Here is a 53,200-nt window from a genome sequence, read left to right on the forward strand (position 1 = left end):
CAACTGAAGCGACACAACCGACTCCGCCTCACCCACCGACCGGTTCGCAAATTTGACGACCAGGTCAAACCCTTATGTGAGCGGCATTGGTTCTAATTCGCCTTATGTTCCGACCAAGTACGTTCCGGTCCGGCCTCCGTGGCCGCGCGACCGCCGCATTGCTCGCCGTGGCGACCGTTGCGACCCTCGGACTCACCGGCTGCGCGAAGGACGACAAGCCGGTCGGTCCCACCGCCGACGGACCACTGCCGACCGAGGTTCCCGCAGGCACCACCCTCGTGGTCGCCGACCAGTCCGAGCGCCTGCAATCGGTGCTGCGCATCTCCGGCGAGCTCGACAAGCTTCCGTTCAAGGTGGAGTTCGCCAACTTCGTCGGCGGTCCCGCCATCCTGGAGGCGTTCCGGGCGGGCGCCGCCGACGTCGCACAGGTCGGCGACGTGCCGCCGATCCACGCCTTGGTGGCCGGGCAGGACGTCCCGATCATCGCGTCCTACCAGACCAGCACCACCGCATTGAAACTCGCGGTGGCGCCGGGCAAGTCGGTGACGAGGCTCGCGGATCTGAAGGGCAAGAAGATCGCCTACGCGGAGGGCACGGCGCAGCAGGCCGCGGTGCTGCGCGCCATCGACAAGGCCGGGCTCACCACCTCCGACGTGCAGCTGGTCCGGCTGCAACTGGCGGAGTTCCTCGATGCCGTGCGCACCGGCCAGGTCGACGTCGCGCCGCTGATCGAGCCGAACGTCACCCGGTTCCTGCGCACGCCGGGCACCTCGCTGGTCCCCGACTCCGAGACCGCGGGCCTCTACGGCGGTCTCGCCTATCTGTACGCCCGCCGCGCCGTCGTGCGGGACCCGGCGAAGGCGGCCGCCACCCGGGCGCTGGTCGGCGCGTTCGTCCGCGCCTACCAGTGGGCCAACACCCACCCGGAGGACTGGGCGCGCCGCTACTACGTGGACAACCAGAAGGTGAGCGCCGACGACGCCAAGCGCATCGTGGACTCGCTGGGCACCTACGTCTTCCCGCATCTGGACCAGCAGCTGGTCGACCGGCAGCAGGCCACCATCGACGCCATCGCCAAGGCGGGCGAACTGCCCAAGAAGGTGCGGGCGTCCGACGGCTTCGACCTGCGCTTCGACGCCGCGATCACGCAAGCGGTCACCGAGAGCGGCGCGTCGTTCGAACCGAAAGCACGCTGATGGCGACCCTCGACGCCGCGGTGCTGCGCCGCTTCGGCCTCGGCCGCTCCACGGCGGAACCGGTACTGGCGAAACGCAAACCGGCCCGGCCGCGCCTCGGCCCTGGCCGCCCCATCCCGTTCGGCATCGCGGTGGGGCCGGCGTTGCTGATCGCCGCCTGGGTGGCCGGTTCGGCCACGGGCGCTTTGGATCCGGAGACCCTGCCCGCGCCGTGGACGGTCGCCGAGACCGCCGGTGACCTGCTCGCCGACGGCCGTTTACAGAGCAATCTGCTGACCTCGGTGCGGCGCGCCGCGGTCGGGCTCGGGCTCGGTGTCGCGATAGGCCTGGTGCTGGCGCTGCTGGCAGGGCTGAGCCGGGTCGGAGAAGCGTTGGTGGACGGGCCGATCCAGATCAAGCGCGCCATTCCCACGCTCGCGCTGATCCCGCTGTTCATCGTGTGGTTCGGCATCGGCGAGGAAATGAAGCTGGTGGTGATCACCACCAGCGTGGCGATCCCGATCTACCTGAATACGCACGCGCACCTGCGCAGCGTCGACGCCAGGTATGTGGAACTCGCCCAGACCGTCGGCCTGTCGCGGTGGGGATTCGTCCGCCGGATCGCGCTGCCGGGATCGCTGCCCGGCTTCTTCACCGGCCTGCGGCTGGCCGTCACCATCTCCTGGCTGGCGTTGGTCGTGGTGGAACAGGTCAACGCCACCAGCGGCATCGGTTACCTGATGACCCAGGCCCGCACCTACGGCCAGATCGACATCATCGTGGTCGGCCTGGTGATCTACGGCCTGCTCGGCCTGTTCGGCGACCTCCTGGTGCGCGCGGTGGAAAGGAAGGCGCTGTCATGGCGGCAGACACTCGGGGACTGAACGTCGTCCGCGCCCGGCGGCTGCGCCGTGGCTTCGGCGACCGGGTGGTGCTGCGCGATCTCGACATCGACATCGCGCGCGGCGAGTTCGTCGCGCTGCTCGGCCGCAGCGGTTCGGGCAAGAGCACGCTGCTACGAGCGCTCGCCGAATTGGACTACGACGTGCCCGGTTCCGGCGAATTGAGCGTGCCCACCGAGCGTTCGGTGGTGTTCCAGGACTCCCGGTTGCTGCCCTGGGTGCGGGTGCTCGACAACGTGACCCTCGGTCTCGGCGGTACGGACGCCGCCGGTCGCGGTCGCGCGGCGCTGGCCGAGGTCGGGCTCGCGGGCCGGGAGAAGGCATGGCCCAAGGAGCTTTCCGGTGGCGAGCAACAGCGTGTCGCCTTGGCGCGTTCGCTGGTGCGCGAACCCGAGCTGCTGCTGGCGGACGAACCGTTCGGCGCGCTGGACGCGCTGACCCGGATCAAGATGCACGCACTGCTGCAGGACCTGTGCGCCAAGCACCGGCCCGCCGTGCTGCTGGTCACCCACGATGTGGACGAGGCGGTGCTGCTGGCCGATCGTGTCCTGGTGCTCGACGACGGGCGCATCGCGGTGGACCAGCGCATCGACCTGGAACGCCCCCGCCGCCACGGCGATCCCGCCTTCCTGCGGCACCGCTCCCTGCTGCTGGCCAGCCTGGGCGTCGACGTCGTCGACACGCCCACCGACGAGAAGAAAGCCTCATGACCGCACCGCGCCAACTCAGCCTCAACGCCTTCATCTACCCCTCCGGTCACCACGAGGCGGCCTGGCGGCATCCGTGGAGCAGCCCCGAACGGATCTACGACGTCGCCTACTACCAGGAGATCGGACGCACCGCCGAAGCGGCGAAACTGGACGCGGTGTTCTTCGCCGACGGACCCGCACTGCGCGACAACGTGAAGCACAACGCGACCTCCGGCCTGGAACCGATCACCCTGCTCACCGCGATCGCCACCGCGACGACGCATCTCGGCCTCATCGCCACCGCGTCGACCACCTACTACGAGCCCTACAACCTGGCCAGGCTGTTCTCCACACTGGACCACATCTCCCGCGGCCGGGCGGGCTGGAACATCGTCACCACCGGCACCGATCTCGCCGCGGCGAACTTCGGTCTGGACAAGCATCCCGACCACGCCGAACGGTACGCCCGTGCGCGAGAATTCGTCGACGCCGTGGTGGCGCTGTGGGACAGCTGGGAGGACGACGCCATCGTCCTGGACCAGGCCTCCGGCGTGTACGCCGACCCGGAGAAGATCCACCAGATCGACTTCGCGGGCGAATACCTGCGGGTGCGTGGACCGTTCAACGCGCCGCGCACGCCGCAGGGCCACCCGGTGCTGGTGCAGGCGGGCGCGTCGAACGACGGGCGGGCGTTCGCGGGCAAGTACGCCGAGGCGATCTTCACCGCGCATCAGCGGCTCAGCGACGCCCAGGCGTTCTACGCCGACATCAAGGAGCGGGCCCGTGGCTTCGGCCGCGACCCCGAGCACATCAAGATCCTGCCGGGGATCAGCCCCTTCATCGCCGACACCGAGACGGCGGCCAAGAAATTGGAGCAGGAGTTCAACGAGCTCACCGTGCCGGAATACGGCCTGGCCCAGTTGGAGGGCATCGTCGGGATCAGCCTGCGGCACCTGCGGCTGGACGAGCCGATCCCGGTCGATTTGTTCGACGCGGCGGGCGATGTGACCGACAACGGGAAGAGTCGCTTGCAGGTCGTGGCGGGCATCGTGCAGCGCGAACGGCCGACCGTGCGCGGCCTGCTGCACCGCCTCGCCGGTGCGCGCGGCCACCGGGTGTTCGCCGGAACCCCCGAGCAGGTCGCCGACACCATCGAGGAATGGTTCCGCAACGGCGCGGCCGACGGGTTCAACGTCATGCCGCCGTATTACCCGGGCGGACTGGAGATCTTCGCCGAGACGGTCGTGCCGATCCTGCAGGAACGCGGCCTGTTCCGCACCGAGTACACCGGCACCACCCTGCGCGACCACTTCGGCCTGCCCCGCCCCGACAGCCGTTTCGCCCCGCAGCCCGCGCTGGCCCGGTGAGCGGCGCCGACGAAAGCGACTGTCCGACTGGGCGCCGGGCTGTCCGCCACAGGACGGCACCGGTGCGTGCGGTGGGTCGGCCCCGCGCGTTCGGTGCGGGGCCGGCCGACACCGTGCCCCGCTCACGGGTCGGGCATTCGAAGTCGGTCGCCCACGCTAGCGTGCGCGTCGTCGATCCACACGCTGTGCTGGTCGACCAGAACAAGCGAGTTGGGTTCCAGGGCAATGCGCGCCAGGTGTGCTCCGGGCGCTGGTGGTCGGCCGGTTCCGAGTCTCGTGCTGTCGAGTCGCGGGTTGCCTCCACCACGCAGGTTGTGCGGTTCGCCTCGGGCAGCGGCTTCGGGCTGGATGTGATCGGGCGGAGCGCGGCCTCGCGGCATCGATCGGCGATGCGATGAGCGAGCGGTCCGTCGTATCGGGCGACATCGTCGGCGCGGTGCGATTGCGGTCGCTGACCTGGACGGTGTTCGTGCCGATGGTGGTGTACGGCATCGGGTCCGGCGCGGCGGCGCCGATGTACGCGCTGCGCGCGCTGGACCTGGGCGCGTCGGCCGGGCTGGCGGGGATCATCGTCGCGCTGTCCGGGTTGGGCATGGTGCTCACCGACCTGCCCGCGGGGCGGGTCGTCGCCGCCATCGGGGAACGCGGTGCGCTGGCGGTGGGCTCGGTGCTCGGTGCGATCGGCGTGCTCGCGGCGATCATCGCGCCGAATGTCGGCGTGCTCGCGCTGGGCATGCTGCTGGGCGGCGCGGCGGGCGCGGTGTGGGGCCTGGCTCGCCAGTCGTATCTGGTGGCCGTGGTGTCCCCGAACGACCTCGGCCGCGCGATGTCGACGCTGGCCGGTTCCATGCGGCTGGGATTCTTCTGCGGACCGTTCCTCGGTGCGGCCGTGGTGCATTCGCTCGGTCCCAACGGCGCGTTGTGGTTGCAGTTGGTGACCACGGTGGTGTCCGGCGCGGCCATGGCGGCGATCCGATCGCCGGAGGGATCGGGCGAGGCGGGCGCGGGGCAGGCGCTGACGGCGATCGTGGTCGAGCACCGCAGGACCCTCGGCACGCTCGGCCTGGCCGCGCTGCTGGTCGGGGCCGCGCGTGCGGCTCGGCTGGCGCTGCTGCCGTTGTGGGCCGCGCACATCGGAGTGAGCGCGTCGACCACCAGTTTGGTATTCGGCCTGGCGGGCGCGGTGGACGTGATGATGTCGTATCCGGCGGGCGTGTGGCTGGATCGCTACGGCAGGCGGGCGACCGGCGTGCCGTCCATGGTCCTGTTCGCCGCCGGTTTCGGTGTGCTGCCGTGCACTTCCTCGGTGCTCGGTCTCGGTTGCGCCGCGGTGCTGCTCGGGCTGGCCAACGGCATGAGCAACGGGCTGATCATGACGGTCGGCGCGGATGTCGCGCCCGATGGGCAGCGGGCGGAGTTCCTCGGCGCCTGGCGGCTCACCCACGACATCGGCATGTTCGCCGGGCCGGTGGCGGTCGGCGCGATCAGCGCCGTGACCGTGCTCGGCGGAGCGGCCATCGCGCTGGCGCTCACCGCCGCGGCGGGCGCCTACACGATGCATCGCTGGTTTCCGGGCGTGGTCGGGGCGCCGGGGCGGCGGCCGGCCGAGACCGGGTAGGCGCTCGGCCTCCCCACCGTCGCGCGGGATTCGAGAATTTCCACTGGTGGCACGTGTCGCTAGGGCCTGGTCATCGGCGTGCGTCGGTATGGTGCTGCGGCATGTCCCTATCGTTCCTTCGGCGATCCGGTCTGGTCGCCGCCTCGATAAGCATGTGCGTCGCGGTCACGCTCGGGGTGGCCCCTGCGACAGCGGAAAGCCCGACGACCGGGCAATTGAGCGGGGTCGAGCTACTCGATCCCGCGTGGACTTTCCCCAAGGCCGCGGTGTCGTTCGGGATCAGTTACACCACGACCGATCAGCACGGCGCACCAGCGCAGGCATCCGGTGCGCTCTATCTGCCCCCTGGCCTGCCGCCGCAGGGAGGATGGCCGCTGGTGGTGTGGGCACACGGAACCGCGGGCATCGGCGATGCCTGCGCGCCGTCGCGCCGCCCGCAGTCCGAGCGGAACATCACCTATTTCGACCAGATCCTCGAGAGCGGGTACGCGGTTCTGGCTCCCGACTATCAGGGCCTCGGCACCCGCGGGCAGTTCAGCTACTACAACACGAACGTCGAGGGCATGTCGATAATCGACGCGGTCGCGGCGATGCGCACGACTCCGATTCCGCTGTCACGCAAATGGGTTGTGGTCGGTCAGTCCGAGGGAGCGCACGCGGCGATGAGCGCGGCCAGTTTGTATGCCGAGCGAGGCGGTTCCGCTACGGGGTTGAGCGGAGTGGTGGCCACCGGGCTGCGCACCGACCCGAGCAAGAGCCTGCCGGAGATGTTCCGGGCGGACTCGACCGGCTCCAAGAACCAGATCGCCTACGCGGCGTACTACCTGGCTTCGCTGGAGGAACTGCATCCGGGCAGCGTGACCCCGTACCTGTCGGATTTCGGCAAGGAATTCGTGGAAAGAGCCGCCCATGAGTGTCTTTCGCATCTGGTCGAGCGCGCCGACGGCCGCCGGCCGTCGGCGCTTGTCGCCGACCCCGACCGGCCGACGCCCACCTTCGCCGAGGACATCGCCGCTTTGACGGGATTTCCGCAAGATCGGTTCGCCAGCGATGTCATGATCGGCTACGGCACCGCGGACATCGATGTGCCTCCCACCGACACCGAGAACTACGGGAAAGAACTGCAAGAGCTGAACCCCGGAATACGAGTGACGGTCCAGCAGTACCCCGGCAAGGACCACAGCGGCGCGTTCCTGGCATCGCTTCCGGATGCGCTGGGATTCCTGAACACGCACCTGCGCTGACGCTCGGCGCGCCCGCGAGGGACAGTCGCTGTCGACTGCTTCGGAAACGGCCCCTACACCTGCTGCGGAACCGTCATCGGGAACGCGCTCGCCGTCAGCGGACGCGGGTGCCGAGCAAGTGCCGCACACCCGCGACGAACAATTGCAGGCCGAAGTCGAAACGGGCGGTGGGGTCGGTGGTCTCCTCCAACGGCGAGGCGCCCTCGGGCAGGGCGCCCGCCGAGTCCATCTGCATCCTGGACTGCTCGTCCACGGTCTCGCCGAGGACGTAGTAGAGCAGCGTGAACGCCGCAAGTTCGGCCTCCTGGCGCGGCATGCCCGCGCGGATGGCGGCGCTCACCAGCCGTTCTCGCCCTTTGCTCGTGGTGAGCCGGGACGCGTAGGTCGCCGAGACCAATTCGGCGCCGTCGCGATAGGCCAGCAGGCAGTCGCGCAGCCGGTGCGCCAGCTCGGTGATCTGACCGGACCATTCCTCGGCCTCGATCGGGTCCTCCATGGGCGCGAGGATCTTGTCCGCGACCGCGCCGAGCAGCGCCTGCTTGTTCGGAAAGTGCCAATACAACGCGCCCGGCTGCACCTGGAGCGAGCCGGCCAACCTGCGCATGGTGAGGTCGGCCAGGCCGTATCGGTCCAGAATCGCGATGGCGCCGTCGACCACGTCCGCCCGGTGCAGCTGCACTCGATGCCCTTCCCGTCGTGCTTTGACTCACTCCTACCGCTACCCTAGCCTGAACACCGTTCAAGTTGCACGGCCACCTCGGCCGGACGAAGGGATTCGTGCAGTGACCCAGGCACCTGTAGACACCGCAGCGCCAGGACCGACGAAGGTCGAGACGTCGCAGATCTTGTCGATCGCCCGCGAGCAGGTGCTCGAGCGCGGGGTGGGACTGAACCAGGAGCAGACCCTGGAGGTGCTACGGCTCGGTGACGACCGGCTGGAGGAATTGCTCGCCCTGGCGCACGAGGTGCGCATGAAGTGGTGCGGCCCCGAGGTCGAGGTCGAGGGCATCATCAGCCTCAAGACCGGCGGCTGCCCGGAGGACTGCCACTTCTGCTCGCAGTCGGGCCTGTTCCAGTCGCCGGTGCGCGCCGCGTGGCTGGACATTCCCAGCCTGGTGGAAGCCGCCAAGCAGACCGCGAAGACCGGCGCCACCGAGTTCTGCATCGTGGCGGCCGTGCGCGGTCCCGACGAGCGCCTGATGGCCCAAGTGGCCGCCGGTGTCGAGGCGATCCGCAACGAGGTGGACATCCAGGTCGCCTGCTCGCTGGGCATGCTCACCCAGGAGCAGGTAGACCAGCTGGCCGCCATGGGTGTGCACCGCTACAACCACAACTTGGAGACCTCGCGGTCCTACTTCCCGAACGTGGTGACCACGCACACCTGGGAGGAGCGCTGGGACACCCTGCGCATGGTCCGCGAAGCGGGCATGGAGGTCTGCTGCGGCGGCATCCTCGGCATGGGCGAGACGCTGGAGCAACGTGCCGAGTTCGCCGCGAACCTGGCCGAACTCGAGCCCGACGAGGTGCCGCTGAACTTCCTCAACCCGCGTCCTGGCACGCCCTTCGGCGACCTGGAGGTGCTGCCCGCGTCCGACGCGCTGCGCGCCGTGGCCGCGTTCCGGCTCGCGCTGCCGCGCACCATGCTGCGCTTCGCGGGCGGCCGGGAGATCACCCTCGGTGATCTCGGCGCCAAGCAGGGCATCCTGGGCGGCATCAACGCCGTGATCGTCGGCAACTACCTGACCACCCTCGGCCGCCCGGCCGAACAGGACCTGGACCTGCTCGGCGAGCTGAAGATGCCGATCAAGGCGCTCAACGAAACGCTCTGACCCGGCTCGGTTGCGACGAAGAGGCAAGCGAGCATGAGTACTGTCATGGACATGGACGAGCGCTACAACCCGTTCACCGGCAAGCGAATCGTGCCGGGCCTCGACGACGCGATCCCGGCCGCCGCCGCGCTGGGCCTGGAGCCGCCGCGCTTCTGCGAACAGTGCGGACGCCGCATGATCGTGCAGGTGAGCCCGGACGGCTGGTGGGCCAAGTGCTCCCGGCACGGCGTTGTCGACTCGGCCGAGCTGGAACGCCGCTAGTGGCGTCGCCGTTGCGGGGTGAGGTGCGGGCGGTGGCTGTGGTGGCCGTCGCCGTGGTGGTGGTGAGCGCGCTCGCCGGTGTCGGCTGGGGCCTGCTCGCGCCGACCGAGCGGCTGCTCGTGGTCGAGCCGGGTCGCGGTGTCGGGCTGACCGGGGAGAGCGCGCATCAGTTCGACGCGCTGGCGTTGTTCGTCCTCGCGGGGGCGGTGCTCGGCTTGCTCTGCGCACTGGCCGTGTGGCGCTGGCGCTCGGCGCGCGGGCCACTGTTGCAGCTGGGCCTGCTGATCGGTTCCGGCGTGGGCGCGGTGGTGATGGCCGCTGTGGGGGAGCGGGTCGCCGAGTGGTCGCATCCGCGCCCGCACGACCCGCCGGTGGGCCAGATCGTCACCTTGCCGATCGAACTGGGCAGCGACCTCGCGCTGATCGTGCAGCCGCTGATCGCGTCGTTCGTCATGCTGTTCCTCGCCGCGCTGAGTACCTCGGAGGACCTCGGCAGTGGCCGCCGCGCCGCCCGGAAGGAGGAGGAAGCCTCCTACGACGGCCAGGGCGCCTTCATGCCCTATGGCGACGCTGCGAGCAGCGCAGAGCTGCCCTATGGTGGCTACCAGCCTGCCCCAGAGGGATATTCGCTGCCCGAGTATCGCCAGCGCCGCTGACGCGTCGTCCGGCACGTCGCCGCGACGGGGAAGGCTTCCCGAACCCCTTCGGGGTCGGGAATTCGTAGCGTGCTGGGAAGGAATGCGACGTGGCCTTCGTGGGTGGCGGTCCGGTCGTCGAAGAGCTCGACGCCAAGTTCTGGCGGGTGACCGAACCACTGGTCTATCGCGGCGCCACGGAGGAATTCGTGGTTCCCGCCGGGTTCCGTACCGATTTCGCCTCGGTGCCGCGGGCACTGGTCTGGCTGATTCCGCGTTACGGCGTCTACACCCGAGCCGCGATCCTGCACGACTACCTGCTCAGCTCGAACGCGGTGAGCGTGGCCGACGCCGACGGCGTCTTCCGCCGTAGCCTGCGCGAACTCGGGGTCTCGCTGCCGCGCCGCTGGATGATGTGGGCGGCCGTGCGCGCCGCTCACCGGCTACGCGGCGCGAGCGCGGGCGACGTCGCCCGGTTCGTCGTCGTCGCGGTCCCTTCGGTGTTCTTCCTCGCCGTTCCCGCGACCGTGGTGACGATGTTCCTCCTGCTGTTCTGGCTGGTGGAGTTGGCCTTCTGGGCCGCGTCGCGCCTAACGCAGCGGACCGAGGCTCCGCCGCCCGGTCCGCACATGAAGACCGCCTGACCGTCCCGCCTGCGGTCTCGGTGAGAACTCGGGGCCCGGTGCGTGCTCGGCGCGGACGAGTTCCGGCCGCCGCGACGGCCCATGAGTTACGGTGCCGACATGAGCGACGAACCGCCCAGGCTCCCCGCCCTCGTCGTCGTCAGTGGCCCGCCTGGGTCGGGCAAGACAACGCTCGCGCACACTCTCGCCCGCGCGATCGGCTGTCCCGCCATCTGCCGGGACGAGCTCAAAGAGGGCATGGTCCACGCGACGGAGAACTACGCCCCGGACCGCTCGAACGAGCTGAACCTCCGCACGCTGCCGGTGTTCTTCCAAACGCTGGAGCTGTTGCTGCGGGCCGGGGTTACGGTGGTGGCCGAAGCCGCCTTCCAGGACCGGCTGTGGCGTCCCGGCCTCACCCCGCTGCGAGCCCACGCTCAACTGCGCGTCGTGCACTGCGTGACCGACCCGGTTCTCGCGGCGCGGCGAATCCACTTGCGCCACCGATCCGATCCGCTCCGCCGCGCCCACTCCGATCACGAACACCCCGCCCCGGCGCCCACCGCCTTCGAACGCGTTTCCCTCGACGTGCCTTCGCTCGAGGTCGATACCACCTCCGGCTATCGCCCCGGCCTCACCGCCATCCTCGCCTTCCTCGACGCGCCTTCATGATCAACGGCACACGACGGAGGGGTCCACTGGATCGAAAACGGGTGGAGATGGACGGGTGGGCGGGGATACGGTGGGCTGCCGGAAGGGGGTTCGTCGGAAGGAGGACCGGGCGATGGAAACCGTACATCGGATGGAAGCCGAGGCGTCTCCTGTGGAGAGCGAACGGGCCGATCTGGCGGCGTGGCGGCGGCGAGATGCTCTGCGGCGCAGCAATGCCGCGCGTCCCATACCGAGTAAGCGGCAGTATCGTCGCCGGGACAAGCATCGCAAAGCCGTGGCCGATTAGCGTCCCGGTCCGTCGGGAATCATGAAGGGCCGGGTGGGCGCAGCGCGGCGAATTCGTCTGTCACGCGCAAGCCGGAGTCGGTGAAGCGGTACACCGCGGCGGGGCGGCCACCCGCGCGGCCGGGGGCGGCGGTGGCTCCGGTGGGGGTGATCACCTTGCGGCGGGAGAGAACGCGCTGAAGGTTCGTCGTGTCCACGTCGTAACCGAGTGCGGCGCAATAGATTTCGCGCAGTGTCGACATGGTGAACCGGTCCGGCGCGAGGGCGAAGGCGATGTTGGTGTAGGACAGTTTCGCCGCCAGCCGGGTGCGGGCGTGGTCGACTACCGTGCGGTGGTCGAAGGACATGTCCGGCAGGGCCGAGACCGGGTGCCAGGCAGTGTCCGGGGGCAGCTGCGGGTCGGCGGTCAGCGGGACCAGCCCGAGGTAGGCCGAGGCGATGCGGCGTGGGCTCGGCACTCGGTCGGGGGCGCTGAACACGGAGAGCTGTTCCAGATGGCTCAGCTCGCGCACGTCGACCTTCTCGGCGAGCTGGCGGCGCGCGGAGGCGTCGAGGTCCTCGTCGTCGCCGAGACGTCCGCCGGGGAGCGACCAGGTGCCCTTCTGCGGGTCGAGTGCGCGTTCCCACAACAACACCGCGAGTTCGGTCCTTTGGTCGGGCGGGCACCGTAGCAGCATGCCTTCTGCCCGGTCGGCGGGGGCGTGACCTGCGGCGAAGTCCCGGGGGAAGCGGCGAACCTGGAACACCGCGGTGAGCGATTCGTGGATGGTGCTACTATGGGCCACGTTTTCGATTATAAGTCGAAAACCTGGTTTGGTGCGAATCGGCGGTGTAGCCGACCGCACGAGGAAGGGAGCCATCCATGGCGACGACGGGTGCGAAACTGGCGCCCCCGCTGATGGGGCAGGTGTTCGACGGACCCTCCGGGTTCGCGGGTGTCGAGGCGACGCCGGAGTGGGCGCAGGAAGTCAAGCGTCTGGCCAGGGAGCGCAACGCGACGATCCTGGCGCACAACTATCAGCTGCCGGAGATCCAGGACGTGGCCGACCACGTCGGCGACTCGCTGGCGCTGTCGCGGATCGCGGCCGAGGCGCCCGAGGACACCATCGTGTTCTGCGGCGTGCACTTCATGGCCGAGACCGCCAAGATCCTGAGCCCGGCGAAGACCGTGCTCATCCCCGATCAGCGTGCGGGATGTTCGCTCGCGGATTCGATCGGCGCCGACGAACTGCGTGCCTGGAAGGCCGAGCACCCGAACGCGGTGGTCGTGTCCTACGTGAACACCACGGCCGAGGTCAAGGCGCTCACCGACATCTGCTGCACCTCCTCCAACGCGGTGGACGTGGTCGCCTCGATCGACCCGGACCGCGAGGTGCTGTTCCTGCCGGACCAGTTCCTCGGCGCGCACGTCAAGCGGGTCACCGGTCGCACGAACATGCACATCTGGGCGGGCGAGTGCCACGTACACGCGGGCATCAACGGCGACGAGCTCACCGAGCAGGCGCGTACCCATCCGGACGCGGAACTGTTCGTGCACCCCGAATGCGGGTGCGCCACCTCGGCGCTGTACCTCGCGGGCGAGGGCGCGTTCCCGGCCGATCGGGTGCACATCCTGTCCACCGGAGGCATGATCGACGCGGCCAAGGCGGCGAAGTCGAATCAGGTGCTCGTGGCCACCGAGGTCGGCATGCTGCACCAGCTGCGAAAGGCCGCCCCCGGCATCGACTTCCAGGCCGTGAACGACCGGGCGTCGTGCAAGTACATGAAGATGATCACTCCGGCGGCCCTGCTGCGCTGCCTGGTCGAGGGCCGTGACGAGGTCCACGTCGATCCGGAAACCGCCGCGCTGGGCCGCAACTCGGTGCAGCGGATGATCGCGATCGGCAATCCCGGCGGCGGTGAATGAGTCGACCGCTGCCCTCGCGGCGGCGGGTCGCTCTCCGGCGCAACGCGCCGACCACAGCGCCCGCGCCGCAGAACGTTCGCGGATCGGAAGACAGAGAGGCGCGGGGCGATGACAACCCGGGTTTCCATCGACTGGGAGGCCGAGGCCGATCTGGTCGTGATCGGCGGTGGCGTCGCGGGACTGACCGCGGCGCGCACCGCGTCACTGCGCGGGCTGCGGGTGCTCACGCTCAGCAAGGGCGGGCCGACGGATACGTCCACCCAGTACGCCCAAGGCGGCATCGCCGTCGTGGCGCCGCACGGTGACTCGGTCGAATCACATGTGCACGACACGGTGGAGGCGGGCGTCGGCCTGTGCGACGTGGACGCCGTGCGCTCCATCGTCGAGGGCGGGCAGGACGCGGTGGCCGCGCTGACCGACCTGGGCGCGGTGTTCGACCTCGGGCGCGACGGCCAGATCTCGCGGACCCGCGAGGGCGGGCACAGCACCCGCCGGATCATCCACGCCGGGGGCGACGCCACCGGCGCCGAGGTGCAGCGGGCGCTGAACGAAGCCGGCTTGCCGGTGCTGTTCGGCGCGGCCGTCGGCGAGATCGTCACGGGGCCGAACGGTGTGCGGGGCGTGGTCGCGCTGTCGGACCGAGGTTTCGGTGTCGTGCACGCGCCCGCTGTGTTGCTGGCCACCGGCGGGCTCGGCCAGTTGTACGCGCTGAGCACCAATCCGCCGGGCGCCACCGCCGACGGCATCGCGCTCGGGCTGTGGGCCGGTGCCGCCGTCGCCGACCTCGAATTCGTGCAGTTCCACCCGACGGTGCTGTACACCCCCGGCGGTATCGGGCGCAGGCCGCTGATCAGCGAAGCGGTGCGCGGCGAAGGCGCGACATTGGTCGACACCGAAGGCAACGCGGTGACCGCGGGGGTGCATCCACGGGGCGATCTCGCCCCACGCGATGTCGTCTCCCGCGCCATCGCCGCGCGCATGCGGGCGCTGGGCACCGAGCACGTCTATCTCGACGCCCGCTCGATCGACGGTTTCCCGCAACGGTTTCCGACGATCACCGCCTCGTGCCTCGCGGCGGGCATCGATCCGCGCACCGACCTCATCCCGGTCGCGCCTGCCGCGCATTACCAGTGCGGGGGAGTCGTCACCGACACTCACGGCCGTACCGCAGTGCCCGGCCTGTACGCGGCCGGAGAGGTCGCGCGCACCGGACTGCACGGGGCGAACCGGTTGGCGTCCAACAGTCTGCTGGAGGGGCTGGTGGTCGGCGAGCGCGCCGGAGCCGCCGCCGCCGAACGGCTCGGTGAGCGGGCCCGGGTGAGCGAGATCCCCACGCGCGTAGCCGAATACGTCGACCGCGACGTAGTGCAGCACCTGATGACCACGCACGCCTCGGTGGTCCGCGACCGCGCCGGTCTCGCGGAAGCGCTCAAGCGACTCGACGACGTGGTCACCAACCGCGACACGCTCGCCGCCGCCACCCACCCGATCGCCGGAATCGAGGACGCCGCACTCACTCTCGCGGCTCGCGCGCTGCTGCTGGCCGCGCTCGCCCGCACCGAGAGCCGGGGCTGTCACACCCGGTCCGATCACCCGGACGCCCTGCCCGAACTCCGCCACAGCCTCCCGATCCGGCTCGACGGCGACGGCGTCCCCGAGTACGCCCCCATTCCCTGACCATACGCACCGAGCGGGTCATCCGGTGGACCGCGAGAACCCGCTCGGTGAGAGAGGAACGCTTCGATGGCTCTGGACGACGCCCTGGATCGCGACGAGGTGCTGCGCGTCATCCGCGCCGCGCTGGACGAGGACCTGCGCTACGGCCCGGACGTCACGACGACGGCCACCGTGCCCGCGGACGCGGTGATCAAGGCATCGGTGGTGTCGCGGGAACCGGGAACCGTGGCCGGGCTGGGCGCCGGGCTGCTGGTGCTCGACGAGGTGATCGGCGCGGACGCCTACGAGATCACCGACCGCGTCGCCGACGGCACCCGGGTGTCGCCCGGACAGTCCGTGCTGACCTTGATCGCGCCCACCCGTGGGCTGCTCACCGCGGAGCGCACCATGCTCAACCTGGTGTGCCATCTGTCCGGCATCGCGACGGCGACGGCCGCCTGGGTGGACGCCGTCGCGGGCACCCGCTGCCACATCCGGGACAGCCGCAAGACGCTGCCCGGACTGCGCGCGCTGCAGAAGTACGCCGTGCGGGTCGGCGGCGGCGTCAACCACCGGATGGGTCTCGGCGACGCCGCCCTGATCAAGGACAACCACGTGGTCGCCGCGGGGTCGGTGGTCGAGGCGCTGCGCGCGGTCCGCGCCGCCGCCCCCGACATCGCCTGCGAGGTCGAGGTCGACAGCCTCGAACAGCTCGACGCCGTGCTCGCCGAGAACGTGGAACTGGTACTGCTGGACAATTTCCCGCTCTGGCAGACCCAGGCAGCCGTGCAGCGCCGCAACGCCGCGTCCCCGCGGACGAAACTGGAGTCCTCCGGCGGCCTGAGCCTGGACGTCGCCGCCGACTACGCCCGCACCGGCGTCGACTACCTCGCCGTCGGCGCCCTCACCCATTCGGTCCGCGTCCTCGACCTCGGGCTGGACATGTAGGTACCTGCTCGAGCAAGGCGCGCGGCGCGGATCGGTCGGACTCGGCGAATGCGCGAATCTCCATGTCGGCCGAGCTGCCCGGCGGGAGCCGGTGCCTCGGTCAGGCGGTGAGTTCGCGTTCCAGCGGCGTCCGGAAACGGGGAATGGCGCGCACGTCGCCGTACCATTCGGCGACTCGCTGCGCCTGCGCGGCGATCATCGCCTCGGCGTCGGTCCCCACGTCTTCGAGCAGGCGGTAGACGATCTCACCGTCACCGCGCTGCGCCCAGCCGCCCACGATGCGCCCGTCCCACCAGACGGTGGGCCCGATATTCCCGTTGCGATCGAACAGGTTCGGTGCGTGGGGGCCGAGGAACCATTCTCGAGCCTGCCAGCCCATGGGCGTCGGATCGAGCGCGGGAAGCAATGCCGCCCATGGCTCCGGGGCGGCGACCGGCTCCACGTCGTCGGCCAGTAGTACGCCCGTCACGCCGTCGAGGTCGACCTCGACCAGCCCGAGCGCGCCGAGCGCCGCGCGCACCTCGCCCAGCGTCCACCCGGTCCACCACTTGATGTCGGACACCGGCGCGGGACCGAACGCGCGCAACCAGTGGCGGGCCAGCTCGGCGCGGGCTTCGGCGGCGGGAATCACGGGAACGGGGTCCGGCAACCACGATTCGATCGGCGCCCAGGTGTACTGGCTGCTGGTCCAGCTGCCGTTCGGCCGTCCGCGCACGATGCGGCCTTCGCAGCCGAGCGTCAGCAGTACCCAGGTGGTGATGTTCGTCGGCTTCGAATACGGCTTGTCCGGCGCGGTGTTCACCTGGGTGCGCAAGCGGGGGACGTCCTTGCTCAACTGCGCGCCGGTCGCCGCGCCGCGATCGAGCAGCGCCTTGTGCGTCTCGGTCTCGACTTCGGCCCACCAGCGCCGCACATCGCCGTCCACGATGCCCGCCTGTTCCAGGTACTTGCCGTAGGTGCGCCGCTGTTTGTGCGCCAGCGCGTCCGCGCACGAACCCTGGAGGATCGCGACCAGCTCCACCGGCACGACGAACATGGTGCGGCGCATGGCCAGCATCCGCAGCAGCGAACGGTCGTCGTACAGCGCCTGTTCGACATCCGCGGGCGCCAGCCCCTCGGCGCGGGCCGCGACGGAGAGGAAGACAGTCGCCGGATCGGTCGCGTGCAGGGCGACCAGCGAGCGGGCGATCTCCGCGACCTGTCCGGCCCGCTCCGGGGTGGCCAGCCGGTGCCGCACCGCCAGCCGGGCGCGCCGCTCGGCGACATCAATCGAACGCATAGGCGAATCGTAGCGTTCGCGCCGTCGGGTCAGAGGCCGAAGCGCTCCGGAGCCACGCGCAGCGTCCGGCAGGCGTCGCGGACGGCCTCGGTCGCCGCCGGGCCGCATGCGCCCGCCGCGCCGCCGATCAGGATGGCGGTGCGGATGACCGCGTCCGCCTCGGCTGGCTTGTGCATCGCTTTGGCGATCTGCCGTAGCACGTGCGCGCAGCCGAGGACCGGATCGTTCGCCAGCCGATTGCAGTTGTCCTCGAACAAGGCGCGCAAGTCGTCGAGCGGGAAGTTGCGCAGCACCGGATCCGCCGCGACCAGTTCGGCGACGGCGCCGCGGTCCGCCGCCGCGGTCGCGTCGTCGGCCACCGCGACCAGCGCGCACAGGGCCACGGCGGCGTCGCGAAAGGACGCGCCGCGCAATGCGTTCCGCTCGGCGAGCAGTTGTTCGCGCCAGCTCGCTGCGATCTCGAGCGTGCTGATCAGGGTGGCGTCCGGCGTGCGGCGGGGTGCGAAGGTCATGGCTGACTCCATGAGAAGGCGTCCGAACGCGCGGACCCGTGCCATCCGGACTCGGAATGAATACCGGGACCGTAACAGGGCTCGGACGCCGGGGCCTGCCCCCAAAGTTCTGGATCAGTCGGCGGGCTCCCAGGCGCGGACCAGGTCGAGCAAGCCGGGAAAGCGCGCCTCGAGATCGTCGACGCGGACCTGGCTGCGGCGTTCCAGTCCGTAGCGCCGCTGTCGGGTGACGCCCGCCTCGCGCAGGACCCGGAAGTGGTGCGTCAACGTGGATTTGGGGCGATCGATGCCGAACCAGGAGCACGACCGGTCGGTGTCGGGTGAGTCCAGTAGCAACCGGCGGACCATGGTCAGGCGCAGCGGGTCGCTCAGCGCGGCCAGCACGTGATCCAGTCGCAGGTCGGCGCGGTCCGGCTCGGGCAGCACGGAGGTGGCATCGGCGGTGTCGGCGGCCGCTGGCATCGCGTTCTCCTCGAATTTCGGACGACTTGTACGAGTTCTATCGTACTAGGCGTTAAGTTCGACTACTGTCGTACCAGTACGAGAAAATTCGAACCAAGGAGTGGTGATGGGATCGACGGTGACGGTGCCACGCACGGAAGCGCCACGTACGGGCGGACGTTCGGTGTGGGCGGCGGCGTGGCCGGTGTTCGCGGTGTTCGTGTTGTCGAACGCGCCGACCCCGCTGTACGTGGTGTGGCAGCGGGCGATCGGCTTCTCCGCCGGGACGCTGACCGCGGTGTTCGCCTGCTACATCGCCGGATTGCTGGGTGCGCTGCTGGTCGCGGGCGTGGTGTCGGACCGGGTGGGTCGCAAACCGGTGCTACTGCCCGCGGTGGCGGCGGCGATGGCGGCCTGTGTGTTGTTCGCGGTCGCGCAGTCGGTCCCCCTGCTGGCCCTGGCGCGGCTGCTGACCGGCCTGGCGGTCGGCGCGACGGTGTCGGCGGGAATGGCGGCGGTCACCGATGTGGGCGGGTCCGACCGCAAACGGGTCGCCGCGCTGGCCGCGTCCACGGCGATGGTGCTCGGCGCCGGGAGCGGGCCATTGCTGGCGGGCATTCTGTCCGAAGCGCTGCCCGGCCCGACGGTGACGGTCTTCCTGGTCGAGATCGCCGTGCTCACTACGGCTTTCGCGGTGGTGGCCCGGTTTCCTCTGCCCGCCGGTTCCGGCGGGCGCGGACCGTGGATCCGGATCCCGTCGGTCGTAAGGGAAGGTCGCACCGCGGTGCTGCTGGGGATCGCGGTATTCGGACCGGGCATCACCGCGACGTCGTTCGTCCTGTCGCTGGGGCCGTCGGTGCTGGCACATCTGCTCGGTGTCGCCGACCGGGTGCTCGCCGGTGCGGTGGCGTTCGTGATGTTCCTGGCCGCGACCGGAGTCCAGTTCGCGGCCCGGCGGTTCGGTGTGGGCGTCATCCTGCTCGGCGGCACGATCGCGACCGTGACGAGCATGGCCGCGCTGGTGCTCTCACTGGTCGCGACCTCGCTTCCGCTGTTCGTGACGGCGGCCGTGCTCGCCGGCGCAGGTCAGGGGCTCGGCCAGTTCGGCGGACTGACGGCGATCAGCGCGAGCGTGCCGGGCGAGCGGCTGGCCGAGGCCAACGCCGCGCAGAACGTCGGGGGGTATCTCCCCGCCGCGGTACTGCCGCTGGCCGCCGGGTTTCTCGGCGACGCTTATGGATTGAGCGCAGGTGTGATCGCGTTCGGTGTGGTGGTCGGCCTCGCGGCCGCCGCGGGCGGACTGCTCGTCGTGGCGCGCCTGCGCCGCGATGCCGCGCTGACGGCGTGACATCATCCGGGGATGCGATGGGCATCTCTCGTATCGTGCTGCGCGTTGGCCGGTGTGCTCCTGACGACAGTCCCTGTGGCGCCACGGGTCTCGGCGGATGGGGACTGCGCCGGGGATGTGGCGGTGCGCCCTGTTTCGCTGACCGTGGACGGGGAGGAGGCGACCGGCCGGGTATACGAGCCCTATCGGTGCGCCGAGGGCGACGCGACGGCGCGGGCGCTCGTGGTCGCGGTGCACGGGCACGATGGGTCGTCGGCCGATTTCGCGGGCTACCTCGAGTCGATCGCCCGGCGCACCGCGACGCCGATCCTGTCGATGGATCTGCGCTCGGCGCACAGCGTGTGGCGCACCGGAGAATGGAATCTGTGGGCGGGGTGGCGTGACATCGTCGCCGCGACCACGTGGTACCGGGACACCCATCGCTCGATCACCCGCACGGTGCTGTGGGGCTGGAGCCAGGGCGGCATCACCAGCGGTCTCGCGGTGGCGCACGGCCCGCGCGGGATGTTCGACTACTGGGTCGACAATTACGGTCCCGCCGACGATTTCACGATGTGGTTGGGCGCCGCGTCCGTGGATCCGGCGCTGCCCGCGCAGATCGAGCGCGACGCGGGTGGTTGCCCGCCCGCCGCCTGCCCGCTCGCCTACGCCGAACGCTCGCCCGCGCTGCTGGCGGCCCGGATGGACGTGCGGCGGGCGTTTCTCGTCCACGGCAGCGCCGACGACGTGGTGCCGTATGCCACCAGCGTCGAGATGCGCGCGGGCCTGCTCGCCGCGGGCAAACCGACCTCGATGTACACCGTCGTGACCGGGCGCGATCTGAACGGGCGGGTGGTTCCCGGCGACCACAGCGTCGGGCCGGCCTTCTTCGAGGGCGGTTGCGTCGTCGAGCGCCTGCTGCTCGGCGCGGAGCCGGTCGACGGCCCGGATCGCGACTACCTCGTGGACGTCGCGCACGACGTCGTCACCGCACCGGCCGCCCCGCCGGGCGCGAAGTGCGCGGCGTGAGGGAACACGATCGCCGTTGCGCGCAGTTGACCGGGAAGAACCGACGACGAAGTGAGGACGCGATGAGCAAACCCGCCGACCCGGCTTACCACTGGAACGGAGCGGATCTCGATCTGGACGCCTACCTGGCCCGGATCGGGTTCGACGGCGAGCGCGCCCCCACCGTCCGGACGCTGCACGAGCTAGTGCGGGCGCACACCACCGCGATCCCGTTCGAGAACCTGGAGATCATCCTGGGCCGGTCGATCCCCCTGGATGTGGCGACCTTGCAGGACAAACTCGTGCGGCGCCGCCGCGGCGGTTACTGCTACGAGAACGTCGGACTGTTCGCGGCCGCGCTGGAACGGCTCGGGTTCGGGGTCACCGGCCTCAGCGGGCGCGTGAGCATGGGCGCGGGCACGGCGCTGCGGCCGGCCACCCATGCCTTGCTGCGCGTGACCACCGCCGACGACGACCGCGTCTGGCTGTGCGACGTCGGCTTCGGCGCCGGACCGCTGGTGCCGTTCGAATTGTCCGCGGGCGAATTCACCGGCGGCGAATGGCGGTTCCGGCTGGAGAGCGGGCGCGGAGAGCTGGATTCCGACCTGTGGGTACTGCACCAATTCGGCCGGGACGGGTGGATCGACCGGTACAGTTTCACTTTGAATCCGCAGTACGGCATCGACTACGCCGTCGGCAACCATTTCGTGTCGACCTCGCCGCGTTCCCCGTTCACCACCCGGCCATTCGTGCAGCGTTTCCACCCAGAGGTCCACCACGTGCTGGACGACACCACGCTCGTCACCGAGTACCCCGACGGCACCGGCAACACAAGGGAACTGGAGCCGACCGAGCTGCCCAAGGTCCTCGCCGAGGTGTTCGACATCGACCTCACCGAGGCCGATGCCGCCGCACTCGCGGATACTCCGTGGATACGCGACTGACCCCGCGATCCGCCCGCCTCTGCGCGGCCCCCTAGGCGTACCTCCGCCTTCGCTCCGGCCGTGCGCTCTGTGCGTACCTCCGCCCTCGCTTCGGCCGTGCGCTTTGTGCGTACCTCCGCGTTCGCTGCGGCCGTGCGCTTTGTGCGTACCTCCGCGTTCGCTGCGGCCGTGCGCTTTGTGCGTACCTCCGCGTTCGCTGCGGCCGTGCGCTCTGTGCGTACCTCCGCCTTCGCTCCGGCCGTGCGCGGATTGAGGACGGTACGTCCGACAGCGCCATCTATGCGTACCTGCGCGTTCGCTTCGGCCGTGCGCTCTGTGCGTACCTCCGCGTTCGCTTCGGCCGTGCGCGGGTTTTCGGCGGGTGATGCACGGCTGTGCCGATTGGGCGTACTTTCGCCTTCTCTGTGCCCTGCGGGGGGCGTTGACGGGTGATGTCCGGCTGTGTCGGTCAGGCGTACCCCGCCTTGTCGCGGCTGTGCGCGGGCTGTCGGCGGACGATGTTCGGCTGCGCCCATTATGGTCGTCGGGGTGCGTACCAACCGGAAAGCCCTTGTCCTGTTCGCCGCACCGCTGCTCGTGGTCGCCGCCTGCTCGTCCGGGCCGGACCAGCCCGATACCGTGGCAGGGCAGTTCGCCGAGGCGTTGAACCGCGACGATATCGCCGCCGCGGCCGCGCTCACCGACAATCCGGCCGTGGCCGCCGACGCCCTCGGCGCGCTGTACGACGGCCTGGGCAAGGACGTGCGCTTCGACGTCCGCTCGGTCGACGACAACCGCTTCGCCCTGGCCGCCACCTGGAAGCTGGGCGCGGACGGCAAGTCGGAGTGGACCTACACCACCAACGGCACCGCGCACGACGACGGGAACGGATGGCGGGTGAAGTGGGATCCCGCCACGGTCGCCCCCGGGCTCGCGGCGGGGCCGTTGAGCTACGGCAGGGTCTATCCGCAACCGTCCCGCATCCTCGATTCCGCAGGCGGCGAGCTGATGACCCAACAGGTCGTCACGCTGGTCGACGTCGGCCCCGGCGCCGACCTCCCCGCGGTCGCGGATCTGCTCGGCCCTCTCGCGCCTGGCCTCACCGCCGGGTCGGTGCAAACCGAACTGGCGGCGGCGCAAGGAAAGCCGATCACCGCGATCACCTTGCGCGATTCCGACCTCGCCCCGATCCGAGACCGCCTGGCCGCGCTGCCCGGTGTCACCCTCGCGCCGCAGACCCGCCTGCTGACGACCGACAAGGCGTTGGCCGCCCCGACACTGTCCGGACTGGCCGAGTTGTGGCAGCAGTCCGCCGATGCGCACGCCGGGTGGGCCGTACGCGCCCAGACGCCGCAGGGCACCGAGCGGGTCGCGGGAACGGATCCCACGCCCACCGCCGACATCGCGACCACGCTCGATCTCGGCTTGCAGCGCGCGGCCGAGGCGGCGCTCGCCCCGATCGCACAGCCCGCGGCGATCGTCGCCCTGCGTCCGTCGACCGGCGAGGTTGTCGCGATCGCGCAGAACGCCCCCGCCGACGCGCAGGGCCCGATCGCGCTGACCGGGCTCTACCCGCCGGGTTCGACGTTCAAGACGGTCACCGTCTCCGCCGCGTTGCAGGCGGGAACGGTCACACCCGACACCGTGCTGCCCTGCCCCGGCACCGCGAATATCGAAGGTCGCCGCATCCCCAACGACAATAATTTCGATCTCGGCGCGGTTCCGCTGCACACCGCGTTCGCCCGCTCTTGCAACACCACGATGGGCGCCCTCGCCGTGCGATTGCCCGCCGACGCGCTGACGAAAGCGGCCACACAACTCGGCCTCGGCATCGATTACGTCACACCGGGCCTGACCACGGTCACGGGGAAGGTGCCCGCGGCCGATACCTCCGCGTTACGTGTGGAGTCGGCGATCGGTCAAGGGCAGGTGACAGCGTCGCCGTTCGGCATGGCTCTGGTCGCGGCGTCCATCGCCCGCGGCTCGGTGCCAGCGCCCACCGTGGTCGCGGGCAAGCCGGGCACCCCGGACCGCACCTCGGACGCGCTGCCGCCGCAGGTCGACGACCAGCTGAAAGCCATGATGCGCGAGACCATCACCGGTGGCACCGCGACCCAATTGCGCGAAATTCCCGGCCTGCTCGGCAAAACGGGCACCGCGGAGTACATCGATGACGCCCACGCCCACGGCTGGTTCGTCGGCATCGACGGCGACCTGGCTTTTTCCGTGTTCATCAGCGACGCGGGCAGTTCGGCTCCCGCGGTGGACGCAGCGGGCCGGATGCTGCGCGCTGGTGGTTAGTCCCTTTCGGGCGATTCGAGGCAGTGCGAAGGCCCGGCTGACGCGTGCGAGCATTCCCACGCCCGCTACACTCATCCCCGGACCGCGTGAGTAATCAATATGCGGGATGTCACGATTTCGAGAAGGTTCGGAGTAGGCGCCATCGATACCGGTCAGTTGATCGCGGAGCATTACCGCCTGGTCGAGCGGATTGGTAGCGGCGGCACGGGCGTGGTCTGGCGTGCCGTCGACGAACGCCTCCAGCGCTCCGTGGCCGTCAAGCAGATCCACATCCAGCCGAGCCTGCCCGAGGCCGAACGCGATGTGGTGCGCCAGCGCGCGATTCGGGAGGCCCGCAACGCCGCCCGTTTCCAGCATCCGAACGCGATCGTCGTGTTCGACATCACCGAGCACGAGGGCGACCCCTGCCTGGTGATGGAGTACTTGAAGTCCAAGAGCCTCGCCGCGGTGATCGCCGCTCAGGGCACCTTGCCGCTGACCCAGGTCGCGCGGATCGGCGAGCAGGTCGCCTCGGCGCTGATCGCCGCGCATCAGGCGGGCATCGTGCACCGTGACGTGAAACCGGGCAACATCCTGCTCGATGATCACGGCACGGTGAAGATCACCGACTTCGGCATCTCCCGCGCCACCGGTGATGTCACGCTCACCGAGACCGGGCTGATCTGCGGCACCGCCGCCTACCTCGCGCCCGAGGTCGCCCGTGGCTCCGATCCGAGTCCCGCCTCCGATGTGTTCGCGCTGGGCGCCACGCTGTTCCACGCGCTCGAGGGCGAACCGCCCTACGGTGCGGGCTCCAATCCGCTCGCGGTGCTCTACGCGGCCGCGAACGGTCAGCTGAGCGAACCGCGCAACGCCGGTCCCGCCACGGACTTCCTGCTCGACCTGCTCAGCCCAGAGCCGCGCGAGCGTCCGAGCATGCGGGCGGCGCGCGAGCACCTCGCCGCGTTCGCCGACGCGGGTCCGGCCCCGGTGGCCGCCGGGTTCGTGCCCGCCAGCGAGGCGTTCGCCCGGCCGAGGGCGGGCCAGTCCGAATCGGCGACCCGCGAGCTGCGGCCTTCGGCAATGGCGTCGACGCCTTACACGCCGACCGAGCGCCAGCCGCGCCCCCGTCCGGTCGCCCCGCCGCAGGCCGCCCACCCGGACACCGCGGCGCATCCCCGCACCATGGCCCAGCCGCGGCCGCAGCCCCGGCAGGGCTCGGGCGGCAAACGCCGCGCGATCTTGATCGGCGCACTGATCGGCGCGGTCGCCGTCGTCGGGGCCATCGTGGTGAACATGATGAGTTCGTCGGGTTCGGGCACCAGCGCGGCCCAGGGCAGCACGTCTTCCGTGGTCGCGTCGACGCGCCCAGGCGCGAACACGACGTCGGCCGCCGCCTCGGTGGGGGAGACGAAGAGCGTCGGTAAGGCCGACTCGCGGCAGTCCATCGATCTAGTGGTGAACTTCTACAACAATCTGACGTACTTGAGCTTCTCCGCTGCTTGGAAACAGCTGACCCCCGCTGCCCAGCAGGTATACGGCAGCCAGCAAGCATTCGAGGACTATTGGACGCAGAATCGGGTGTCGACGTTCAACACCGTCGACACCGGTGGCGGTTCGGGCGCCAACGCGGACGGTTCGGTGGACGTCAATGTGGCCAGCGTGTCCTACGGGAGCCAGAACAAGTCGGTGACGCTCCGGTTGATCAATCCCGGAAACGGGTCCGTGCTCATCGACAGCGATACCCGCTGACGCGAGCGTCCAGATCCGAACCTGGCGTACTCCGCGATAGATCGAGTGCTGTGCCGGACCTCGGCGCACCGTGGGAACGCCCCCGCTGCCCGGACCTGCGCACATGGGTCCACCGCGGCCCCGCCGCCCGGACCACGCGGATAACGGCTGGCGTCGGCCCATTAGGCTGGTAACGGCAACTTTCCTGTTGCGGAATCAGCTGGAGACAAGGACCGACACCACATGACAACCCGCATCGAGCTCGCCCGCGTCGATCTGCGCGGTCGTACTCCCTCCGTCGCCGAGCTGCGCGCCGCGCTGCCGCGCGGGGGAGTCGACGTGGACTCGGTGCTGCATCAGGTGCGTCCGGTGGTCGAGGCGATCCGTGATCACGGTGTGTCGGCGGCGCTGGAGTTCAGCGAGCGCTTCGACGGGGTCATCCCGGCGACGGTGCGGGTGCCCGCGGCCGAGCTGGAAGCCGCGCTGGAGCGGCTGGATCCGGCGGTCCGCGCCGCACTGGAGGAATCCATCGCCAGGGCGCGCAAGGTGCACGCCGACCAGCGGCGCACCGCCAAGACCACCGAGGTGGTGCCGGGCGGCACCGTCACCGAGCGCTGGGTGCCCGTCGAGCGGGTCGGCCTGTACGTGCCGGGCGGGAACGCCGTCTACCCGTCCAGCGTCGTGATGAACGTGGTGCCCGCGCAGACCGCGGGCGTGGGCTCGCTGGTGGTGGCCTCGCCGCCGCAGGCGCAGTTCGGCGGGCTGCCGCACCCCACCATCCTGGCCGCGGCGCAGCTGCTCGGCGTCGACGAGGTGTGGGCGGTCGGCGGCGCCCAGGGCGTCGCGCTGCTGTCCTACGGCGGCGTCGACACCGACGGCGCGCAGCTGGAACCGGTCGATCTGATCACCGGGCCGGGCAACATCTACGTCACCGCGGCCAAACGCCTGTGCCGCGGCCTGGTCGGCATCGACGCCGAGGCGGGGCCCACCGAGATCGCCATCCTCGCCGACGCGACCGCCGATCCGGTGCACGTCGCCGCCGACCTGATCAGCCAGGCCGAGCACGACGTCTTGGCCGCCAGCGTGCTGGTCACCGACAGCGAGCACCTGGCCGACGCGGTGGACGCCGCGCTCACCACGCAGCTGGCCGTGGTCAAGCACGCCCACCGGGTGACCGAGGCGCTGCGCGGCAAGCAATCCGGCACCGTCCTGGTCGACGACATCGAGCAGGGCCTGCGCGTGGTGAACGCCTACGCCGCCGAGCACCTGGAGATCCAGACCGCCGACGCGCCCGCGGTCGCGGCCAGGGTGCGCAGCGCGGGCGCGGTGTTCGTCGGCGCGTACGCGCCGGTGAGCCTCGGTGACTACTGCGCGGGCTCCAACCACGTGCTGCCCACCGCGGGCTGCGCGCGGCACTCCTCCGGCCTGAGCGTGCAGACCTTCCTGCGGGGAATCCATGTCGTGGAGTACACCGAAGCGGCGCTGAAGGATGTCGCGGGCCACGTGGTGGCGCTGGCGAACGCCGAGGACCTGCCCGCGCACGGCCAGGCCGTGCAGGCGCGTTTCGAGGCCCTGTCGTGACGCGCGCCGTGAGCGCGCCCGGCGCGGACCTGACCCTGGAAGATCTGCCGCTGCGGGAGAACCTGCGTGGCAAGAAGCCCTACGGCGCACCGCAATTGACGGTACCCGTGCAGTTGAACACGAACGAGAACCCGCATCCGCCGAGCCGCGCGCTGATCGACGATGTCGCCGAGTCGATCCGGGCGGCCGCCGCGGATCTGCACCGCTACCCGGACCGCGACGCCGTCGCGCTGCGCACCGACCTGGCGCGGTATCTGACCGCGCAGACCGGTGTCGCGGTGCAGACCGGCAACGTCTGGGCGGCCAACGGCTCCAACGAGATCCTGCAGCAGCTGCTGCAGGCCTTCGGCGGGCCGGGCCGCAGCGCACTGGGTTTCGTGCCCTCGTACTCGATGCACCCGATCATCTCCGAGGGCATCGACACCGAGTGGATCGAGGCCAAGCGCAACGCCGACTTCTCCCTCGACATCGAGCACGCGCTCGCCGCCATCGCCGAGCGCAGGCCGGACGTGGTGTTCGTGACCAGCCCGAACAATCCCACCGGGCACACCATCCCGCAGGACGACCTCGCGCGCATCCTCGCGGCCGCCCCCGGCATCGTGGTGGTCGACGAGGCCTACGGCGAATTCTCCGCGCAGCCGAGCGCCATCGGGCTGATCGACCGTTTCCCCGCGAAGCTCGTGGTGACCAGGACGATGAGCAAGGCCTTCGCGTTCGCCGGTGGGCGTCTGGGCTATCTGGTCGCCGCACCCGCGGTGATCGACGCGATGCTGTTGGTGCGGCTGCCCTACCACCTGTCGGTGGTCACCCAGGCCGCCGCGCGAGCCGCCCTGCGGCATGCCGAGGAGACCCTCGGCAGCGTCGCCGAGCTGGCCGCGCAGCGCGACCGGGTGGCGGCGGCGCTGCGGGAACTCGGTTACGACGTGATCCCCAGCGACGCCAACTTCCTACTGTTCGGCCGCTTCACCGACGCGGCGCGCAGTTGGCAGCGCTACCTCGATCACGGCGTGCTGATCCGTGACGTCGGCCTGCCCGGCTACCTGCGCACCACGATCGGCCTCGCCGCCGAGAACGACGAACTGTTGCGGGTCAGCGGACTGCTGGCGGGCACCGACCTGGCACCGCGATGAACCAGCGCCCGATATTCCTAGGCGACAATTCGATTGGACGTGAGCATGAGTAGGACCGCCCGGGTGGAGCGGGTCACCAAGGAATCCAGCATCGTGGTCGAGCTGGATCTCGACGGCACCGGCAAGACCGAGATCGCCACCGGCGTCCCCTTCTACGACCACATGCTGACCGCGCTCGGCGCGCACGCGAGCTTCGACCTGACCGTGCGCGCGGAGGGCGACATCGAGATCGAGGCGCATCACACGGTCGAGGACACCGCGATCGTGTTCGGTCAGGCACTGGGCAAGGCGCTGGGCGACAAGGCGGGCATCCGCCGGTTCGGCGACGCCTACATCCCGATGGACGAGACGCTGGCGCACGCCGCGGTCGACGTGTCCGGCCGCCCCTACTGCGTACACACCGGGGAGCCGGAGCACCTGCTGCACACGGTGATTCCCGGTTCCGGGCCCGGCGCGCCGTACTCCACGGTGCTCAACCGCCACGTCTTCGAGTCGATCGCGCTGAACGCGCGCATCGCGCTGCATGTGCGGGTGCTCTACGGCCGCGACCAGCACCACGTCACCGAGGCCGAGTTCAAGGCGGTGGCGCGTGCGCTGCGCACCGCGGTGGAACTCGATCCCCGGGTGAGCGGGATTCCGTCGACGAAGGGAACCCTGTGAGCAAGTCCGTGGCCCTGCTCGACTACGGCTCCGGAAATCTGCACTCCGCCGAACGGGCGCTGGCGAGGGCGGGCGCGCGGGTGGAGGTGACCGCCGACCCCGAAGCGGTGCTGGCCGCCGACGGTCTGGTGGTGCCCGGCGTCGGAGCGTTCGCCGCGTGCATGGCGGGTCTGCGAGGGGTGCGGGGCGAGCGCCTGATCGGTCAGCGGCTGGCCGGCGGGCGGCCGGTGCTGGGCATATGCGTCGGCATGCAGATCCTGTTCGAACGGGGCGTCGAGTTCGGCGAGGAGACCGACGGGTGCGCCGAATGGCCCGGCACGGTCGAACGGCTGTCCGCGCCGGTGCTGCCGCACATGGGGTGGAACACCGTCTCCGCCCCGTCCGACAGCGTGCTGTTCGCGGGTCTCGACGCCGACACCCGGTTCTACTTCGTGCACTCCTACGCCGCCCAGACCTGGGATCTGCCGCCCAGCGAGCACTTCGCCGCACCCAAGCTGACCTGGGCCGAGCACGGAGTGCCGTTCCTGGCGGCGGTGGAGAACGGTGCGCTGTCGGCGACCCAGTTCCACCCGGAGAAGTCCGGTGACGCGGGTGCACACCTGCTGCGCAACTGGGTGAACGCGCTGTAGGCCGGTCCCGCACGGAGCGGCGCGAGACCGGCCGCCCGGTCAGTGCTTCCTGACCTTGCTGACCAGCCAGCGCCCGTCGACCCGGTCCACCGTCACGGTCATCGACATGCGGCTGGTCTGCGGGAGACCGTCGGTCTCGTCGCTGGTCACCGTCCGTACCACGTCGACGTCCACCTCGGCCCGGTTGTCGTCACCGGAGACGATGCGGCAATCGGCCGAGTTGGCCTCGGCGCGAATGTGCGCGGCCTCCGCGCTCGACTGGATGTTGGTGCGGAAGTTCTCGAACTCGGTCCGGAATTCCCCGGTGCTGAGGTCGAGCATCCGCCGCGCGTGGTCGCCGAACCGCGCGTAGTCGTAGGTCGCCGCGGCGGAACCGAATTCGCATCCCGCCAGCCGCGCCTCCTCGGGCGGGGCGGCGGTGGCGGCGGGTGCGGCGACGAAGGCCGCGAAGCAGGCGGCTGCCGAAAGAGACAGGGCGGCAGCGAGTTTGGATCGTGACATGCACTTCCTCGGTGCGAAATGGAAGCGGCGACCGGGGGTGATCGCCGAGCGGAGACGATACCGCCCGCGCCGCCCCGGATCGCGGCGATCTCGTGACGGATCACGACATCCCGGCTTCGCTGGAACTCACCGAGCGAGCGGCTCCCGAGCACCGTCGTCGGGCGTCATGCGCCCGCTCGGCGTGGTGCCGGCGCCGCGCGGTGCTCACGGGCGCGTGCCGGTGGACCAGATCGGGGTGGTCTCCACCCGGGACAAGCGCCAGCCTTCGCCGGTGCGGATCGCGTCGAAGCGGTAGACCTCGCCGAGAGTGTAGACCGGCTGCGGAGGTGTCCCGTCGGAGGCGGCGAGCGCGAAGGTGGCGATCAGGTTGGCCCGGACGTCCGCCGTGTCGCCGTGCAGGTCGATCAGCACATTGCCGATGACGTGCTGGATGCGCAGATGTTCGCCGTGGTTGCGGCTCGCCTGGGCGATCAGCGCGTCGCGGCCCTCGGCCGTGCCGCCGGGTGTCTTCGCGGTCGCGTCGGGGGTGTAGATCGTCCGCAGGTCGTCGAATCGTCCCTCGTCCAGGGCGCGACCGAGCCGGTCGACCAAGGTGGTGATCTGCCCGCGGTCCAGCAGTTCGCGCACCTCGGCCGTCGGTGTCGCGGTGGCCGAGGCGCAGGCGGCGGTGAGTGCGGCCAGCGGGAGGGTCAGCAGGGGGAGGGCGAGCCGGACTTTGCGCATCGAACGTACCTTTCAGAATAACGTTGGCGAATCCAACATTGGCTCCGCCAACTTAACAGATTGTGGGCGCAGCCAACAAATTTTGGGAGAGTGGCCGCGTGGACGTCGCAGGTGAAGGTTCGCTGGCTGCCCCAGCCAGGCTGGTCGATCGAGTCGCGTCTGGGGCGATACGGGCGACCGGTCGCACACCGGCGGCCAGTGGCTCACGACGATCGGCCCGAATCCGTGATCGAGCTCCCATCCGCCCAGGCCCTGCACTCGGACGCGGGCGGGTAACCACTAGGCTGCTCTCGTGAGTCTTGTGCTGCTACCCGCCGTCGATGTCGCCAACGGAGAGGCCGTGCGCCTCGTGCAAGGAGAAGCCGGAAGCGAAACCAGCTACGGCTCGCCTCGTGAGGCGGCGCTGGCCTGGCAGGAAGCCGGCGCGGAATGGGTGCACCTGGTCGACCTGGACGCGGCCTTCGGGCGCGGCTCGAACCGGGAACTGCTCGCGGGCGTCGTCGGCGAACTCGACGTCAAGGTCGAACTGTCCGGAGGCATCCGCGACGACGAGAGCCTGGAAGCGGCCCTGAGCACCGGTTGCGCCCGGGTCAACCTCGGTACCGCCGCGTTGGAGGACCCGGTCTGGTGCGCGAAGGCCATCGCCCGCCACGGCGAGCACATCGCCATCGGCCTGGACGTGCGCATCGTCGACGGCGAGCACCGGCTGCGCGGACGCGGCTGGGTGAGCGACGGCGGCGACCTGTGGGAGGTGCTCGAGCGGCTGGAACGCGACGGCTGCTCGCGCTACGTGGTGACCGACGTGACCAAGGACGGCACGCTCACCGGCCCGAACCTGGACCTGCTGCGCGAGGTCTGCGCGGCCACCGACGCCCCGGTGATCGCCTCCGGCGGCGTCTCCACCATCGCGGACCTGGTCGCGATCGCCGAACTGGTGCCGGAAGGCGTCGAGGGGTCGATCGTCGGCAAGGCGCTCTACGCGGGCCGGTTCACGCTGCCCGAGGCGCTGGCCGCGGTGAGATGACCCAGGAGCTGTCGGCACTGCTCGCGGAGGCGAGCGAGGTCCTGGACTCGGTGCGCCCGCGGTTCATCGAGGGCATCGGCGCGCCGAGCGCGGTCGCCAAGGGCCGCAACGACTTCGCCACCGAGCTGGACCTGGAACTGGAACGCACCGTCTCCGCCGAACTGCGCAGGCGCACCGGCATCGAGGTGCACGGTGAGGAGTTCGGCGGACCGCAACTCACCTCGGGCACCGCATGGGTGCTCGACCCGATCGACGGCACCTTCAACTACTCGTCCGGGCATCCGCTCTCCGGGATGTTGCTCGCGCTGGTTCGCGATGGCGAGCCGGTGCTCGGTCTGACCTGGCTGCCGCTGCTCGACCGCCGCTACGCCGCCATGACCGGAGGCCCAGTGCTGCTGGACGGGCGACCGCTGCCGCCGCTGCCGCGCGGCAAGCTGGCCGAGGCGATGATCGGTTTCGGCGCGTTCAACGTCGACTCGCACGGCCGCATCCCCGGCCAGTTCCGCTTCGATCTGCTCGGACCGCTGAGCAGGCTGTCCTCCCGGGTGCGGATGCACGGCTCGACCGGCATCGATCTGGCGTTCACCGCCTCGGGCGTGCTCGGCGGCGCGATCGTGTTCGGGCACCATCCCTGGGACAACGCGGCGGGCGTCGCGCTGGTGCGCGCGGCGGGCGGAGTGGTCACCGACCTGGTGGGCGAGCCGTGGACCATCGCCTCCGGCTCCGTGCTCGCGGCCGCGCCCGGCGTGCACGAAGAACTGCTCGACATGATCTGCACGGTCGCCGATCCGGCGGCCGCGGAGAAGGAGTGAGGCAATGACGTTGGCCGTACGGGTGATCCCGTGTCTGGACGTCGACGCGGGACGCGTGGTGAAGGGCGTCAACTTCGAGAACCTGCGCGACGCGGGTGATCCCGTCGAACTGGCCGCGCTCTACGACGCGCAGGGCGCCGACGAGCTGACCTTCCTCGACGTGACCGCCTCCACCGGCGACCGCGGCACCATGATCGACGTGGTGACCCGGACCGCCGAGCAGATCTTCATCCCGCTCACCGTGGGCGGCGGGGTGCGCACGGTCGAGGACGTGGACCGCCTGCTGCGCGCGGGCGCGGACAAGGTCTCGGTGAACACCGCCGCGATCGCGCGGCCGGAGGTGCTGCGCGAGATGTCCGAGCGATTCGGTTCCCAGTGCATCGTGCTTTCGGTGGACGCGCGCACTGTGCCGCAGGGGCAACCCGACACCCCCTCCGGGTGGGAGGTGACCACCCACGGCGGCAAACGCGGCACCGGCATCGACGCCGTCGAATGGGCCGTGCGCGGCGCCGAACTCGGTGTCGGCGAGATCCTGCTCAATTCGATGGACGCCGATGGCACCAAGGCCGGTTTCGACCTGTCGATGATCCGTGCCGTGCGGGCGGCGGTCACCGTCCCGGTGATCGCCAGCGGCGGCGCGGGCGCGGTCGAGCACTTCGCCCCGGCGGTGCACGCGGGCGCCGACGCGGTGCTCGCGGCCAGCGTGTTCCACTTCGGCGATCTGACCATCGGCCAGGTCAAGGATTCGATGCGGGCGGAGAAAATCGTCATCCGGTAGCGACTGGCGGAAATTCGCCGACCAGGAAGGCAGGTCGAAGCGGCGCGGTTGCATCGGGCATGACCATCGGAATCGCGCTGTCGCCGTTCGCCCTCGACGCCCCCGGCAACGCCGTGGACACGGCGGTGTCGCTGGGTGAGTCGGCGCTCGCCGCCGGAGTGTCGTCCGTGTGGTTCGGCCAGACGCTCAGCTACGACGCCATCGCGCTGGCCGGGATCGTCGGCCGCGCCGTGCCGGGACTCACGGTCGGCACGTCCGCGGTGCCGATCACGGCGCGTCATCCGCTACTGATCTCCAGCCAGGCGCAGACCGCGCAGGCGGCCACCGGCGGCCGGTTCACCCTCGGGCTCGGCCTGGGCGCGAAATTCCTCGCCGACCCGGTCTTCGGCGGCTCCTTCGACCGGCCGATCACCCGGCTGCGCGAGTTCCTCACCGCGCTGCGCACCGTGTTGCACACCGGCACGGTGGATTTCCACGGCGAAACGCTCACCGCCGCCACGCCGCTGCCCGCCGCGGTGGCCGGCGCACGGCCGCCGGTGCCGATCCTGGTGGCCGCCATGGGCCCGCAGGCTCTGCGCGTCACGGGTGAGCTGGCCGACGGCACCCTGCCCTTCCTGGTCGGCCCGAAGGCGCTGGCCGAGCACATCGTCGCACCACTCACCGCCGCGGCCGAGCGGGCCGCGCGGCCCGCACCCCGGATCACCGTCCTGGTGCCCGGCGTGATCACCGCCGACCTCGATGCCGCCCGTGCGGCCGCCGCTGCCCAGACGACGTTCTACGACGACATCCCCTCCTATGCGCGGGTGATCGAGCTGTCCGGTGCCTCGCGGGCGGCGGAACTGGTGGTGATCGGCGACGAGGACCTGATCGCGGCCCGCGTCGCGGAGTACTTCGCGGCGGGCGCGACGGAGGTCGTGTTCTCGCAGACCGATCTGACCACCCCGGAGGACCAGCGGCGCACCTGGGCGGTGCTCGGCGAACTCCAGCGCTCCCGGGTGGGCTGATCGTGCACTCCGGGCGCGCTCGGTCGAGGGCGACCTGTTACAACGGTGCTATGAGTCTCGACCCCGCCATCGCCGCCCGTCTCAAGCGCAACGACGCCGGATTGGTCTCCGCCGTCGCGCAGGAACGCACCACCGGTGATGTGCTGATGGTCGCGTGGATGGACGACGAGGCGCTGGCGCGCACGCTGGAAACCCGTAAGGCTACGTACTATTCGCGTTCCCGTCGGCAGTACTGGGTCAAGGGTGAGACGTCGGGCCACACCCAGTACGTGCACGAAGTACGACTCGACTGTGACGGCGACACGATCCTGTTGATCGTCGACCAAGAAGGAGCGGCCTGCCACACCGGCACGCACACCTGCTTCGACTCGGACGTGCTCCTGGCCGCGCGATCCTGAACCGGGGATGCGCTGAATGGCGCTGTCCGACGTTGTTCGTCTTCAGCCCGCGCATGGCCGCAGCGAAGGCGGAGGTACGTTCAGGTGCCTTTAGGTTGCTGGTCGTCCCGGCTCGCGGGCGTGAGTTCGCCGAGCCGGTCGAGTGCGTCGGCCAGCCGCTCGGCCAGCAGTTCGCCGAGTTCGGCGACCTGCGCCTTCTGCGCCTCGTCCAAGCCGTCGAAGACCAAGTGCCGCACGGCTTCCAGATATCCGGGTGCGGCCTCGACGACCTTCAGGTACCCGTCGTCGGTGAGTACGGCGTGCACGCCGCGCCGCCCCGCCGTCGCCGAACGCTGTGCCCAGCCCATGCGCTCCAATTTGGACACCACATGCGACAACCGCGATAGCGATGCATTTGCCTTGTGGGCAAGCTCACTCATCTGCAGGCGATGGCCCGGTTCCTCCGACAACAGCGTCAGTACCCAGTACTCGAAATGCGTCACGCCGGACTCGCGCTGCAGCTGGGTGTCCAGAGCTCCTGGCAGCCGCGTCATCAGCGCCACGATCGCACGCCACGCGCGTTGTTCGACCGGGTCGAGCCACTTCGTCACTGTGTGCCTTCTTTCAAGCCAAGTGACGTGGTTTTGTTCGTTGTCCTAGTGATTGTCGAAAATCTTGTGCACAGTCACCCGCGACATTGAGTTTGCCACGACTTCGCTCGACCGTCATAAAGATGCTGCATGACGTGAGTTCACTCACACGGGGCGCGGCGGCGTGTCCTCGGCCTCCGGTTTCGCCGGGTGGGTGCGCCGCCACCTGCGCAGCAGCAACAGCGCCACGGCGACGAGGAACAACAGCGTCGCGATGACGGCGCCGGTGAGCGCGGCGCCACGGAAGGCGGGCGCGTCGACATCCAAGACCCGCTGACCCGCGTGGGCGGCACTGCTGTTGCCCAGCACGATGGTCAGCGTCATCAGGTTGGGGATGGCGCACAGGATCGCGACCACCACGGCCGCTCCGGCCAGGAACCTGCCTGCCTTACGCCGCCACACCAGCACGGCGAACAGCAGCAGGAAAAGCGTGACGACGGTGCAGAATCCACCGTAGAACAGCCCCCAGCCGATGCCCTTGGTGAAGCTTCCGTGCACCATCGAGCCGACCCGCTGCGCCCACCAGCGCGGGACGAACGCGGACAGGACGAAATAGGAGACGACCAGCACCGCGAGAATCGCCGCGCCGACGATGATCCGCGTGCGCCAGACGGCTGCCGCGGGTTTGCGCTCGCCCGGCTGCACGTCGGTCGAAGTCATGCGTCCAGCCTAGGCCGCGCCGTCATCGGGAAGCAGCCACGGCGCGCGGATAATGCGTACCTCCGCCTTCGCTGCGGCCGTGCGCTCTGTGCGTACCTCCGCCTTCGCTGCGGCCGTGCGCTCTGTGCGTACCTCCGCCTTCGCTGCGGCCGTGCGCTCTGTGCGTACCTCCGCGTTCGCTGTGGCCGTGCGCGGATTGAGGACGGACTACGTCCGACAGCGCCATCTATGCGTACCTCCGCGTTTGCTGCGGCCATGCGAAGGGCTGATACGGACTGCCCGACAGCGCTCGTCTACCGGTTGCGCAGGTAGTTCAGTGCTTCGTCGGCGTGGACGGCGGCGCGCAGCTCGCCGGTGATGATCTTGCGGATGGTGCGGTCGGTGTCGATGACGAACGTTTGCCGCTTCACCGGTGCGAGTTTGCCCAGCAGCCCGCGCTTGACGCCGAACTTCGCGGCGACGGCGCCGTCGGCGTCGGAGAGCAACGGGTAGCCGAGGCGCTGTTTCTCGGCGAACCCGGCCTGGGTGTCCACGTTGTCGGTGCTGATGCCGACACAGGTGGCGCCGAGTGCGGCGAATTCGGCGGAGAGGTCGCGGAAGTGACAGGCCTCGGCCGTGCAGACGGGCGTGTTCGCCGCGGGAAAGAAGAAGAGGACCAGAGGGCCGTCCGCCAGCAGCGCGTCGAGCGAGCGGGAAGTGCCGGATTGATCGGGAAGCTCGAAATCAGGGGCGAGCTGTCCTTGCTGCATACCCGGGAACACTACCGCGCGGTCGGTCCAATCGGGTATTTCGTGCGCGCCGGACCTGGTGCTCGTGCCCGCCGTGCGCTGTCCGCGATCCGATCGCGGCGCCGGTCATCGGGCACGAGCCGAGGGGCAGGGCGGCTACGCGCCGATGAGCGCCGCCACCTCAGGGTTCTTGATCGCCATCACATCGAGGATGCCGTGGGCCCGCAGGAACGGCCTCAGCTCTTTGATGCGGTCGCTGTGGACGGCGTATTCGTCGGGGAAGCGGTTCTTGTCGAGGGACTCCAGTGCTTTGACGTAGGTGACGAAGGACGCGAGCGCGTTGGCCGGGGCGCTTTGCTGGTAGGCCGGATGACTCGTGCCTCCGGTGCGCGGGGCGTGCAGGCGCGGGACGCTGTGGTTCGGGATGTGCCGAGAACCCTCGGGCGCTACCGATTGCGAGGGGTACATCAGTTGTCTCCTCTCGAGATGGATACCGCATGCGACGTGGAACGCCGCGAGTGTAGTGAGCCTCGCCACACCTTCGGCGACCGCGTGGGAACCGGACGGTCGACCTGATTTGTCGGGTTTGTCGCGCCGGGTCGCCGCGTCGGCGGCACCGCTCACTCGCCGGCCGGTCCGGCCTGGGATGATGAGTACATGGCAGGCGCGTCCACTCCCACCACCACGACCCGCGAGCAGTTCCATCAGCTGGCCGCGGAGCACCGGGTGGTCCCGGTCACCCGAAAGGTCCTGGCGGACTCGGAGACTCCGCTGTCGGCCTACCGCAAACTCGCGGCCGACCGGGCGGGCACCTTCCTGTTCGAGTCCGCGGAGAACGGCCGGTCGTGGTCGCGCTGGTCGTTCATCGGCGCGGGCAGCCCCTCGGCGCTGACCGTCGTGGACGGCGAGGCGGCCTGGCTGGGCAACGTCCCGGCCGATGCGCCCTCCGGCGGCGATCCGCTGGTCGCGCTGCGCGAGACGCTGGAGCTGCTGCGCACCGAGCGGCTGCCCGGGCTGCCGCCGCTGACCGGCGGCATGGTCGGCTACCTCGGCTACGACGCGGTGCGCCGGATCGAGCGGCTGCCCGCCCTGGCGCTGGACGATTTGCGACTGCCGGAGATGGTGCTGCTGCTCGCCACCGACCTGGCCGCGTTCGACCATCACGAGGGCGCGATCACGCTGATCGCCAACGCGGTGAACTGGAACGGCACCGCCGAGCGCGTCGATGAGGCCTACGACGACGCGGTGGCCCGGCTGGACCGGATGACCGCCGCGCTCGGCGCCCCCGCCGACTCCACCGTGTCGGTGTTCGACCGGCCCGAGCCGCGATACCGGCGCAGGCGCACCACCGAGGAGTTCGGCGCGGGCGTGCGCCGCCTGGTCAAGGAGATCGAGGCGGGCGAAGCGTTCCAGGTGGTGCTGTCCCAGCGTTTCGAGATGGATTACGACGGTGCGCCGATCGATCTGTACCGGATGCTGCGCGCGTCGAATCCGAGCCCCTACATGTACCTGCTGCACATCCCGGACGGCGCGGGCGGCACCGCGTTCTCCATCGTCGGCTCCAGCCCGGAATCGCTGGTGACCGTGAAAGACGGTGTGGCGACGACACATCCGATCGCGGGCACCCGCTGGCGCGGCGTCACCGAGGAGGAGGACCTGCTGCTGGAGAAGGGCCTGCTCGCCGACGAGAAGGAGAACGCCGAGCACCTCATGCTCGTCGACCTCGGCCGCAACGACCTGGGCCGGGTGTGCGAGCCGGGCACCGTGCGGGTCACCGAGTACCGCCACATCGAGCGCTACAGCCATGTCATGCACCTCGTGTCGACGGTGTCCGGCCGGTTGGCGCCCGGACGGATCGCGCTGGACGCGGTGCGGGCGTGCTTCCCGGCGGGCACCCTGTCCGGCGCTCCCAAGGTGCGCGCGATGGAACTGATCGAGGAACTCGAGCCGACCCGGCGTGGCGTCTACGGCGGCGTCGTCGGGTACCTGGACTTCGCCGGTGACGCCGACACCGCCATCGCCATCCGCACCGCGCTGCTGAAGGACGGCACGGCCTACGTGCAGGCGGGTGCCGGCGTCGTCGCGGACTCCGACCCCGAGTACGAGGACGTGGAGTCCCGCAACAAGGCGATGGCGGTGCTCAAGGCGATCGCGGCGGCCGGAACGGTGCGGGCCTACGGTACGGAACCCGGCGCGGCGGACGGCGGCACGCGATGACGGCTGCCCATTCCGGAGACGAACCGGACCGAGCGCGAGAACCGACCCCGGACACCGCGGGGCCACAAGCCGTTTCAGCGGCCGACGGCTCGGCCGGACCGTTGAGTGCGGAAGGCCATTCGCGCCGCAACTACCCCGTCGCTCCAGTGGCGTTGCTCGCCCTCGCCGCCGCCGCGCTGTGGGCGTCGTCCCGGATGACCTGGGTGACGGTCACCTCGTCGGACGGTCTGACCCAGCCCCGCACCGATCATCTGAACGGCGGCGTGTGGTTCGGCGCGCTGACACCGCTGGCGCTGGTCCTGCTCGCCTCGATCGCGGCCGTGCTGGCCACCAAGGGCTGGTTGCGTCGCGTGGTCGGCGTGCTGATCGCGTTGGTCGCCGCGGTGGCCGCGGTGCCCGCGTTCGCGCTGCTGACCGATTCCGGCAAGACCGCCGAGCGGGCCGCGAAGCTCGCGGAGCTCCCGGCGCGCGCGCAGGTCGAGACGGCGACCACCTCGGCGTTCCCCGCCGTGCTCGCGCTGCTCGGCGCGATCGCCGCGTTCGGCGCGGGCGCGCTGCTGGCCCGCATGCCCGCCGAGACGGCGCGGCTGTCCGGCAAGTACGACAACCCGGTCTTCCGGCGCGCCGCCGCCACGGCGGAGGTCACGCAGCGGCGCGCGCAGTCCCCGGACGACCGGTCGGCACCTCAGCTGTCCGAGCGCGTGCTCTGGGACGCGCTGGACGCGGGCACCGACCCGACCGACGAACCGCAGGCCGGGCAGGTGTCCCCAGAAGATTCCGACCCGGGCGAGGCGGGCCGACGTGGCCGCTGAGCTGTCTCCGCGCGGCGGGTGTGGCGGGTGCCACCTTGCGCGGAGCCTTTCCGCATGGTTCAACCCCAGCCCCGGCGCGAACGCGCCCGGTAGGTCCATTTATTCTTTGACAGCATCGGTGAGACAGCGCCTGGGGGGATTCTCAGGTAGCAAGTCCGTCTCCCCAGAAAGGATTCGAGCCAGATGACGGTACTCGACTCGATTCTCGACGGGGTCCGCGCGGATGTGGCCGCTCGGGAAGCCCTGCTGGACTTCCAGGCGGTCAAGGCGGCCGCCGCGGCGGCCCCCGCGCCGCTGGACGCCCGCGCGGCGCTGCTCGAGGACGGCATCGGCGTGATCGCCGAGGTCAAGCGAGCAAGTCCGTCCAAGGGCGAGCTGGCGGACATCCCGGACCCGGCGAGTCTGGCCAAGGCCTACGAGGACGGTGGCGCGCGGATCATCAGCGTGCTCACCGAGGGCCGCCGCTTCAACGGGTCGCTGGACGACCTGGACGCGGTCCGCGCCACGGTGAGCATCCCGATCCTGCGCAAGGACTTCGTCGTCGGCCCGTACCAGATCCACGAGGCGCGCGCGCACGGCGCGGACGTCATCCTGCTGATCGTCGCGGCGCTGGAACAGGACGTGCTGTCCTCCCTGATCGACCGCACCGAGTCGCTGGGCATGACCGCGCTGGTCGAGGTGCACACCGAGGAGGAGGCCGACCGCGCGCTGGAGGCGGGCGCGTCGGTGATCGGCGTCAACGCCCGCAACCTCAAGACGCTCGAGGTCGACCGCGACGTGTTCGCGCGGATCGCGCCCGGATTGCCCACCGAGGTCATCCGGATCGCCGAGTCCGGCATCCGCGGCACCGCCGACCTGCTGGCCTACGCCGGCGCGGGCGCGGACGCCGTGCTCGTCGGCGAGGGGTTGGTGACCAGTGGCGACCCCCGCGCGGCGGTCTCCGAACTGGTGACCGCGGGCACCCACCCGTCCTGCCCGAAGCCGGCACGGCGGGGTCGGTGACCGGCGTGGCGGCGGTACCTCAGGCCAGCGACGGCGTCGCCCAGCGCAGCGGCCACGAGCCCGACGTGGGCGGGCACTTCGGCGTCTACGGCGGCAGGCACGTGCCGGAAGCGCTGATGGCCGTCATCGAGGAGGTCACCGCCGAGTACGAGAAGTCCCGGCTCGACGACTCCTTCCTCAACGAACTCGATCGGCTGCAGCGCGACTACACCGGCCGCCCGTCGCCGGTGTTCGAGTGCAAGCGGCTGTCCGAGCACGCGGGCGGCGCCCGCATCCTGCTCAAGCGCGAAGACCTCAACCACACCGGCTCGCACAAGATCAACAATGTGCTCGGCCAGGCGCTGCTCGCCAAGCGTATGGGCAAGACCAGGGTGATCGCGGAGACCGGCGCGGGCCAGCACGGCGTCGCCACGGCGACCGCCTGCGCGCTGCTCGGCCTGGACTGCGTCGTCTACATGGGCGCGGTCGACACCGCGCGCCAGGCGCTCAACGTGGCCAGGATGCGCCTGCTCGGCGCCGAGGTGATCTCGGTGACCTCCGGTTCGCAGACGCTCAAGGACGCCATCAACGAGGCGCTGCGCGACTGGGTGACCAACGCCGACGACACCTACTACTGCTTCGGCACCGCCGCGGGCCCGCACCCGTTCCCGATGCTGGTGCGCGATTTCCAGCGCATCATCGGCCTGGAGGCCCGCGCACAGGTGCAAGCCACCACCGGCCGGTTGCCCGACGCGGTCGTCGCCTGCGTCGGCGGCGGATCCAACGCCATCGGCATCTTCCACGCGTTCCTCGACGACTCCGACGTCCGGCTGATCGGTTACGAAGCGGCCGGTGACGGCGTCGACACCGGCAGGCACGCGGCCACGTTCACCGGCGGGACGCCGGGAGCGTTCCAGGGCGCCTACTCGTACCTGCTGCAGGACGAGGACGGCCAGACCATCGAGTCGCATTCGATCTCGGCGGGCCTGGACTATCCGGGCGTCGGACCCGAGCACGCCTACCTCAAGGACGTCGGCCGCGCCGAATACCGGCCGATCACCGACACCGAGGCGATGGACGCCCTGCTGCTGCTCAGTCGCAAGGAGGGCATCATCCCCGCGATCGAGTCGGCGCACGCGGTGGCAGGCGCCCTGCAACTGGGCAAGGAACTCGGCGAGGGCGCGATCATCCTGGTGAACCTCTCCGGCCGGGGCGACAAGGACATGGACACGGCAGCGCGGTGGTTCGGGCTGTTCGACGAGCCGAAGGAGGAGGGCCGGTGAGCCAGCAGTCCCGCTTGGCGAACACCTTCGCCGCCTGCCGAGCCGAGGGTCGCGCGGCACTGATCGGCTACCTGCCCGCGGGCTACCCCGACCTGGCCGGTTCGATCGAGGTCGTGCGCGCGATGGTCGAAGCCGGATGCGACATCGTCGAGGTCGGCGTCGCCTACTCCGATCCCGTGATGGACGGCCCGACCATCCAGGCCGCCGCCGAACAGGCGCTGCGCGGCGGAGTGCGGGTGCGTGACGTGTTCTCGGTGGTCGAGGCGATCACCGGAGCCGGAGGCAAGGCCGTCGTGATGAGCTACTGGAATCCCGTGCTCCAGTACGGCGTGGATCGCTTCGCGCGGGATCTGGCCGCCGCGGGCGGGGCGGGCATCATCACCCCGAACCTGATTCCGGAAGAGGCCGACGACTGGTTCATCGCCTCGTCCACGCACAACCTGGACCGCATCTTCCTGGTCGCGCCGTCGTCCACCGAGGAACGCCTGGTGAAGACGCTCGAGGCCAGTCGCGGCTTCGTCTACGCGGCCTCGACCATGGGCGTGACCGGCGCGCGGGACGTGGTGTCCTCGGCCGCACCCGCCCTGTGCGCGCGGATCCGGGCCCACTCCGACATCCCGATCGGCGTCGGCCTCGGCGTCCGCTCGGGCGTGCAGGCCGCCGAGATCGCGTCCTACTCCGACGGCGTCATCGTCGGCTCGGCGCTGGTGAGCGCGGCGGGCCGAGGGCTGGACGCGGTGCGAGCACTCACCGCGGAACTGGCCGAAGGCGTGCGGTCGGCGACCGTCGCGTCCTAGCAACCGCTCGGAGTCCAGCGCAGCGCACGGTTCCGCAGCCCGTTCGACGGGCTCCGACCTTCCGACGTCGACCCGGTAGCGGCCGAATCGCCATGATCAGGGATCGGCCGATCGGGCTCGGCTCGGGCGTCTTGGGCGAACCTCGACGCGGCGAGGGCGGTGCGGTGGTGGCGGGCCGGTCGAGCATCTCCGCTACGGTGGCCCCGTGACGTTACGAGTCCTCGCAGACAGTGTCCTGGCCGACGGCGGCGTCAGCGGCGCCGTGCTGGCCTACATCCCCAGCCCCGCGCGCGGCGTCTGGCAGCTCGGTCCGTTCCCGCTGCGGGCGTATGCCCTGTGCATCATCCTCGGCATCATCGTCGCGATCTGGTGGGGCGAACGGCGCTGGCGCGCTCGCGGCGGCCAGCCCGGCGCGATCCTGGACGTCGCGATGTTCGCGGTGCCGTTCGGCCTGGTCGGCGGCAGGCTCTACCACGTGGCCACCGACTGGCAGAAATACTTCGGCGCGGGCGGGCACCCGGTCGACGCGCTGAAGATCTACCAAGGCGGGCTCGGCATCTGGGGTGCGGTGCTGCTGGGCGGCATCGGAGCGTGGATCGGCTGCCGGGTATACAAGATCCCGTTGCCCGCTCTGGGTGACGCGGTCGCGCCGCCGATCCTGCTGGCGCAGGCCATCGGCAGGCTCGGCAACTACTTCAACCAAGAGCTCTACGGGCGCGAGACCGACCTGCCGTGGGGCCTGGAGATCTACCGGCGGGTGGGCGACGACGGTCAGCTCGACATGATGAACGGCGCCTCCACCGGCGTGGTCGAAAAGATCGTGCACCCCACCTTCCTGTACGAGCTGCTGTGGAACCTGCTGGTCGTCGTGCTGCTGGTGTACGTGGACCGACGTTTCCGGATCGGTCACGGACGCCTGTTCGCCCTGTATGTCGCCGGCTACTGCTTCGGACGGTTCTTCGTCGAACTGATGCGCGCCGACGAGGCGACGAAGATCGCGGGCATCCGGATCAACTCGTTCACCTCCGCCCTCGTGTTCCTGGCCGCGATCGCCTACTTCGTGTTCGCCACCAAGGGGCGCGAGACGCCCGAGCAGCTGCAACCCGGCGCGACCCCCCGGCCGTGGCCGTGGCAGATCCGCGCGCTGCGTGCCGCCGCAGCGGCGCCGACCGAGAAGGCCTCGGGTACCGGCGAATTCGAGAAGGCCGGGTCCGCCGCCGACGCGGCCGAGACCGGGACGTCCGCTGCCGAGCTGGACGGGCATCGCGAGGGCTCCGAAAGCGGTTCGGAGAAAACGAATTCCGGCACGGCCGCGTCGGACAAGGGCTGACCGCCGCCGGTCGCCGCGACGGCCCGATCCGTCGCGGGCTGCCATCGACTCTCCTCCGCGGCAACGATCGTGCGATCCGCCGCGATAACCACTGGTAGCGCCGAACGCTCCGGGGGCGACAACCCGGTCGTTCCCGGTGACAATGACTCGTGATCGTGACGAGCCGCGGTTCGGCGATCCAGCGAGGCCGGGGGCCGACAAGAGGGTGCCCGCACTAATGAGGAGGACATGAGTGACCGACCCTTACCAGCAGAATCCGGGCGCCGGGGGCCCGCAGTACGGCCCGCCGGGTACCGGCCCTGACCTGACCAAGCCGCTGGAGGAGCAGAGCCAGCCGCAGTACAGTCCGCCGTCGGACCCCTACAACCAGCAGGCGCAGTACGGCCAGCCCGTCGGCGGCTACGGCCAGCAGCCGGGCGGCTACCCGCAGGCGCCGTACCCGGTCGGCCCGCAGGGCTATAACCCGAACGACCCGGAGGCGCCCTGGGGCCGCGACCCGTTCGGTGTTCCGCTGTCGGACAAGCAGAAGCTGGTCGCGGGTCTGCTGCAGATCTTCCTCGGCAGTTTCGGCGTCGGCCGTTTCTATCTCGGATACAACGGCCTTGGCATCGCCCAGTTGGTGGTCACGATCCTGACCTGTGGTCTCGGCGGCATCTGGGGTCTCATCGACGGCGTCATGATCTTGGTCGGCAAGGTTCCCGATTCACAGGGCCGTCCGCTGCGCGACTGACCGCCGCGGTATCGACTATGCCGGGAGGTGGGGATACCCGCCTCCCGGTCGTTCGGGCGAAATCAATGAGCACAACCTTTTCGAGCGTGGTGATCGCGATACTGTCGCGCGCACGGATCCGGGCGTAGCATGACCGGACTCGCGTGCCGTGTGTGGAGTTCCACGCACCGAAGAGAGGATTTCCGTGCGTCGCAAGCTGTTCGCCGCCGCCATGCTCGCCATCGTCGCCGCTACCGGACTGAGCGGGTGCGGTGACAGCGACCCGAATGTTCTGAAGGTCGGCACCGAGGGCACCTACGCTCCCTTCAGTTTCCAAGGCTCCGACGGCAAACTCACCGGTTATGACGTGGAGGTGATCCGGGCGGTCGGCGACAAACTCGGCAAGAAAGTCGAGTTCGTGCAGACGCCGTGGGACGCCATCTTCGCGGGCCTGGAATCCAAGCGCTTCGATCTGGTGGCCAACCAGGTGACCGTGAACGACGAGCGCGCGGTCAAGTACGCGCTGTCGGCGCCCTACACCACATCGGCGGGCGTGATCGTCACCCGCGCCGACAACAATGCCGTCACCGGCCTCGCCGATCTCAACGGGAAGACCTGCGCGCAGTCGGCCACCAGCAACTGGAGCAAGGTCGCCACCGACGCGGGTGCGAAGGTCGAGGCCGTAGAGGGCTTCGTACAGGCCATCCAGCTGCTGAAGAACGGCCGCGTGGACGCCACCGTCAACGACAACCTCGCCGTCGCCGAATACACCAAGAAGACCGGCGACACCAGCGTGAAGATCGCGGGCCGGACCGGATCGGTGAGCAAGCAGGCGTTCGCCGCGCGCAAGGGCGAGGCGCTGATCACCGACGTGGACAATGCGCTGAACCAGCTGCGCGCCGACGGCACCTTGGCGAAGATCTCCGAGAAGTATTTCGGGACAGACGTCAGCCAGTAGCCGACATCGTTCATGGACGCCGCCACCCGGGACCTCATCTGGCACAACCTGTGGCCGATGCTGCAGGCCACCGTCACCAAGACCCTTCCGCTCACCGCCGTCAGCTTCGCCATCGGCCTGGCGCTCGCGTTGTTCGTCGCGCTGGCCAGGATGTCGCCTGTGCGGCCGCTGTCGGCGGCGGCCCGCTTCTACATCTCGATCATTCGCGGCACACCGCTGCTGGTGCAGCTGTTCATCGTGTTCTACGCGCTGCCGCAGTTCGACATCGTGATCGACCCCTTTCCCGCCGCGGTGATCGCGTTCAGCCTCAACGTCGGCGGATACGCGGCCGAGGTGGTGCGCGCCGCCATCCTCAGCGTCGCCACGGGACAGTGGGAGGCGGCGCAGGCGCTCGGCATGTCGTATCCGATGATGCTGCGGCTGATCATCCTGCCGCAGGCCGCGCGCATCGCCGTGCCGCCGCTGTCGAACACCTTGATCTCCTTGGTGAAGGACACCTCGCTGGCCTCCACCATCCTGGTGACCGAGCTGCTGCGCGTCGCCCAGCTCGCCGCCGCCCCCACTTTCGACTTCTTCGCGCTCTACGGGGTCGCGGCGCTGTACTACTGGGTGATCTGCCTCATCCTCGGGTTCGGGCAGACCCGGCTGGAAACGAGGTTGGCCCGTCATGTCGCTCGCTGAATATCCGTTTGTACCTGCTATGGAGCTGTCGTTCATTTTTTTCACCAAGGATTCACCATGGCCACGGCGGGACCTGCCCACCGAGCGGGACTAGGCTCTACCCGTGATGCGACGGACGAAGATTGTGTGCACGCTCGGACCGGCCACTGCCACCGAGGACCGTATCCGCGAACTCGTCGAGAGCGGCATGGACGTGGCTCGGCTGAACTTCAGCCATGGCGAGCACGCTGACCATGCCGAGAACTACAAGAAGGTGCGTCAGGCCTCCGACCACCTCGGCCGGGCGGTCGGCATTCTCGCCGACCTGCAGGGGCCCAAGATCCGCCTCGGCCGCTTCCTGGAAGGCAGGACCGTTTGGGCGACGGGTGAAGAGGTCCGCATCACCGTCGACGACATCGACGGGACCCATGACCGCGTGTCCACCACCTACAAGGAACTCGCGCAGGACGCCAAGCCCGGCGATCGCCTGCTGGTCGACGACGGCAAGGTCGGCCTCATCGTCACCCGCGTCGATGGCAACGACGTGGTCTGCCGGGTCACCGAGGGTGGGCCGGTCTCCAACAACAAGGGCGTGTCGCTGCCGGGCATGGACGTGTCGGTCCCCGCGCTCTCGGAGAAGGACATCGAGGACCTGGAGTTCGCGCTGAAGCTCGGCGTGGACTTCATCGCGTTGTCGTTCGTGCGGTCCCCGTCCGATGTCGAGCTGGTGCACGACGTGATGGACCGGGTGGGCCGCCGGGTTCCGGTGATCGGCAAGCTGGAGAAGCCGGAGGCGATCGACAACCTGGAGGCCGTCGTCTTGGCCTTCGACGCGGTCATGGTCGCGCGCGGCGACCTCGGTGTCGAGCTGCCGCTGGAGCAGGTGCCGATCGTGCAGAAGCGCGCCATCCAGATGGCTCGCGAGAACGCCAAGCCGGTCATCGTCGCCACGCAGATGCTGGAATCGATGATCGAGAACTCCCGCCCCACCCGTGCCGAGGCCTCCGACGTGGCGAACGCGGTGCTCGACGGCGCCGACGCGGTGATGCTGTCGGGTGAGACCTCGGTGGGCAAATACCCGATCGAGACGGTGCGCACGATGGCGCGCATCGTGCACGCGGTGGAGACCGAGTCGACCCGGGTGCCGCCGCTGACCCACGTGCCGCGCACCAAGCGCGGCGTGATCTCCTACGCCGCCCGCGACATCGGCGAGCGGCTCAACGCCAAGGCGCTGGTCGCGTTCACCCAGTCGGGCGACACGGTGCGCCGCCTGGCCCGCCTGCACACCCCGCTGCCGCTGCTGGCGTTCACTCCGCTGCCGGAGGTCCGCAGCCAGCTGGCGCTGACCTGGGGCACCGAGACGTTCATCGTGCCGACCGTGAGCAGCACCGACGCGATGATCCACCAGGTGGATGTAGCACTTCTGTCGATGGAGCGATACCAGAAGGGTGACCTGGTGGTCATCGTGGCCGGGTCGCCGCCCGGTACCGTCGGTTCCACCAACCTGATCCACGTTCACCGAATCGGTGAGGAGGACCATTAGTGAGTGCTTCCCTGAGCAGCCCCGTCGACGTCGCGGACGGCACGCAGCGTTCCGACCTGGATGTGCTGCTTGCCCTGCTCGATCTCGAGCAGATGGACGAGGACGTGTTCGTCGGCCAGCACCCGGAGAAGGTGTGGAGCCGTACCTTCGGCGGTCAGCTCGTCTCGCAGGCGATCATCGCTGCGGGCCGCACGGTCGGCGACCGGCCGGTGCACGCGGTCAACGCGCATTTCGTGCGCGGCGGCGATGTGAAGAAGCCGATCGAGTACCGGGTGGACCGTCATCGCGACGGCCGGGCGTTCGCCAACCGCACGGTCACCGCCAGCCAGGACGGCCAGGAGCTGTTCGTCATGCTCGCCGCGTTCCAGGACTGGGGCACGGGACTCGAGCACGCGCACGCCCAGCCGGAGGTGCCGGACCCGGAGACGCTGCCGCGGGTCGAGGAGAGCTTCGAAGGCTTGGAGGACAAGCTGGAGATGTTCGTCAAGGCGCCGCATCCGATCGACATGCGCTACACCAACGATCCGGCGTGGATTCTGAAGGGCACGGGGGAGCGGCTCAACCACAACCGGGTGTGGATGCGCGCGGACGGCAGGCTGCCCGACGATCCGCTGATCCATGTGGCGACGCTGGGCTACTCGTCCGACACCACGGTGCTGGACTCGATCATCACCACCCATGGGCTGTCATGGGGTCTGGACCGCATCGTCGCGGCCACGGTCAACCATTCGATCTGGTTCCACCGCCCGTTCCGTTTCGACGAGTGGGCGCTGTATTGCACCGAATCGCCGGTGGCCGCGGGCTCCCGTGGCCTGGCGACCGGCCGCTTCTACTCCCGCAGCGGCGATCTGCTGGCCACCACGGTGCAAGAGGGACTCATCCGCCACTTCCCCGCGCGGCGCTGAGGTCCGGGGTTACAGCAATTCGAGATCGCGATCGATGTCGAGATCGACGTCGGTGCGTTGCGACGCGCGGATCGAGACCGGGATATCCGCTCCCGGCTCGGTTCGCGCCAGCCCTGAGATGCGCTGCAATAGTTGGCGTTCCAGTGTGGCCATGTGGTCGTCGGTCAACTGGTCGGGTACGCCGACCAGACTGAGCGCGATCTCGTAGGTGCCGCGACGGTCCGAGCGGTCGCCGGGCCGGTCCGCGGGGCAGCGGCTCTCGAGGGCCGCGTGGGCCGGGTCGTCCGCGTCGACCGGCAGGGTGAAGCGCCAGGCGAACACGTCCCGGTCGGTGAGGTGGTCGTCGACCACCTCGCGCACGGTGTCGACGACGCGTTCGAGAGTTTCCGGTGTCACATAAACATGGAGCGAAACATCCGAAATGCGTTTCGGCATGTCTGATTCCTGTCCTGTGTCGAACCAGCAACGGCGGAGAGTGTTGTCCGGCGGGAGTTTAGTGCGTCGGATGCGGAAATGAACACAGCCCGTTGATAACAGGTTCGATACGCGACGGCTCCGTGCGCTGTCGTGTGCGGTTTTCGCCGGCGGTCACCGGGTGCGTTGGGCGGCGAGGAATGTCGCCAGCGGCGCCGGTGCGCCGCCGGGGCGGATCACCAGTCCACGGCGCTCGTCGTGTGGCCAGCGCGGCTGCTCGTGCGGGGCGAGCGCCAGCAGCAGCGGCACCAGCGCCTCGGCGATGCGGTCGCCGACCTCGCAGAACGCCTGGGGGGACAGCCCGACCGGATCGGCGATGTTCTCCCGGCCGACCAGCGACAGATCGTTGCGTGCCCGGTGCAATTCGGCGACCGTGCGCGCGCCGGTGACGTGCGCGATGCGATGGGCCTCCAGCAGCGTGAAGGTGCGCGCTCCGGCACCGAAGGCCAGGTCGACCACCTGGTCGCGGATCTGCTCGGTCATCGTGAGCACCAGGTCGGCCTTGTCGACCAGCTCCGGTTTCAGGCGACGTGCCCGGAAGTTGCTCGCGTCGGCGCCGAGCCCGGTGATGGTCTGCGCGGCCAGTGGCTCGACGGGAAATCCCACCAGCGCACGGGTTCCCGCGCTTTCGGCGGTGAGGTAGGGGAGATCGTGTTCGACCGCGAGGGCGCGCGTGAGCCGCTCGGCGATCACCGAACGGCAAACGTTGCCGTTGCAGACGAACAAGACGTGCATACCGATAACGATAAACGGCGCGGAGACTATCAGAAGGGCATGAGTCGTTAGTCCCACATATGGGAACAACATATTCATCTGCTCGTAGTGCGCCGTACACGAAGTACGCCGCTTCCGGCCTCTGGCCTGCGACGTACGTCACTGCGACGAGTGGTGCCGTTCGATTCTCCTCATGGCTGTACCTCGGCGCGCACGCATTCAAACGCTGCATTGTGATTGCTTCGTGATATGACAGCGCGCGCAGGCTACTCGGATTCGCTGCCGTAGTAGACGTTTTCGCTCACCACGGGCTCGGCATCGGCGGGTCTGCCCTGAACACGTCCGCGAGTGGAGAACCGGTGACCGCGAGAGGCGACGACGGGTGCGAAGCGCGCGAGTCCGCTCGCTGGGTCCATGTCGTCGTACATGGCGTCGATGCCGCCGCGGGCGAAGTAGGCCTCGTGCCAGAAGCCGGTCCCGCCGGAGTCGCGCAGGAACTTCTGCCACCAGTCCCGGTGTGGCGCCGTCCGCGTCCAGGCTTCGAGGCTGTCGAGATCGCGCCAGTACTGCCGCGCGCCCCAGTGCGGCGGGAACAGCGCCCACACGAGATCTTCGTGCAGCAGCAACCCGTCCGGACGATCCTTGTGCGAGCGATAGAGTTTCGGCCCCAGCCCGAGCAGCCGCAGCATCCCCCGAGGCCGCCGCACCCGCATGCCGATATAGATGACCACCAGATCCGGATACTCCGACAGATCCACGGTGGTCCTGTTCACTCGCATTGCATACCTCCGCTGGCCCGGATGTCGAATGCCGCCATACGGGACAACGATTCGACACTCGGATCGGTTCGATGAGGACGCATGCTCGCCTTCCGCGATAGCGCCCCGGCCGTCGAGTACCCGTTGCCATCTGCTGGTACACGGTTGGCTGCGACAGTGGCCAGGGCGTATCGATCACGGCTTCGGCGGGTGTCGGCGGTAGCCATCGCAGACACCGGCCGGTGTCAGAGTTCCAGTAGCCGGGCGAGGGTTCCGCCGAGGACGCGTTCCCGCACTTCGCCCGAAGCGGTGACGCGTTCCACCGTGGCGCGGGCCAGGAAGGGGTCGCCGTAGGGGGCGTCCGAGCCGAACAGAGTGCGGTCGGGAATCTCGTCGATCGCGAGCCGAACAGCGAATATGACGTTGGCGGTGGAGAGTTCGAGGTACATGTTCGGGATTTCACGGACCAATTCGATGGCCGACAGCCAGTTGAGCCCGCCCATCTGGCTGATGATCAGTGGAACGGTCGAATGCCGACGTGCGAGGTCCGCCAGAGTTCTCAAGTCCCGGGCCGTGGTCGGGGCGAATCCATGGACCGCCACCGGCAGGCCCCCGTGGTCGGCGGCGGCTCGCAGAACCGGTTCGATCCGCGCCGCGTCGTCGGGCTGTGGTGTCAGTTCGCCGATGCCGCGCAGGCCTCGGCCGACCACCTCGCGATACACGTACTCGGCGATCTCCGACGCGGGCAGATCGAGCCGCACCGTGCCGAAGCCGATGAAGCGATCGGGATATGCCGCGAGCGCCGCGTCGAGTTCCTGCCACGCCAGGCGGTAGCTGTCGGCGTCCTTCCCGCGCCCGTCGAGGGCGGCGGTCAAAGCGCTCATCTCGTTTCGGAGCGACACGAGATCGGTCGCCCGTTCCGGATGCGGACGCGTGGCGAACAGCACCGCCCGGTCCACTCCGGCTTCGTCCATGAGTTCGATATGAGTCCGCACCGGGTCGTGAACATGGCTGTGCGCGTCGATGATCAAGGGGTGCCTCCCGTGGAGTTCGAGGAATAGGGCCGCGGGTGCAGTGTTGAAGGTTGACGCAGTGCAAGGTCAAGAGATCGGGAGTGAAGTCGCTGATGTTGATCGGAGAACTGGCCGAACGCACCGGCGCCAGTGAACGTCAGCTGCGCTACTACGAACATGCCGGCTTGCTCACACCGCAGCGGCAGGCCAATGGGTACCGCGACTACGACCGCAGCGCGGAGCGGACCGTCCGGCAGATCCAGGCCCTACTGGCCGCGGGCCTGTCGACGCGCTTGGTTCGACAAGTGCTGCCCTGCGCTCTGGACGAGGGCTCCCTGCGCCCTTGCCCCGGGGTACTGGACAAGCTGCGCACCCAGCTGGTTCAGCTCGATCACCGCGCGACCGAGCTGGCGCAGGCCAGGGAAACCCTTCGCGGGGTGATCAGAACCGCCGAAGACGCCGAAGCGCGGCGACCACGGCCGACGCCGCGGCAGCCGGCGATGCCGGACGTTTAGGCGGAGGCGTGGCCGTGGCATCACGTGGTGTGGCACCGCGCGTGCGCTCGGCGGGGGCCGCGTGACGGGATCAGGCGCGGCAATCGCAGAAATTGCGTTCTACCTTGGTGCCGAGTGTGGGACTCGAACCCACACGTCCTTTCGGACAACGGTTTTTGAGGTTGTCACTCTCGACGTTTGTAAGAATTGGTCGGAGTTGACGGCAGTAGCGGTACCGGCGTGACCTGGGGATTCTGTCGTTGGGATCGTTGGTTGGGTCCGGTGCCCTTGCGTAGAACTGCGGACTGATTCCGGACTCGCTTCGGCATGTCTGGTGACTTTTCTTTCCCCTGCTTCCTCATACTTGCCGCCCTCAGCGGAACTCGGTCGTGTCAAGGGCGCTCTCTCCCTTGACTCGTCCGAGTGGAGCGAGACAATCGGCGTATGAGGAGGCAGGGAACTCCCACGTGATCCACTTCGGGTCCGTGGGCTTCGTTGTTTCTGGAACAACCGGGGAAGGGGGCCGAAGCCCCCTCTGGGTCAGTACGGGTAGTGGTCGAGCATCTCGAGGTTGCGGCGGTACTGGGTGTTGCACGGGGTGCAGTGCCAGATGACCTCGTCCTGCGGGCCGTACTTGGAGGTGAACGGGACGTCGGCGGGGTTGTCGCATCCGCGGAGCTGGCAGGTGGTGGGCTTGGTGGTCATCTCGCGGGTTCCTCTCCGGTTGGGGTGGTCTGGCTGAGGGCGTCTCGATCACGGCTCCGGTGGGTGTCAAGAGTGGCGCCAGCCATCACGGAGTGACGCCGTAGGCGCTCTTGATGCCCGCTGGTGGCGTGATAGCCCTCGGATCAGTCAGACCGCCACGGCCGGGGAGGAACTGGTGACCGGGCGAGCCCTGTCGGCTGGATGCGGTGACCTCGTTCGTGGAATTCGGGGACCTCGGCGGGACCACAGCCGGTGGACTGGGCAGAGTGCCGGCCGATT

Annotated in this window: 57 protein-coding genes; 41 read left to right on the forward strand and 16 right to left on the reverse strand. The window is 69.6% G+C overall.

The annotated features are described in order from the left end of the window. The first annotated feature begins 104 nt into the window (after positions 1 to 104). The 6 genes from ACWEO7_RS26860 (at position 105) to ACWEO7_RS26885 (ending at position 6,995) form a co-directional block, all read left to right on the forward strand. Positions 105 to 1,196, forward strand: a complete 1,092-nt coding sequence (locus ACWEO7_RS26860; RefSeq protein WP_452427197.1) for an ABC transporter substrate-binding protein — start codon at positions 105 to 107, stop codon at positions 1,194 to 1,196. Next, complete coding sequence (locus ACWEO7_RS26865) at positions 1,196 to 2,059, forward strand: ABC transporter permease (RefSeq protein WP_452427199.1); 864 nt, start codon at positions 1,196 to 1,198, stop codon at positions 2,057 to 2,059. Before ACWEO7_RS26860 ends, ACWEO7_RS26865 begins: the two co-directional genes overlap by 1 nt. Next, a complete protein-coding gene (locus ACWEO7_RS26870; RefSeq protein ID WP_450016117.1) occupies positions 2,035 to 2,787 on the forward strand; it encodes an ABC transporter ATP-binding protein in 753 nt (250 codons plus the stop codon). The genes ACWEO7_RS26865 and ACWEO7_RS26870 overlap by 25 nt, the downstream gene beginning before the upstream one ends. Continuing rightward, entirely contained in the window at positions 2,784 to 4,133 is a 1,350-nt protein-coding gene (locus ACWEO7_RS26875; RefSeq protein WP_452427201.1) for an LLM class flavin-dependent oxidoreductase, read from the forward strand. Before ACWEO7_RS26870 ends, ACWEO7_RS26875 begins: the two co-directional genes overlap by 4 nt. Before the next feature lie 394 nt (positions 4,134 to 4,527). Beyond that, positions 4,528 to 5,751, forward strand: coding sequence for an MFS transporter (locus ACWEO7_RS26880; RefSeq protein WP_452427203.1), 1,224 nt, complete (start codon positions 4,528 to 4,530; stop codon positions 5,749 to 5,751). A gap of 101 nt (positions 5,752 to 5,852) precedes the next feature. Then, positions 5,853 to 6,995: an alpha/beta hydrolase family protein gene (locus tag ACWEO7_RS26885; RefSeq protein WP_452427205.1), complete on the forward strand. Its 1,143-nt coding sequence runs from the start codon at positions 5,853 to 5,855 to the stop codon at positions 6,993 to 6,995. A gap of 94 nt (positions 6,996 to 7,089) precedes the next feature. Here the strand turns inward: ACWEO7_RS26885 and ACWEO7_RS26890 are convergent, their stop codons facing one another. After that, positions 7,090 to 7,674 carry a TetR/AcrR family transcriptional regulator C-terminal domain-containing protein gene (locus tag ACWEO7_RS26890; RefSeq protein WP_379255643.1) on the reverse strand — a complete coding sequence of 195 codons (585 nt, stop codon included), beginning with the start codon at positions 7,672 to 7,674 and terminating at the stop codon, positions 7,090 to 7,092. A gap of 103 nt (positions 7,675 to 7,777) precedes the next feature. Here ACWEO7_RS26890 and bioB point away from each other — a divergent pair, with 103 nt between their 5' ends. The 6 genes from bioB to ACWEO7_RS26920 all read left to right on the forward strand — a co-directional run bounded on the left by bioB (position 7,778) and on the right by ACWEO7_RS26920 (position 11,301). Beyond that, a complete protein-coding gene (bioB, locus tag ACWEO7_RS26895) occupies positions 7,778 to 8,824 on the forward strand; it encodes a biotin synthase BioB (RefSeq protein WP_452427207.1) in 1,047 nt (348 codons plus the stop codon). A 33-nt stretch (positions 8,825 to 8,857) separates the two neighbouring features. Continuing rightward, the gene (bsaP, locus tag ACWEO7_RS26900; protein WP_355078290.1) at positions 8,858 to 9,085 is read left to right on the forward strand and encodes a biotin synthase auxiliary protein BsaP; all 228 of its coding nucleotides are present in this window, start codon (positions 8,858 to 8,860) and stop codon (positions 9,083 to 9,085) included. 32 nt (positions 9,086 to 9,117) lie between these two features. After that, complete coding sequence (locus ACWEO7_RS26905) at positions 9,118 to 9,741, forward strand: DUF2567 domain-containing protein (RefSeq protein ID WP_452427208.1); 624 nt, start codon at positions 9,118 to 9,120, stop codon at positions 9,739 to 9,741. A gap of 89 nt (positions 9,742 to 9,830) precedes the next feature. Continuing rightward, entirely contained in the window at positions 9,831 to 10,364 is a 534-nt protein-coding gene (locus ACWEO7_RS26910) for a DUF1353 domain-containing protein (protein WP_452427210.1), read from the forward strand. Between the two features lie 99 nt (positions 10,365 to 10,463). Further along, positions 10,464 to 11,015 (forward strand): AAA family ATPase, encoded by a 552-nt coding sequence (locus ACWEO7_RS26915; protein ID WP_452427212.1) that lies wholly within the window; start codon positions 10,464 to 10,466, stop codon positions 11,013 to 11,015. A gap of 112 nt (positions 11,016 to 11,127) precedes the next feature. Further along, positions 11,128 to 11,301 carry a hypothetical protein gene (locus tag ACWEO7_RS26920; protein WP_452427214.1) on the forward strand — a complete coding sequence of 58 codons (174 nt, stop codon included), beginning with the start codon at positions 11,128 to 11,130 and terminating at the stop codon, positions 11,299 to 11,301. A gap of 19 nt (positions 11,302 to 11,320) precedes the next feature. Here ACWEO7_RS26920 and ACWEO7_RS26925 read toward each other — a convergent pair whose 3' ends face one another. Continuing rightward, positions 11,321 to 12,085, reverse strand: a complete 765-nt coding sequence (locus tag ACWEO7_RS26925; protein WP_452427216.1) for an NUDIX hydrolase — start codon at positions 12,083 to 12,085, stop codon at positions 11,321 to 11,323. 77 nt (positions 12,086 to 12,162) lie between these two features. Between ACWEO7_RS26925 and nadA the strand changes: the two genes are divergently transcribed. The 3 genes from nadA (at position 12,163) to nadC (ending at position 15,810) form a co-directional block, all read left to right on the forward strand. Beyond that, entirely contained in the window at positions 12,163 to 13,206 is a 1,044-nt protein-coding gene (nadA, locus tag ACWEO7_RS26930; protein WP_450016136.1) for a quinolinate synthase NadA, read from the forward strand. Between the two features lie 108 nt (positions 13,207 to 13,314). Next, positions 13,315 to 14,883 carry an L-aspartate oxidase gene (locus tag ACWEO7_RS26935; protein WP_452427218.1) on the forward strand — a complete coding sequence of 523 codons (1,569 nt, stop codon included), beginning with the start codon at positions 13,315 to 13,317 and terminating at the stop codon, positions 14,881 to 14,883. 66 nt (positions 14,884 to 14,949) lie between these two features. Continuing rightward, the gene (gene nadC / locus ACWEO7_RS26940; protein ID WP_452427220.1) at positions 14,950 to 15,810 is read left to right on the forward strand and encodes a carboxylating nicotinate-nucleotide diphosphorylase; all 861 of its coding nucleotides are present in this window, start codon (positions 14,950 to 14,952) and stop codon (positions 15,808 to 15,810) included. A gap of 100 nt (positions 15,811 to 15,910) precedes the next feature. Here nadC and ACWEO7_RS26945 read toward each other — a convergent pair whose 3' ends face one another. The 3 genes from ACWEO7_RS26945 to ACWEO7_RS26955 form a co-directional block, all read right to left on the reverse strand. Continuing rightward, entirely contained in the window at positions 15,911 to 17,089 is a 1,179-nt protein-coding gene (locus tag ACWEO7_RS26945) for a winged helix DNA-binding domain-containing protein (protein WP_452427221.1), read from the reverse strand. Between the two features lie 29 nt (positions 17,090 to 17,118). Continuing rightward, positions 17,119 to 17,601, reverse strand: coding sequence for a TerB family tellurite resistance protein (locus ACWEO7_RS26950; protein WP_452427223.1), 483 nt, complete (start codon positions 17,599 to 17,601; stop codon positions 17,119 to 17,121). 114 nt (positions 17,602 to 17,715) lie between these two features. Further along, positions 17,716 to 18,063 carry an ArsR/SmtB family transcription factor gene (locus ACWEO7_RS26955; protein WP_397078002.1) on the reverse strand — a complete coding sequence of 116 codons (348 nt, stop codon included), beginning with the start codon at positions 18,061 to 18,063 and terminating at the stop codon, positions 17,716 to 17,718. A 106-nt stretch (positions 18,064 to 18,169) separates the two neighbouring features. On the opposite strand from ACWEO7_RS26955, the gene ACWEO7_RS26960 reads away from it, so the two are divergent. The 9 genes from ACWEO7_RS26960 (at position 18,170) to hisH (ending at position 29,311) form a co-directional block, all read left to right on the forward strand. Further along, a complete protein-coding gene (locus ACWEO7_RS26960) occupies positions 18,170 to 19,390 on the forward strand; it encodes an MFS transporter (RefSeq protein WP_452427225.1) in 1,221 nt (406 codons plus the stop codon). A gap of 123 nt (positions 19,391 to 19,513) precedes the next feature. After that, on the forward strand, positions 19,514 to 20,398 hold the full coding sequence (locus tag ACWEO7_RS26965; RefSeq protein WP_452427227.1) for an alpha/beta hydrolase family protein: 885 nt from the start codon (positions 19,514 to 19,516) through the stop codon (positions 20,396 to 20,398). A 62-nt stretch (positions 20,399 to 20,460) separates the two neighbouring features. Then, the gene (locus tag ACWEO7_RS26970) at positions 20,461 to 21,321 is read left to right on the forward strand and encodes an arylamine N-acetyltransferase family protein (RefSeq protein ID WP_452427229.1); all 861 of its coding nucleotides are present in this window, start codon (positions 20,461 to 20,463) and stop codon (positions 21,319 to 21,321) included. Between the two features lie 516 nt (positions 21,322 to 21,837). Next, positions 21,838 to 23,601: a penicillin-binding transpeptidase domain-containing protein gene (locus ACWEO7_RS26975; protein WP_452427231.1), complete on the forward strand. Its 1,764-nt coding sequence runs from the start codon at positions 21,838 to 21,840 to the stop codon at positions 23,599 to 23,601. Positions 23,602 to 23,757: 156 nt separating this feature from the next. Then, positions 23,758 to 25,332: a protein kinase domain-containing protein gene (locus ACWEO7_RS26980; RefSeq protein WP_452427232.1), complete on the forward strand. Its 1,575-nt coding sequence runs from the start codon at positions 23,758 to 23,760 to the stop codon at positions 25,330 to 25,332. 222 nt (positions 25,333 to 25,554) lie between these two features. Continuing rightward, positions 25,555 to 26,892 (forward strand): histidinol dehydrogenase, encoded by a 1,338-nt coding sequence (gene hisD, locus ACWEO7_RS26985; protein ID WP_452427234.1) that lies wholly within the window; start codon positions 25,555 to 25,557, stop codon positions 26,890 to 26,892. Further along, positions 26,889 to 28,022: a histidinol-phosphate transaminase gene (locus ACWEO7_RS26990; protein ID WP_452427236.1), complete on the forward strand. Its 1,134-nt coding sequence runs from the start codon at positions 26,889 to 26,891 to the stop codon at positions 28,020 to 28,022. Before hisD ends, ACWEO7_RS26990 begins: the two co-directional genes overlap by 4 nt. A gap of 45 nt (positions 28,023 to 28,067) precedes the next feature. After that, a complete protein-coding gene (gene hisB, locus ACWEO7_RS26995; RefSeq protein WP_452427238.1) occupies positions 28,068 to 28,682 on the forward strand; it encodes an imidazoleglycerol-phosphate dehydratase HisB in 615 nt (204 codons plus the stop codon). Further along, a complete protein-coding gene (gene hisH / locus ACWEO7_RS27000) occupies positions 28,679 to 29,311 on the forward strand; it encodes an imidazole glycerol phosphate synthase subunit HisH (RefSeq protein ID WP_450016160.1) in 633 nt (210 codons plus the stop codon). Before hisB ends, hisH begins: the two co-directional genes overlap by 4 nt. Positions 29,312 to 29,350: 39 nt before the next feature. Here the strand turns inward: hisH and ACWEO7_RS27005 are convergent, their stop codons facing one another. Both ACWEO7_RS27005 and ACWEO7_RS27010 read right to left on the reverse strand, forming a co-directional pair. Further along, positions 29,351 to 29,812: a hypothetical protein gene (locus ACWEO7_RS27005; RefSeq protein ID WP_452427239.1), complete on the reverse strand. Its 462-nt coding sequence runs from the start codon at positions 29,810 to 29,812 to the stop codon at positions 29,351 to 29,353. 204 nt (positions 29,813 to 30,016) lie between these two features. After that, positions 30,017 to 30,535, reverse strand: a complete 519-nt coding sequence (locus tag ACWEO7_RS27010; RefSeq protein WP_452427241.1) for a nuclear transport factor 2 family protein — start codon at positions 30,533 to 30,535, stop codon at positions 30,017 to 30,019. Positions 30,536 to 30,827: 292 nt separating this feature from the next. Here ACWEO7_RS27010 and priA point away from each other — a divergent pair, with 292 nt between their 5' ends. From priA to hisI, 5 genes are read left to right on the forward strand one after another with little or no spacing between them, the layout of a single operon-like run. Next, positions 30,828 to 31,559, forward strand: coding sequence for a bifunctional 1-(5-phosphoribosyl)-5-((5-phosphoribosylamino)methylideneamino)imidazole-4-carboxamide isomerase/phosphoribosylanthranilate isomerase PriA (gene priA, locus ACWEO7_RS27015; RefSeq protein ID WP_452427243.1), 732 nt, complete (start codon positions 30,828 to 30,830; stop codon positions 31,557 to 31,559). Then, entirely contained in the window at positions 31,556 to 32,371 is an 816-nt protein-coding gene (locus ACWEO7_RS27020; RefSeq protein ID WP_452427245.1) for an inositol monophosphatase family protein, read from the forward strand. Before priA ends, ACWEO7_RS27020 begins: the two co-directional genes overlap by 4 nt. Before the next feature lie 4 nt (positions 32,372 to 32,375). Then, on the forward strand, positions 32,376 to 33,149 hold the full coding sequence (gene hisF, locus ACWEO7_RS27025; protein ID WP_379255610.1) for an imidazole glycerol phosphate synthase subunit HisF: 774 nt from the start codon (positions 32,376 to 32,378) through the stop codon (positions 33,147 to 33,149). A 59-nt stretch (positions 33,150 to 33,208) separates the two neighbouring features. Continuing rightward, positions 33,209 to 34,153 (forward strand): TIGR03564 family F420-dependent LLM class oxidoreductase, encoded by a 945-nt coding sequence (locus ACWEO7_RS27030; RefSeq protein ID WP_452427247.1) that lies wholly within the window; start codon positions 33,209 to 33,211, stop codon positions 34,151 to 34,153. A 50-nt stretch (positions 34,154 to 34,203) separates the two neighbouring features. Beyond that, positions 34,204 to 34,551, forward strand: coding sequence for a phosphoribosyl-AMP cyclohydrolase (gene hisI / locus ACWEO7_RS27035; protein ID WP_452427249.1), 348 nt, complete (start codon positions 34,204 to 34,206; stop codon positions 34,549 to 34,551). Between the two features lie 80 nt (positions 34,552 to 34,631). On the opposite strand, the gene ACWEO7_RS27040 is transcribed toward hisI, so the two are convergent. The 4 genes from ACWEO7_RS27040 to ACWEO7_RS27055 form a co-directional block, all read right to left on the reverse strand. Beyond that, positions 34,632 to 35,084: a MarR family winged helix-turn-helix transcriptional regulator gene (locus ACWEO7_RS27040; RefSeq protein WP_452427277.1), complete on the reverse strand. Its 453-nt coding sequence runs from the start codon at positions 35,082 to 35,084 to the stop codon at positions 34,632 to 34,634. A 201-nt stretch (positions 35,085 to 35,285) separates the two neighbouring features. Then, the gene (locus tag ACWEO7_RS27045; protein ID WP_452427250.1) at positions 35,286 to 35,840 is read right to left on the reverse strand and encodes a permease; all 555 of its coding nucleotides are present in this window, start codon (positions 35,838 to 35,840) and stop codon (positions 35,286 to 35,288) included. 293 nt (positions 35,841 to 36,133) lie between these two features. Continuing rightward, the gene (locus ACWEO7_RS27050) at positions 36,134 to 36,589 is read right to left on the reverse strand and encodes a peroxiredoxin (RefSeq protein WP_452427252.1); all 456 of its coding nucleotides are present in this window, start codon (positions 36,587 to 36,589) and stop codon (positions 36,134 to 36,136) included. Positions 36,590 to 36,724: 135 nt separating this feature from the next. Beyond that, a complete protein-coding gene (locus ACWEO7_RS27055) occupies positions 36,725 to 37,036 on the reverse strand; it encodes a hypothetical protein (RefSeq protein WP_379255605.1) in 312 nt (103 codons plus the stop codon). Between the two features lie 189 nt (positions 37,037 to 37,225). Here ACWEO7_RS27055 and ACWEO7_RS27060 point away from each other — a divergent pair, with 189 nt between their 5' ends. The 11 genes from ACWEO7_RS27060 (at position 37,226) to ACWEO7_RS27110 (ending at position 48,763) form a co-directional block, all read left to right on the forward strand. Beyond that, positions 37,226 to 38,785 carry an anthranilate synthase component I gene (locus ACWEO7_RS27060; protein WP_452427254.1) on the forward strand — a complete coding sequence of 520 codons (1,560 nt, stop codon included), beginning with the start codon at positions 37,226 to 37,228 and terminating at the stop codon, positions 38,783 to 38,785. Beyond that, positions 38,782 to 39,597: a TIGR02234 family membrane protein gene (locus ACWEO7_RS27065; protein WP_452427256.1), complete on the forward strand. Its 816-nt coding sequence runs from the start codon at positions 38,782 to 38,784 to the stop codon at positions 39,595 to 39,597. Before ACWEO7_RS27060 ends, ACWEO7_RS27065 begins: the two co-directional genes overlap by 4 nt. Positions 39,598 to 39,780: 183 nt before the next feature. Continuing rightward, complete coding sequence (gene trpC, locus ACWEO7_RS27070) at positions 39,781 to 40,599, forward strand: indole-3-glycerol phosphate synthase TrpC (protein WP_039797261.1); 819 nt, start codon at positions 39,781 to 39,783, stop codon at positions 40,597 to 40,599. Next, complete coding sequence (trpB, locus tag ACWEO7_RS27075) at positions 40,596 to 41,861, forward strand: tryptophan synthase subunit beta (protein WP_452427258.1); 1,266 nt, start codon at positions 40,596 to 40,598, stop codon at positions 41,859 to 41,861. The genes trpC and trpB overlap by 4 nt, the downstream gene beginning before the upstream one ends. Further along, a complete protein-coding gene (trpA, locus tag ACWEO7_RS27080) occupies positions 41,858 to 42,658 on the forward strand; it encodes a tryptophan synthase subunit alpha (protein WP_450016183.1) in 801 nt (266 codons plus the stop codon). The genes trpB and trpA overlap by 4 nt, the downstream gene beginning before the upstream one ends. Before the next feature lie 205 nt (positions 42,659 to 42,863). Continuing rightward, positions 42,864 to 43,988, forward strand: coding sequence for a prolipoprotein diacylglyceryl transferase (gene lgt / locus ACWEO7_RS27085; RefSeq protein WP_452427260.1), 1,125 nt, complete (start codon positions 42,864 to 42,866; stop codon positions 43,986 to 43,988). 232 nt (positions 43,989 to 44,220) lie between these two features. Continuing rightward, positions 44,221 to 44,718 (forward strand): TM2 domain-containing protein, encoded by a 498-nt coding sequence (locus ACWEO7_RS27090; protein ID WP_452427262.1) that lies wholly within the window; start codon positions 44,221 to 44,223, stop codon positions 44,716 to 44,718. Positions 44,719 to 44,902: 184 nt separating this feature from the next. Further along, a complete protein-coding gene (locus tag ACWEO7_RS27095) occupies positions 44,903 to 45,655 on the forward strand; it encodes an amino acid ABC transporter substrate-binding protein (protein WP_450016189.1) in 753 nt (250 codons plus the stop codon). Positions 45,656 to 45,667: 12 nt separating this feature from the next. Beyond that, complete coding sequence (locus ACWEO7_RS27100) at positions 45,668 to 46,336, forward strand: amino acid ABC transporter permease (protein ID WP_452427264.1); 669 nt, start codon at positions 45,668 to 45,670, stop codon at positions 46,334 to 46,336. A gap of 103 nt (positions 46,337 to 46,439) precedes the next feature. Next, positions 46,440 to 47,858 (forward strand): pyruvate kinase, encoded by a 1,419-nt coding sequence (pyk, locus tag ACWEO7_RS27105; RefSeq protein WP_452427265.1) that lies wholly within the window; start codon positions 46,440 to 46,442, stop codon positions 47,856 to 47,858. Between the two features lie 92 nt (positions 47,859 to 47,950). Next, positions 47,951 to 48,763 (forward strand): acyl-CoA thioesterase, encoded by an 813-nt coding sequence (locus ACWEO7_RS27110; protein WP_245676355.1) that lies wholly within the window; start codon positions 47,951 to 47,953, stop codon positions 48,761 to 48,763. A 9-nt stretch (positions 48,764 to 48,772) separates the two neighbouring features. On the opposite strand, the gene ACWEO7_RS27115 is transcribed toward ACWEO7_RS27110, so the two are convergent. The 4 genes from ACWEO7_RS27115 to ACWEO7_RS27130 all read right to left on the reverse strand — a co-directional run bounded on the left by ACWEO7_RS27115 (position 48,773) and on the right by ACWEO7_RS27130 (position 51,740). Further along, positions 48,773 to 49,159 (reverse strand): hypothetical protein, encoded by a 387-nt coding sequence (locus ACWEO7_RS27115; protein WP_452427267.1) that lies wholly within the window; start codon positions 49,157 to 49,159, stop codon positions 48,773 to 48,775. 192 nt (positions 49,160 to 49,351) lie between these two features. Then, positions 49,352 to 49,972, reverse strand: coding sequence for an arsenate reductase/protein-tyrosine-phosphatase family protein (locus ACWEO7_RS27120; protein ID WP_355078252.1), 621 nt, complete (start codon positions 49,970 to 49,972; stop codon positions 49,352 to 49,354). Positions 49,973 to 50,217: 245 nt separating this feature from the next. Next, a complete protein-coding gene (locus ACWEO7_RS27125) occupies positions 50,218 to 50,730 on the reverse strand; it encodes a monooxygenase family protein (protein ID WP_452427269.1) in 513 nt (170 codons plus the stop codon). A gap of 224 nt (positions 50,731 to 50,954) precedes the next feature. Beyond that, a complete protein-coding gene (locus ACWEO7_RS27130) occupies positions 50,955 to 51,740 on the reverse strand; it encodes an amidohydrolase family protein (protein WP_452427271.1) in 786 nt (261 codons plus the stop codon). Between the two features lie 95 nt (positions 51,741 to 51,835). On the opposite strand from ACWEO7_RS27130, the gene ACWEO7_RS27135 reads away from it, so the two are divergent. Beyond that, the gene (locus ACWEO7_RS27135; RefSeq protein WP_452427273.1) at positions 51,836 to 52,237 is read left to right on the forward strand and encodes a MerR family transcriptional regulator; all 402 of its coding nucleotides are present in this window, start codon (positions 51,836 to 51,838) and stop codon (positions 52,235 to 52,237) included. Positions 52,238 to 52,756: 519 nt separating this feature from the next. On the opposite strand, the gene ACWEO7_RS27140 is transcribed toward ACWEO7_RS27135, so the two are convergent. Then, a complete protein-coding gene (locus ACWEO7_RS27140) occupies positions 52,757 to 52,921 on the reverse strand; it encodes a hypothetical protein (RefSeq protein ID WP_452427275.1) in 165 nt (54 codons plus the stop codon). Positions 52,922 to 53,200 lie beyond the last annotated feature (279 nt).

The organism is Nocardia sp. NPDC004260 (assembly GCF_053603155.1).

Bases quoted from the DNA above. Each gene is read 5' to 3' on its own strand.
- ACWEO7_RS26860 (WP_452427197.1), top strand. From the start codon at position 105: ATGTTCCGACCAAGTACGTTCCGGTCCGGCCTCCGTGGCCGCGCGACC.
- ACWEO7_RS26865 (WP_452427199.1), top strand. From the start codon at position 1,196: ATGGCGACCCTCGACGCCGCGGTGCTGCGCCGCTTCGGCCTCGGCCGC.
- ACWEO7_RS26870 (WP_450016117.1), top strand. From the start codon at position 2,035: ATGGCGGCAGACACTCGGGGACTGAACGTCGTCCGCGCCCGGCGGCTG.
- ACWEO7_RS26875 (WP_452427201.1), top strand. From the start codon at position 2,784: ATGACCGCACCGCGCCAACTCAGCCTCAACGCCTTCATCTACCCCTCC.
- ACWEO7_RS26880 (WP_452427203.1), top strand. From the start codon at position 4,528: ATGAGCGAGCGGTCCGTCGTATCGGGCGACATCGTCGGCGCGGTGCGA.
- ACWEO7_RS26885 (WP_452427205.1), top strand. From the start codon at position 5,853: ATGTCCCTATCGTTCCTTCGGCGATCCGGTCTGGTCGCCGCCTCGATA.
- bsaP (WP_355078290.1), top strand. From the start codon at position 8,858: ATGAGTACTGTCATGGACATGGACGAGCGCTACAACCCGTTCACCGGC.
- ACWEO7_RS26915 (WP_452427212.1), top strand. From the start codon at position 10,464: ATGAGCGACGAACCGCCCAGGCTCCCCGCCCTCGTCGTCGTCAGTGGC.
- ACWEO7_RS26920 (WP_452427214.1), top strand. From the start codon at position 11,128: ATGGAAACCGTACATCGGATGGAAGCCGAGGCGTCTCCTGTGGAGAGC.
- nadA (WP_450016136.1), top strand. From the start codon at position 12,163: ATGGCGACGACGGGTGCGAAACTGGCGCCCCCGCTGATGGGGCAGGTG.
- ACWEO7_RS26935 (WP_452427218.1), top strand. From the start codon at position 13,315: ATGACAACCCGGGTTTCCATCGACTGGGAGGCCGAGGCCGATCTGGTC.
- nadC (WP_452427220.1), top strand. From the start codon at position 14,950: ATGGCTCTGGACGACGCCCTGGATCGCGACGAGGTGCTGCGCGTCATC.
- ACWEO7_RS26945 (WP_452427221.1), bottom strand. From the start codon at position 17,089: ATGCGTTCGATTGATGTCGCCGAGCGGCGCGCCCGGCTGGCGGTGCGG.
- ACWEO7_RS26950 (WP_452427223.1), bottom strand. From the start codon at position 17,601: ATGACCTTCGCACCCCGCCGCACGCCGGACGCCACCCTGATCAGCACG.
- ACWEO7_RS26955 (WP_397078002.1), bottom strand. From the start codon at position 18,063: ATGCCAGCGGCCGCCGACACCGCCGATGCCACCTCCGTGCTGCCCGAG.
- ACWEO7_RS26960 (WP_452427225.1), top strand. From the start codon at position 18,170: ATGGGATCGACGGTGACGGTGCCACGCACGGAAGCGCCACGTACGGGC.
- ACWEO7_RS26970 (WP_452427229.1), top strand. From the start codon at position 20,461: ATGAGCAAACCCGCCGACCCGGCTTACCACTGGAACGGAGCGGATCTC.
- ACWEO7_RS26975 (WP_452427231.1), top strand. From the start codon at position 21,838: ATGGTCGTCGGGGTGCGTACCAACCGGAAAGCCCTTGTCCTGTTCGCC.
- hisD (WP_452427234.1), top strand. From the start codon at position 25,555: ATGACAACCCGCATCGAGCTCGCCCGCGTCGATCTGCGCGGTCGTACT.
- hisB (WP_452427238.1), top strand. From the start codon at position 28,068: ATGAGTAGGACCGCCCGGGTGGAGCGGGTCACCAAGGAATCCAGCATC.
- ACWEO7_RS27005 (WP_452427239.1), bottom strand. From the start codon at position 29,812: ATGTCACGATCCAAACTCGCTGCCGCCCTGTCTCTTTCGGCAGCCGCC.
- ACWEO7_RS27010 (WP_452427241.1), bottom strand. From the start codon at position 30,535: ATGCGCAAAGTCCGGCTCGCCCTCCCCCTGCTGACCCTCCCGCTGGCC.
- ACWEO7_RS27020 (WP_452427245.1), top strand. From the start codon at position 31,556: ATGACCCAGGAGCTGTCGGCACTGCTCGCGGAGGCGAGCGAGGTCCTG.
- hisF (WP_379255610.1), top strand. From the start codon at position 32,376: ATGACGTTGGCCGTACGGGTGATCCCGTGTCTGGACGTCGACGCGGGA.
- ACWEO7_RS27030 (WP_452427247.1), top strand. From the start codon at position 33,209: ATGACCATCGGAATCGCGCTGTCGCCGTTCGCCCTCGACGCCCCCGGC.
- hisI (WP_452427249.1), top strand. From the start codon at position 34,204: ATGAGTCTCGACCCCGCCATCGCCGCCCGTCTCAAGCGCAACGACGCC.
- ACWEO7_RS27040 (WP_452427277.1), bottom strand. From the start codon at position 35,084: ATGACGCGGCTGCCAGGAGCTCTGGACACCCAGCTGCAGCGCGAGTCC.
- ACWEO7_RS27045 (WP_452427250.1), bottom strand. From the start codon at position 35,840: ATGACTTCGACCGACGTGCAGCCGGGCGAGCGCAAACCCGCGGCAGCC.
- ACWEO7_RS27050 (WP_452427252.1), bottom strand. From the start codon at position 36,589: ATGCAGCAAGGACAGCTCGCCCCTGATTTCGAGCTTCCCGATCAATCC.
- ACWEO7_RS27055 (WP_379255605.1), bottom strand. From the start codon at position 37,036: ATGTACCCCTCGCAATCGGTAGCGCCCGAGGGTTCTCGGCACATCCCG.
- ACWEO7_RS27060 (WP_452427254.1), top strand. From the start codon at position 37,226: ATGGCAGGCGCGTCCACTCCCACCACCACGACCCGCGAGCAGTTCCAT.
- ACWEO7_RS27065 (WP_452427256.1), top strand. From the start codon at position 38,782: ATGACGGCTGCCCATTCCGGAGACGAACCGGACCGAGCGCGAGAACCG.
- trpC (WP_039797261.1), top strand. From the start codon at position 39,781: ATGACGGTACTCGACTCGATTCTCGACGGGGTCCGCGCGGATGTGGCC.
- ACWEO7_RS27100 (WP_452427264.1), top strand. From the start codon at position 45,668: ATGGACGCCGCCACCCGGGACCTCATCTGGCACAACCTGTGGCCGATG.
- ACWEO7_RS27110 (WP_245676355.1), top strand. From the start codon at position 47,951: ATGGACGAGGACGTGTTCGTCGGCCAGCACCCGGAGAAGGTGTGGAGC.
- ACWEO7_RS27120 (WP_355078252.1), bottom strand. From the start codon at position 49,972: ATGCACGTCTTGTTCGTCTGCAACGGCAACGTTTGCCGTTCGGTGATC.
- ACWEO7_RS27125 (WP_452427269.1), bottom strand. From the start codon at position 50,730: ATGCGAGTGAACAGGACCACCGTGGATCTGTCGGAGTATCCGGATCTG.
- ACWEO7_RS27135 (WP_452427273.1), top strand. From the start codon at position 51,836: ATGTTGATCGGAGAACTGGCCGAACGCACCGGCGCCAGTGAACGTCAG.
- ACWEO7_RS27140 (WP_452427275.1), bottom strand. From the start codon at position 52,921: ATGACCACCAAGCCCACCACCTGCCAGCTCCGCGGATGCGACAACCCC.